Genomic DNA, 56405 nt, shown 5'->3' on the forward strand with positions numbered 1-56405 from the left:
CCAACCCCCAGCGGAACGGTTGGTTGGTGGTGGCCGGTTCCACCACGACGGCCGCTAGCCAGTTGTTGCGGCGGGCCGCCAGCATGCCTTCTTCAAGCACCGTGCCCGGGGTGAGCACACGGGTGATGCCGCGTTTGAGCAGGGCGCCCTTGGCGGGTGTGGTCTCCAGCTGATCGCAGAGGGCCACGGAGTAGCCACGGCGGATCAGCTCGGCGCAGTAGCGCTCAGCGGCGTGGTGAGGGATGCCCGCCATGGGCACGCGGCCGATCGCTTTACCCCCTTCCTTGCCGGTGAGGGTGAGTTCGAGCACCCGAGAAAGTTCCACGGCATCTTCGAAGAAGCACTCGAAGAAGTCGCCGAGGCGATAGAGAAGCATGCGGTCGGGATGCTCCGCCTTGAGCTCCACGTAGTGCCGCAGCATCGGTGTGAGCAGGGACTGATCTACCTCGCTGTGGTGAGCCCAAGCGGGGGCGTCGCTGTCGTCTTCCTGTTGGTCTGCCTCTGGGACGGATGGATCGTTGTTGTTGATTTGGCGCTGACGGGGCCGGGCCGCTGCATCGGCGCTGAGGCTGGCATCGCTGAGGTCTTCCAGTTCTGCTGCGACGCGGGCCGTTGCGGCGGTGGCGGTTGGCTTCTGAGTCGGATCGGGGCCGCCGAACAGATTCCCCTGCAGGGCTAGCTCCTCAGGTTGGGCAGCGGAGCGGGGCATCGGGCGATGGGAAGTGGCTGGATCGTACCGATGGCGTTCACCACAAGCTGTGAAGCTTGATGTGGACTCTGGCGAGCAGTGCTTCCCAAGCGTGGGAGAATCGCTCAGAACGACCTGGCGTCGACCGAATTCCCATGCAGATCCTCAACACCCTCACCGTTCTGGCCCTGGTGGTTATGTCTTTCGCTCTGATCGTTGCCGTTCCCGTGCTGTACGCCTCCAATGAGGACAGCGGCCGTTCTAATCGCCTGATCTTGCTGGGCGGTATCGCTTGGGTGGCCTTGGTGCTGGTGAACTGGGGTGTGAGCTTCTTTGTGGTCTGAACCCACGTCTGGGTGCTCTTTGTTGCTCCGATCTCACCGTTAGGGTGTGAGTGTGGAATGAATGAGCAGCGGCGCGATGGCCACCTTTGAAGGACGTTTCACCGATGTGCAGGGCTTGCGCATCGCTGTGGTCATTGCCCGTTTCAATGATCTGGTCACCGCCAAACTGCTGAGTGGTTGCCTGGACTGTCTGAGCCGTCATGGCGTTGATACCAGTGCCGACAGCACGCAGCTGGATGTGGCCTGGGTGCCGGGTTCATTTGAGCTTCCCCTGGTGGCTCAGCAGCTGGCACGCAGTGGCCGCTATCAAGTGGTGATCACGCTGGGTGCTGTGATCCGTGGTGACACCCCACACTTCGATGTGGTGGTGGCGGAAGCCAGCAAGGGGATCGCGGCGGTGGCGCGCGACACCGGTGTGCCGGTGATTTTCGGCGTTCTCACCACCGACACGATGCAACAGGCGCTGGAGCGGGCCGGCATCAAGAGCAATCTGGGTTGGAGTTATGGCCTGGAGGCCTTGGAAATGGGCAGTCTGATGAAGGCCTTGCCCTGACTTCGGGATGTCATCGAAGGGCTGTTTGCTGCCATTGGCCTTCCCGCTGAGCGTGGTGGTGATCGGCAGCTGGCGTTTGGTTGTGTTCGAACGTGTTCCTTCACCGCAGCCAGCGTCATCGATTTCCCCGCAAGACCCAGACTCCGACTACTCGCAGGCTCCTCCCGGGACTTATCCAACTTGTCAGTAGGATCCAGCCTTGGCTGACTTGTTGCTTGCCGAAGGCCGTCGGCTGGGGATCACAGGCAAGCGGGATCAGCCGGAGTTACCGGGAAAGGACGCCACCTATCGGGCTGAACCCGGGCGGTTGGGTTCGATCACGATCATGCAACGGCCGATGAGCTCTGAAATTCGCTGCTTGTTGATCAGCCATGAGTTCATTCATGTGCTGCAGCATCTGCAGGGCAACTTGCGAGGGGTGCCGATCCTGGGGTGGAGTAACGCACATCCTGATCCGATTCCCCAGGAGGCTGAGGCCTACGGGCATCAGCAGCGGGCGGGGTATGTGTTGAAGTTGCTGCAGCAGACGGAGAGGCCTTAGGTCTTCCCTTTAGGCCCAAGCGTGATTGCGAATGCGTTGGATCAGGCGCTGGATGGGGGGCTCCCAGTCGAAGAGGCTGTCTTGTTCAAGGATGTCGATGTTCTGCCAGCTGCCTTGGAGCCAGCGCTCATCAGGCCAGCGGTGGGCGAGCATCACTGGTCTGAGGCCACACCAGCAGGCGAGATGGATGAGTGAGGTGTCGATGCTGGCCACCAAGGTGTTGGCACCGAAGTGATTTGTGGTGTCGACAAATCTTCGCAATGTATGGGCGGCAAGATTGAGTCCTGACGGGTGCCTGTTGAGGAGCTCTTTGGCTTCGTGGTCCCGGTAACGGGTGATGTCAACAACCCGGATGCCCTGTTGTTGGGCGATTGGCATCAGTTCCCGGTAGAGCCGCACGATTGTGGCCATGTCGAAGCTGCTGAGATGGGCCCAAAGTTTTCCGTCAGGGTCCACTTTCGGCCTCCAGCAACAGAGGAGGGTGCGATTTTGGATTCCCTTGTTATTAATATCGAGGGTGGATTGCGGTCTAGGGGCTGACTCCTGGTTGGCGAGTAGGGCCTTGAGTACCATTATCTGAAAGATGATTTGTCCAGGTTTTGCTTAAGTGTGTTGGCCTCATGCTGGTTCTTCCAGCTGAGCTGATGAGTGCTCTGGTGTGCTTCGAGTAGTGGGCCTAATGCTGTTTTTGCGGAGGTAGGAACGACGAGTTGGCATCGTTTCCGAAGGTCCTCTTTTTGGTTATGCAATGTCGCCAGTATCTCCAGCATGTCGCCAGGGCCGCCATCTAGGTTGACACGTATCAATTGTTTTTTTTTGAAGATTGCTTGGATATTGTTGAACCAGTTTTTTTGATCAATCCTGCAAATATTGAGCCAGGGATTGGTGTGATTCCGATATTGCCGGATTCGTAGAAGAGCTCCCAAGGCATATGGCTGTTGCCTGACGTCCGGCTCAGAGCAGAGCAGCCAATCCTGCGCTTGCCCGAATTCTCCAAAAAAGGTCAGGATTTGGCAGTGGCTGGCTTGCATTCGGCTTGAAAGACCTGGTTTGGATGCCGATTCGAGCGTTGCTATTGCGAGATCAAAATCATTGCTGAACAGCTGCCAAGCGTTGCGGTTCATGCCGCCAGCTGATCCAGCACCAGGCGGGCCGGTTGCACCACGGGTTTGGGAACGCCGGCCAGGCGTGCCGCTTCGATCCCGTAGCTGCGGCTGGCGCCGCCGTCTTGCACCTGATGGAGGAAGACCAGATCCTCACCGGTTTCCTCCACCATCACCTGGAAGTTGGCCACGTTTTCGCGTTCGGCGGCCAGGTTGTTGAGCTCGTGATAATGAGTGGCAAAGACGGTGCGGCTGCCCAGGTCGCCGGCCAGGTGCTCGCTCACGGCCCAGGCGATCGAGAGGCCATCAAAGGTGGCGTTGCCCCGCCCGATCTCATCGAGCAGCACCAGGGAACGATCGCTGGCGTGGTGAAGGATGTTGGCGGTTTCGGCCATCTCCACAATGAAGGTGGACTGTCCGGCGGCCAGATTATCCACGGCACCTACCCGGGTGAAGATCCGATCGGCGATGCCGACGGTTGCGGAGCGGGCCGGCACCCAGCTGCCGATCTGGGCCATCAACTGGATCAGGCCGATATGGCGTAGATAGCAGCTCTTGCTACTGGCGTTGGGGCCGGTGAGCACCTCCAGGGGAATGCGGCTGTCGTCCTCCAGGGGCTGGGTGTCCTGCAGGTAGCGCAGCAGGCCATCGAGGCTGCTGAGGCCGTTGTGCTGTTGTAGGGCGCATTCCGCTTCTGCCGGGCTGAAGGGGGTGCTGGCCATGGGGGTGAGCCGCAGCCGTCCCGGGCACCAGGCCGTCCGCTCGGCGTCGTGGGTAGCGGCCCAAAGCAGTTCGGAGGCCTTCTGCTGACCCAGCTGCTGGTGCAGGGCGCTGCTTTCTTCCCGCTGCATCACCTGCACCTCGCTGGTTCTCACATCGGCGCTGGCTAAGCCCCAGCGCAGGGGTTGTTTCCCTTGGGCCGGCTCCACCACCACCGCCGCCAGCCAGTTGTTACGGCGGGCGCTGAGCATGCCCTCTTCCAGCACGGTGCCGGGGGTCAGCACCCGGGTGATGTCCCGCTTGAGCAGGGCGCCCTTGGTGGGGGTGGTCTCGAGCTGGTCGCAGAGGGCCACGCTGTAGCCCTGCTTGATCAGTTCGGCGCAGTAGCGCTCGGCGGCGTGGTGGTGGATGCCCGCCATCGGCATAGGGCCGATGGCTTTGCCGCCCTCCTTGCCGGTAAGGGTGAGTTCCAGCACGCGGGACAGTTCGATGGCGTCTTCGAAGAAGCACTTGAAGAAGTCGCCCAGGCGGTAAAGCAGCACACGATCGGGATGGGCCGCTTTGAGTTCCACGTAGTGGCGCAGCATTGGCGTGAGCTGCAGCGGATCCAATTGGCTGTGGTGGGCCCAGACCGGTTCATCGCTGCTGGGTTCGGCATCGCTTGAAGCCGGGGATTCGCTGCAGGTGTCGCTTGTCGTGGCTGGCCGCGGCGGGCTCGCTGGCGGCTGCAGCTGGTGTTGCTGGCTCCGGCGCGCCGAACAGATTGCCCTGCAGGCGTCGTCAGGGGACTGGGACGCGGCCCGAGGCATCGGCTGATCTGACGCGTCCGGATCGTACCGGGGCAGACAGGATTGAGATGCCTTAGCGGCGCAGCACCATCAGCTATTGAGGATTTGGATCCTGGAAGCTTAGTTGCCTGTAGAAACCTGCACTTTTGGTGGTCATCAGATACATCCGCTCCACACCCACCACGGGCGGTGTGTGGAGGAGTTCTTCGATCACCCGGCGGCCCAGGCCATGGCCCTGCAGATCGCCAGCCACCACGATGTCCCACAGCACGGCCCGGCTGAAGCCATCGGAGGTGGCCCGGCCGAAGCCCACCAGCCGCTTGCCGCGCCAGAGACTCACCACGGCGTCGCTGCTGGCCAGCAACCGCCTCAGCTGTGAAAAGCTGCGGCCGCGGGCCCAGAAGGCATGGTAAACAAGCCGTATCGGGGTCACGGGTCGGGGAGCCGTGCCGCTTCATCTTGCTCCCCTGTTGTCGGGACGCTGCGGATCATGGAGCCAGAGCTTCTTTGAGCAGCACTTTTAGATCCCAATACGGCGGAGGTTCCACAAAGTTGGATTGGAGTCTTTCGGGCTCTGAGAACAGTTGCTTCACCAATGCTTCTAATCCCTTAATGGATTGGGCCCAAAACAGATCGGGACGATTGCTTAGTGGGCTGTTGTGTCCCAGCAGGCTGGGATGACCAAAGATCACCTGGGGCACCCCTGCCGCCATCACTTCAAACAGGCGATGGTTGAGGTCATGATTCAAAGGCACATTCAGCACCAAGGCGTGCTGGGCGTAGAGCCGGGCAGCTTCTTCGGCGTTTTGGGTGGTGGTGTGGCGGAAAGGCACGTTTTGTCGCTTCAATAACGCTTCCACCAGCTCTCTGCGCCGCGGGTGATGGGGGCCGAGGCTTCCCACGTGGAGCAGCTCCAGCCGTGGTGTTGGGCTGGGTGTTGCGGTTGGGTAGCGGAAAAAGGTTGGGGCTAAGCAGCGCACGGGCATTGGCAAGCGTTGCTGCACGATCTTCAGGAGAGCTGGATTGAAGGTGAGAAGCACTGCATCGTGTGGTTCGGCGGCGCAGTACTGCTGCAGGGTCCCGACTGGATCGGGGCCGTGATGGAGATCGCCGCATGCGAGGAGGCGCGGTCCTGGCCATTGGCGGATGCCCCGCATCGGGGCAGCGCGCAGCAGAAACGGATCGGTGTACTGAAGCAGCACCCCTTTTGTGGCCCAGCCCCGCCGCCCTAGTGCGTTGCGGAGCCCAGTTATCGAAAGATCAATGAGTTGCAGACTTTGCGGACCATCGATGACCTGGGGCCCCACTTCAATCAGCCCAGGTTGCTGCCCGAGCGGTTGAGAGGCCCCTTGGTGTATCAGCAGAGTTGGTGGGGTTCGCATGGCACTGGTCGTCCCAGCGATAATTGCGCTTCGTCGTCTGGCCCTGCAGCCTATGCCCGCCTACGACCTCACGGCGCCTTACAGCCCAAAGGGCGACCAGCCGACGGCGATTGAGCAGTTGGTGAAGGGGGTAAACAGCGGCGAGCGATATCAGACCCTGCTGGGGGCGACGGGCACGGGCAAGACGTTCACGATGGCGAACGTCATCGCCCAGACAGGCCGTCCGGCGCTTGTGTTGGCTCACAACAAGACGTTGGCAGCCCAGCTATGCAACGAGCTGCGGGAGTTCTTCCCTGAGAACGCGGTTGAGTACTTCATCTCTTAATTACGACTATTACCAGCCGGAGGCCTACGTTCCGGTCAGCGACACCTACATCGCCAAAACGGCGTCGATCAACGAAGAGATCGACATGTTGCGCCACTCAGCGACGCGTTCGCTGTTCGAGCGGCGCGACGTGATCGTGGTGGCCTCGATCAGCTGCATCTACGGCCTGGGGATTCCCAGCGAATACCTCAAGGCGGCGGTGAAGTTCGAGGTGGGGGAGGCCCTCAACATTCGTGGTCAGTTGCGGTAGCTGGTGAACAACCAGTACAGCCGTAACGACACCGAAATTGCCCGCGGCCGTTTCCGTATGAAGGGGGACGTGCTGGAGATCGGCCCCGCCTACGAAGACCGGCTGGTGCGGATCGAGCTGTTTGACGATGAGGTAGAGGCAATTCGCTATGTCGATCCCACCACTGGCGAGATCCTGCAGAGCCTGGATGCAGTGAACATTTACCCTGCAAAGCATTTTGTGACGCCGAAAGACCGTTTGGATTCGGCGATCAGTGCCATCCGCTCGGAGCTGCGGGAGAGACTGGATGTGCTCAATGGTGAAGGCAAGCTGCTTGAGGCTCAGCGACTAGAGCAGCGCACTAAGTACGACCTGGAGATGCTGGACCAGGTGGGCTATTGCAACGGGGTAGAGAACTACGCCCGCCACCTGGCCGGCCGCGAGGAGGGCACGCCGCCGGAGTGCCTGATCGATTACTTCCCGGATGACTGGCTGTTGATCGTGGATGAGAGCCATGTCACCTGTTCGCAGTTGCAGGCGATGTACAACGGCGACCAAGCCCGCAAGAAGGTGCTGATTGAGCATGGCTTCCGCCTTCCCAGTGCGGCCGATAACCGGCCGTTGAAGGGGGCCGAGTTCTGGGAAAAAGCGCATCAGACGGTGTTTGTCTCAGCTACCCCGGGAAATTGGGAGATGGAGGTGCGCGGCGCCGAGGTTGCCGAACAGGTGATCCGCCCGACCGGGGTTCTGGACCCGGTGTTTGAGGTGCGGCCCACGACGGGCCAGGTCGACGATCTCTTGGGTGAAATCCGTGAACGTGCGTCCAAGAACCAGAGAGTGCTGGTCACCACCCTGACCAAGCGAATGGCGGAAGACCTCACCGACTACCTGGCGGAGAACCAGGTGCGGGTCCGTTACTTGCACTCAGAGATCCATTCGATCGAGCGGATCGAGATCATCCAGGATCTGCGACTTGGGGAATACGACGTGCTGGTGGGGGTGAATTTGCTGCGGGAGGGCCTCGATCTACCGGAGGTGAGTTTGGTGGCGATCCTCGATGCTGATAAGGAAGGGTTCTGGCGGGCTGAACGCTCACTGATTCAGACCATTGGCAGAGCTGTTCGGCATGTTGACGGCGTTGCACTGCTTTACGCCGACAACATGACCGACTCGATGGCCAGGGCTATTTCGGAGACTGAGCGACGACGCAAAATCCAGCAGATCTACAACGAGAAACACGGTGTTGTACCCACGGCTGCGGGCAAGAAGGCTAGTAATTCGATTCTCAGTTTTTTGGAGCTGAGCAGAAAGCTGAACCAGGCAGGTTCCGATGCTGATTTGGTTGAAGTGGTTAGCAAAACAGCAAACGCCATGGAGGACGATCCGAATGCTGGCCTTGCTCTCGAAACGCTGCCTGAGTTAATCAATCAGCTCGAAGCCAAAATGAAGGAGGCAGCTAAGAAGCTTGATTTCGAGGATGCTGCTAATTTACGGGACCGCATCAAGCAGCTGCGACAGAAGATGATAGGTAGCACCTAAAAAACAATAAAGAACATGGTCATGTCTTCATGGTTGTCACTGACAACATCATCAGAATATGCACTAGCCATGTAAAATTGATTTATAAAATTCACTTATATGAATGCAATCAGTGCAGGGAAGAAAGTCAATGCTGGAGTACGCTTGAAGTTATAGCATTGTTTTTGCTGCCGTGAATAAATGGAGAGTTTATAAGACTCATTCCAGGCAATAGTAGCCTTGAAAGAGAAACTTGGAGCTGCATGTCTATAGGTAGTGAATAACAAGAAAGAGATTCAAGCAAAGCACGAGCAATTTCTGGTGAGATTGCATAAGCCATTAAAGTTCTAGTGATAGCTATTGGCATAATGCAAAAATGTAGATTCCCAGTAGATAGCTTCTTATGATGATTGACATTAAGGGGGATATAGTTGTCGGTTAGGTCAAAAAAGACTCGGTTTTTGTATTCATCGCGAAGGTAATGAATTAATTCATGAAAGAGGGCCTGGTCACCAATAAGAGCATCATCTTCCAAAATAATACAGGGAATATTACTTCTAGCTGTCGCTTTAATAGCTAAAATATGCCTCATGGCTACTGATTGCTCGCTTTTTGTTAAAAGTCTTGGAGGAAAGAATCCGCTTGGACCAAGTGAATTAGAAGATTTTTCAGTATATATAGTAGTATTTAAAATCCTAGTGGAAATATTCTCTTTGAAAAAATCCCAACCAGATTCTATGTCAGACGCCCACTGATCAGGTCGGTATGCGCTATCTACCTGAAGTAAGGCATAAGAGTCTTCCATGCAAAATATTTGGACACCCGTTATTAGACCTGAAGATATTACTGAATTAAGACATGAAATTTGCCTTGAGAGTCTGTCATTTACAAGTTTTGGACACGTTATAATGATGAGATTCATGATATGGATATGTTTGGTCGGCAGTGGTTTGCTCCGGGTTCCCAGCTTGCCCTGGAAGATGAAGCCTTAGACTTTGAAAACCTACTGCGTAAAGGGGGAACGAGCAAGGCCATTGAAATGGCTGACAATAAATTATATATGTTAAGTGAATCAAATGTACGAGATTATTGGTTACGTCAACGAGTAAGAGCTAATAGGCTTAGCCATAGAAATATTAAAAGTTCAGTAGTAACAGTTGCGTTTACAGGATTTTGGGCGGGATTCAAGGAAAACGATAATGAAATACTAAATATTCTTAGAAAAGCGGCCTCTTATGTAGGGATTGAGGTGAAAACATGCGTTGAAGATCCAGATTTACTTCTCTATTCTTGTTTCGGGGAACCATTTTTTTCTAAGTATCCAGGTGCTACAAGAATTCTATATCTTGGTGAGAATGTTCGTCCAGACTTTGGTTATGCAGACTATAGCCTTACGTTCGACATTTCTGATTACTGCGGAAAAAATATATATCTTCCACTATGGCTTCTCAGGACAGCGGAATATGCAATAAAAACGGATGAATATCAGGCCTGTATGCCTGACGAGCTAGAACAAGTTCGTATTTCAAATAACGAAAAGAATAGTGTTATTTATATAGGAAATAATAGTACTGCCACACGCATTCAAGCCATTAGGTCGTTACGAACGCAAGGAGTAAGCGTAGACTGCTTTGGATCACAAACAAAGCCTGTTGCCAACAAGATAAAAACACTTGAGATGTACAGATATTCACTTTGTTTTGAAAATACTTATACACCAGGATACGTAACTGAAAAAATTATTGATAGTTTTATTGGTAAATCAAGGCCTATATATTGGGGAGGAGCACCAAGAGAAGTATTTAATTTAGATGAGCATTTTTCATGCAACCCATACAAAACGATGGATCTTAATATTAAAGATTTCCTGGAATGGAAGAGATTCAATACTAGTAATACTATCCCCCCATTGTTGATCAAAGGTGGGTTTAAAAAAACAGAAACGTCAATACTTGTGAAATTAGCTCGCATCTTTTTAGATCTTTTTTAAAAATTATTGAAGAAGCAATTTAAATCTTTACGTAAAATAATGAGCTTTAATGAGATTTTTCTATAACTCAAGCCTGCGCATCAATAATTTTTGGCATAGAAGTCACTTGTTTTTATTTTATATCCTTTAATCTAGTATACAAAATGGAAGAATGTGATGATGCAAAATCATCATTGAATGGAATCTAATGATTCAAGTATTTCCAGTAACATGCTTTTCCTGCTTTAAGTGGCCATTGAAATTGTGACGCGTGCCTTATCCATTGGGTAAGACCTTGAATATCTTGGCCAGTCGAATTATTCATCGGAATAAAACCACATCTCTGATAAAATTTATTTGCAAGATTGTTGACGCTATACGTATGGAGTGTAATGGTAGTATTGTGTGGCATAAAACCAAAGTAACTTGAAAGAGAGGAAAGTATTTGTGAGCCAATTCCAAAACCTCTTTCTGATGGGGGAATCCACAAAGCATGAATATGGATATTGTTTGAAAGCTGACGTGTAACTAAAAAACCTATGAATCTGTTGTCATTATAATATGTTAAAAAGAGAATTGAAGGATCGGTAGACCATGACCATGGGTCTTCGGAGATATTTGTGCTTAGTGGGAATTCGGGAGTTATATGATATCCATGATCGACAAGTGTATTAATTAATTCTTGTATGGAGCCACGATCGCGTGGCCAGGATGATAAAGTAAGATCGACAGGCATTGGGATGCTAAGTAATATTGTGAATTCTGTTTACCAGCATGAACGACCACCGTCAATAATCAGATTCTGTCCGGTCATGTAGCTAGAAGCATTTGAGCAAAGAAATTGAATGGCTGAATGATACTCATTGGCGTTAGCCATACGAGATTGAGGGATGAGTGAGGTAACTTTTTCTACAAAAGATTCTGATTGGTTTGTAAAAATTCCCCCGGGTGATAGTGCGTTACAACGCACACCTGAGGAAGCCCAATATGTTGCTACATAACGTGTTAGTCCAATTAAGCCAGTCTTGATCACTGAGTATGTGACTGGCTTAACCGGTTGTAGGTGGTCAGGTAAGCCGGACTTCTTATAAAGGGGCTGATAGGGTGAGATGACAGAAAGATCAGAAGCAATGTTGACAATCACTCCTCCATTTCCATTATTTGCCATCTCTGATCCAAAGACTTGTGTGCAGGTTAAGGCACCAGTAAGCCCCACATTGATCTCACGATTCCAGGATTCAAGTGGAAAGTTTTCAAGTCGAGTGCCGTTGCTTAGAGAAGCGGTGTCGTTCACCTTCGAGTCAATTGCAGCATTGTTAATTAGAATATCTACACGACAATCAGTTGATGCAAGGGCATTGTGGACGTTAATCACGGAACCTTTATCGGTAACATCCATTACAAACTGTCGGATATTAGCTTCTGGGTAGAGATTGGACAGTTGGGATGCTACAAGGCCAAGTTCTGCCTCGTCAATATCAGTCAGGATAGGCTGTGCATGACATTCCAGAACTGCTTTGGCATGCTCTTGTCCCAGGAGCCCAGCTGCACCGGTTATTAGAACTGTTTTGGATGTAAGGTCAAAAGGCGTATGTTTGAACACTGAGATCAAGCTGTATCAACGTCATAATAAGATAGACGATTCCCAACAAATGAAGGATAAGCAAAAAATTAAAAAATCTGTTAAAATAGATATATCAAGATGATAAATAAAAATGAAATCTTTTGTATCGCTCGGCCCTACATGCGTACCCGCTGAAATACTTAAGGCATCAGGTTTAAGAACGTGTAGCTTTGGATTTGATTGGGCACGCTCTGGTTCAGTACACTTGCAAAATTTTATGAGTATGGAACTGAGTTCATTTCTTGATTGTAATGTATTCAGGCCGTGTATAGAACTTCAGCAATGGTTGTCTCCAACAGATAGTAGTGTAAATACAGGGGATGTTCGGCCACGCACAATTAAATATGGTTTTCAGTATTACTACAATCCACATAGAGATTTAAGGCTAAAAAAAACCCATGAATATCTTCGTAGATCGTTCTCTCGTTTGGGAAGCGTAATGACTGATAAGAGCTGTGAAAAGGTATTCGTTCTTTCTGATTATATCAATAAGCAGCATTGTGAGTTCCTAGACAAAAAGGATATATCGGAGTTTCTTGAAGAGACTCTTGACCCAGTGATTGGAGATTATAGCATTGTAATTATAAGGATTCGGCTAATAAATGATATTAGCTATCGCGATATGATGGTGACTAAAGATAGAAAAGGGGATAGAATACAGTTATTTACTGTTGAGTTACCACAGTCGAGTGATGAAGAGAGTGTCAGGTCTCATACATATAGGTTGATAGGCAAGAAAGTATTTGGAAATGTTAGTAACGATGTCTTATGGCGGGAATGATCTAAAGAATTGATACATGTTCGCAATTAGTGTAGGAGTAGACGAGCTCAGTTATGTTTGATTGAACTTTCTGAGATGAAGCAACGGGGTCATGATCAAACACAGAGAGAGGAAATAAGAACGATTCCATGGTGTCAAGTATGTATTCAATACGTTGCTTATAAGGCATAAGATGCAGGTCACGAGAAAGAATATGGAACGGATTTAATGTTGGCAGCTTTTCAACATTGTACCCCTGCATGATGGCCTGAAGGCCAATTGTTCCATTGGCGTACCAAATAGTGAGCATGTCTTGGGGTATTACTTGGAAGTGTTGTCTTCTAGGGAATAAGTAAGTAGAGGGAATCGAACAGATTGAATCATAGAATAACTTTGAGCGATGCTTGAGTACACCGCGAAGATGTTTCTCTGAGGCAAAGCAGCGCCCAGTTCGGCGGAACTGCTGCGGATGTTCCTTTACAAGGAGAATATCTTTAGGTGAGATAGAAGAGCGTATATGATGAATGGTTTCACGTTGATCTGCACATGTTAAGGCCGAAGGTATTGTTGACGATTCGGGCTGAAAGTGAAGATAATAGAGATGAAACTTCTGTTTTTTATTTAAATTTAGCAGCGAATCTGGATTGGTCGAAAGAGAATCATAATATCGAGCAAGATTAACATTATGCTCTAGGGCTAGCTGACCATGATGCTGGTCGTTTAATAGGTAGCGTATCTCTTGTGAATAGTTAGATGATGCTCTTAACTTAGTTTTTCCACTGTAAGGAACCCGTGCATTGCGAGATGTCGAGGTATTCTCGAGAAGAATTTCCAGGTCTTCGCGTCGTGAAATGCGGTCTAGACTCGCACATGAGGAACGAATAAGTTTGTTCGAGCTCAGATCTACAATAAATGAGTGAGTTGAAAGTCCTGCATTTATCAGGCATAAGAATGGAATATCAAGTTTTTTCGCAACAAGGCTAAAAATAAAATCGCCAAATGAATGAGGAAGAACTGTTGAAAGTACGATTTCAGGTTTAAAAAACTGAAAGTAACGATGCCAGAAAGTGGTAATTCTTGAAATGTAGTAAAGAATATCGCTGTAGCAGGATGTATTAAGGTGTGTTCTTTGGGCCATGCGCACTAAGAGATCAAGATCAGTAGAGGAAAATTTAGAGTAAAGTTCTGAGCGCTCTATGTGTGAAAATGCTTTTAACGAATTACTATCTACAATACCTTCTAAATTGTTGTATACGAGATAGTGTGGAGTCTCAATTGAGGGCCAAACTATGCGAGGTGATGGTATCGATTTCAATTCGGCTTCATTTGACGAATTCGAGAGCTTAGGATCAACGAAACTTGGTAGAAGGTTGTCTTCCAAGTATAGTTTTGATGCTAAGTGGTCGACACCAGAGTAGTTGTAAAGGGTAATTCGTTTGTGATGAGATAGTTCAGTCATAGGTAGGGTGATTTTCGTTTTTTAGAGGGAACGAGTCTGTCCACCATCCAGAGTAAAGATGGAACCTGTACAGAATGATCCATTGTAAGAGCACAGCCAAAACACAAGATCAGCGATTTGCTCGGGACGTCCAAAGTTTGACAATGGTACGTTATCTTTTAGCATTTTGTTGACCATCTGTGGATTATCAATTAACTTTGACTGCCATGTTGAACCTGGAAATAATATATTTCCGGGTTGAATTGCGTTGATTGTGATCCCTGATTTTGAAAGGCTCATCGAGGCATGTTTCACGTAAGAATTCAATGCTGACTTTGCAACGGAATAAGTTGTAGGGGCACCAGGTATAAACTCATGTCCGCAGATTGAAGAAACACAAATGACTTTGCCTTGTGCATGTCCAAGGTGAACCTTAGCTTCTTCTATGCAGTTAGTCGCACTAAAGAAGTTCTGATGAAAGGAGCGCAACCAGTCTGTATAGGTTTCTGAGCCAGGCGGAGCACTGGTTCCTGAGCCTGCATTGCAAACGAGAATGTCTAACTGTTTGTATTTTTTGATGCAAAATCTGATGAGTTCAGATGCTTGGCTGGGATCACTGACATCAGCTGCAAGCCCTGATACGTTTGGTGAAGAGAAGTCCGCAACGGCTTTGTTAAGGGAAACCTCTGAAAGACCGTTAAGAACAACCTTACAGCCATGAGAATAGAACTTGTTAGCTATGTACCTACCTATGCCCCTAGATGAACCAGTGACAAGTACTCTCTTATCGGATAGATCTGAGTCCATACTAATAACAATAATCTAAAATATAGTTAATATATTGCTGCATTTGTTCTATATCATTTTTATCCAGAGGTGCACGCGCTGCTTGGAAGATTAATGAGCCGGTATAGCCTCGAGAGACAAGCTCTCGCAAAGTCAAGGGGATATTTGCATTACCTGTTCCGAGATTCACCGTTGTGCCATTAAGAACGCGATCTTTGATGTGAACATTTTTAATATATGGATAGTAGGCATTGAGTTCTTCCAAAGTATCGTAACCAAGAGCAGAGCTATTGCCAATATCATAGTTTATTCCGAAATATTTGGATGGAAACTTTTTAATAAAATTGAGAAGTTCTAGTGGAGGCATATCTGACTCAAATAGTATATGGACATTAGAGGTGGCAATAACAGATTGATATTTGCTAAATGTTGACAAGAGAAGTTCAAGCTCTCTCTCGTGCTTGATTGACCCATTGTCGACCAAAGGAACTACAATGTAAGGAATTTCAAGTCGGGTGCAAGCCCTTAATATATTTATGAAGTCTATACAAAGTTTTTTGTAAAGTCCATCTGAACTTTTCCAAAAAGGTTTTTGCATAAAACAATCACCTGTTAAGCCACTAATTTTAATATTATATTTTTGGCAAAGAGATTGTATGAGACTATGTTGCTGTGGATCAAGCAGTGGATTCTCGTTAATTGGATCATCAAGAGTCCATTCCATCCGCGTAAGACCAAGCGACTGGGCGAGGATAAATTCAGTGGTCCAAGTTTTATGTGGAAAGGCCTGTATTTTGTTGTTTTGCATAGGAGAAAGTCTCCCTTGCATGAAGCCAAGTTGATTAAGCATTAAAGATTAATCTGAAGGAGAATATTTGAAGTTGCGTGTTCTTGAGCTAGCCGGTTAATATAAGTATCATTAAGCGAAGCCAAAGTCTCGGAGAGCCAAGACGATATTGGCGAATTTGATATAGCAAGTTCGATAGGTGATAGACCAGAATGACAATCTACTTGTGGCTTCTTATTAGTTAACCAATTCAGATGGTTCAGGAGATTGTAATCTTGTATATAATGATAGCAAAGTTTCTCTGGCTTTATACCACAAGCTTTGGTTAAACAACTCAAAGACCTTGTACTGAAATATTGGAGATGAGCTGAATGGTAGTAAAAGTCTGAATAAGCTTGAGAGGCCCACACTGATAAGAGGGGATCGTAAAGATTTGGCATCTCAATAAAGAGTTGGCCCCCAGGTTCTAAAGTCTTTAATAGTGTTTTGAGGAAGTTAATAGGGTCTGGTGTATGTTCAATGACTTGAAATGATGCTATCATTGAATATTGATTATTTGCAAACTTAGATGCCTCTAAAAAGTTTGTATCTGTTTCGACTGACAGTGTATTTTTGATATAACTGGCGGATCTTTCGTCAAGTTCAATCGCATGTATTGAGGCTACTTTATCCTTAATGTGATAGATGAATTGACCAGCCGAAGCTCCAACTTCGAGAAAGGTCGTATCAGTTTTCAATAGCGGCAATATTATTTTTAGCCTAGAATCTTGATATTTTACATACGTAGTAAATATTTCTTCAGATTCTGTCGTTGATGGGATTGCTTTATGGGAATATGTTTTACGGTATTCTTCTGCATAATACTCTTTTAGGTTGCTAGGAGCTTGGTCAAGGAATCCATGATCGCAGCTATGGCAATAGTATACATTTCCTTTGCCATGTCTCAGGGATTGGGAGAGGAGGCTGGTGGTGGGACTTTTACAGATTGGACATGCACCAGCAGTGTCGGTGCTTGTTGTAGTTAGAACCATGGTTTAATTTAGCTCAACCAATTCTAGGTAAAGGTTTTCAGGGCCATTAATAAATACTACCTTAGCCTTTTGATTTGGCGCAATATTTGGTTCAGATAGTGATCTGTAGCCATTATCTCTTAACCGTAGAACAATCTCATGGATGTCTTGTACCTGTAAAGCTATGTGCGTTATTCCAGGGGTAAAAAGTGTTGTTGGTTGAGACAAGTCGCTTGAGAGATCTCTAAAGTGAAGAAGCTCTACGGATTGATTCTTTTCGTCTCGAAGTTTTATTGTTCTAACAGTGGTATTTGCTTGATTAAGTATGGAATCAATGAACGATCCTTCTTCCAAATTATCGGCATATACGGTAAAGCCTAGTAAATCACGCCAGAATACTAGTGACTCCTCCGGGTTTTTTACAACAATTCCTATATGCCTAATTGTATTCAACATATAGACACTGTTTCACGAATTGATTCTTCGAGTACATCAAGTCCTTCCTTTAAAGCATCGTCTGTAATTGTGAGAGGAGGTCCTATTTTTATTGACTCTCGCCCGGTATGAACGACTAAGAGACCACGTTGCATGCATAATTCTGCCACTTTACTTGTAAAATATGGATCTGGTTCTTGAGATTTTGTATCTTTAAAAAGAACCGCTGCAATAAGACCTTTCCCATGAAATGATGAGATTCGATCCGGAAACATGTTTTTAATTTCTTCTAATCTGCTTAATAGATAAATACCTTTTCGATGCGATTCATTGACGAGATCTCTGTCACGTAGCTCATCAAGGACCGCCATACCAGCAGCACAAGCGATCGGATTAGCCGAGTGTGTGCTACTCATATTTCCTATGGTCGGTAGATCAAGTATCTCCGCAGGACCAAGAACTCCTGATATTGCTATGCCTCCACCCATCCCCTTGCCACACGCTATGAGATCAGGTGTAACGTCGTAATGCTCGTAGCCGAAATTCTTACCCGTACGTCCAAAGCCAGATTGCATTTCGTCAAACGCTAGGAGGATATTATTTTGATCACATAGTTCCCTGATTTTCTGGACGTATTCAGTAGGGTAAAAAAGAGATCCCCAGCCTTGGAAAGTTTCGAGCACTATTCCACAAATGTCAGTTGAGAGCTTAATTCCCGCTTTAGCAAGCGAGTTTAGAGAGTCTTCTAAAAATTGTTCAGGAGTTGTATTATCTAGATGCCATGGATATGGGAAAGGAATATGGTGAATATTTGGGTCTTGATATCCGATCCATTCTTTTTGTTGATCATTCCCACATAGCATTTGGGCTCCTAGTGTGCGTCCATGCCAATTTCCTGACAAGCAAATGATGCCAGAATTTTTCTTTCCCAATTTTTGACCGTGCATTCTCATTAATTTGAGAACAGCTTCTGTTGCTTCAGTTCCTGCAGAAAGCAAGAAAGCTTTAGTGAAATTTGGACCTGCGAACTCGAGCAGCCGCTCTATGTAATCTGCCCTAATACTATTTGGGTACGAGTAGCAGCTAATGAGTGGATTTGATAATGCTTTCTTCAGATACGAGATAAGCCTAGAATTTGAATGCCCTATGTTTGATACGAAGATTGTTGAAGTGAAGTCGATCCATTTGTTATCACAGTGATCATATACATTGAAATCATCTGCCTTAGCCCATGCTAGTGGGAGTTGGCCATGCATAGAACGTGATTCGCATTTGGCAAGCCTGTCTAAGAGCTCTCGAGTACCAGGCGCTGGGATTGCTGTTTTAATTCGTCTATTGGCCGTCTTCACCTGTGGTACGTCGACGGGATCTAGAGAAAAATTGAATGAAGCCATTATTCAAAAGATGGAATGTTTTAGGTCAGGATTCATTTTTAGATATGATCTTGCCAATTGAAGATCAGAAAATGAGTCAATCTCTATCACATGAGGCGTTATGAAAGGCATGACCCTGTTCCCGTGTAGTTTTGATTCTGACCGAACAAATCTCACATTAATTATGTCTATATAACCATTGGCTGTAAAGGTTCTAGGATAAGTCTGTCTCGCGCTATTAATCGAATCCAAATCAGATGAATGGGTAAATACAGTAGTAAGTACGCCTGATTTATCTATCTCCGTAGATTTGTATGCTGATTCGGAATCAGGATGGACTGATCTTAGTGATGTGAAATCATTGCCTTGGGACGTAAATTCATTAATTGCTTTTTCAAGTAAAAGTGGGTTGCGCAGAGGTGTTGTCGGTCTAAGGTGTATTATGTAGTCTGGGATTTCAGTTGGACTATCAATATTATCTAAGGCATGTAAAATAAATTCATAATCTGTCGAGTTATCTTTAGAGATAATCTTTGGTCTTAAAAAAGGTACCTGAGCTCCACAGGACATTGCATGATCAGCATAAACTTTTGTATCTGTCGAAACTATTGTATTTGTTATCGAAGGTGTTCTGAGCGCAGCTTTAATTGACCATTCCATCAGTGAATGACCTCCAATTTCTTGGAGATTTTTATCTGTTATTCCTTTTGATCCAGATCGTGCAGGAATAAGGGCGAGACAATTCATGAACTTAGTGGTTTGCCTCTAGGTCTAAATGTTCTCGGAGTTTACGGGCAATTGGGATCTCTGCATCAATGATCTTTTTCCTGCCGTCACCCATTGCACTTTCTATTTTTCGAACTGCACCCACAAGCTGGCGTAGTCCAGATGGTTCGATCGAAGCAGCTTGATCTGAGCCATACATGGCTCGATCAAGCGTTATATGTCTTTCTAAGGAGGTGATCCCGAGCGCAGAAGCTGCGTAGGAGATTGCCAAACCTACTTCGTGCCCGCTGTAACCAACGTTACATGAATATCGGTCATGAAGTGTTTTTATGAGGTTTAGATTTGCATCTTCGTCTTTCATTGGGTATGTTGAAACAGTATGCATTAGCTCAAATGGACAATTATGGCTTTTAAATATATCTACTGCCCTGTCAATGTCCTCAAAAGTACTCATTCCGGTAGAAATAAACGTATGTTTCTTTTCAGATGCTACTTTGTGCAGAAGATCTGTATTAACTATCATTGCGGATGCAATCTTGTTGTATTTGCATGAAAAATTTGCCAAGAAATCTTGACTATTTAGATCCCATGCAGAAGCAAACCACTCAATATCAATTGACCTGCAGTAGCTGTCTATCTCAGTATAATCTTCCATTGAAAACTCTATCCCAAGCTTTTGGTCCCTTTGAGTATCTCCCCAGGGACTGATTCTTGGGCTGTCGAGAAAAGATTTTGAATACACTGAATCAATATCACGCTTTTGTAGTTTTATTGAGTCACATCCAGCCTCCTTGGCAACGCTAATTAGTTTCTTGCATAAATCTAGATCGCCGTTGTGATTAATCCCTATTTCCGCAATTATGAAAATTGGCATTGTGTTTTCTTTCAGGAATTGAGATAAGACAACAATAGTTCTGGTGAATTAGGTAAAATTGTTTCGACTAGTTCTCGTATCACTCCGTCTCCACCATCGACGGGGATCACGTGATGAGCAATTTGCCTAATTAATTGGTGTGAGTCCCTCGGGCAGAATATCAAGTCACATTCTAGCATAGCCTCGTAATCATTCAAATCGTTGCCTATGTAGAGTATTTTGCCGTCTTTATTATGCTCTTTCGAATCTGATCTGTATTTACGTATAAATTTTCTTTTATTCTTTATTGCTTGAAAGCATTTGATACCCATTTTCTCCGCACGTTTTGTGACAACTCGATTTTTTTCTGTCGACAATATTAAAATATCTAATTCCCATTTAATTGCAGTTGAATAATTTCGTAATAGATTTAATCCAAGCCCATCTGCTCTGCTGCATTTTACTAACTCGGTGCCATCCTCCTGCACATACACTGAATTATCTGTAAAAACTCCATCAAAATCAATGACAATAGTCTGGATGTCTTGCCAATTATAAGTTATTAACTCATGCATTTCTAAATTCTGCTTCAAGGATCTGGCATAAAATATGGCCTATCATAATATGCATCTCTTGAATTTTCGATGTTTCATTTGATGGTATAATTAATGAGTAGTCAGAATGGGAAAGCGCGTCTCCCCCACGAACACCTAGAAAGGCTATCGTAGTCACATCTTTAGTCCTTGCAAACTTAAGTGCCTCTACAATATTTACGCTATTTCCAGAGGTTGATAATACCATTAGAATATCTTGTGGACAAAGAAATGCTTCAAGCTGCCTAGTAAATACATAGTGATACCCAAAGTCATTCGCGATAGAGGTCAGTATGGATGTGTCAGTAGTTAGTGCAATTGCCCTTATTGCATTGCCATTTAGTTGAAAGCGCCCTACTAATTCTGCTGCAATATGCTGACAGTCTGCTGCGCTGCCTCCATTACCACAAAGGTAAATCGTGCCACTCTGTCTAAGTGCTTTGGCCATTACACAGCTTATCTCTGCTATCTGTGGTACAGCCTTCAAGGTTGATTTAGTTAAATCAATATGATTTTTAATTTCTTTCTGAATGACTTCAGTAATTTCGCTTAGATTTGACTTCATTTGTTTGATGCTTAGAAATGGTTAGAGATCAGTTACGTTTCGATGTACACATCTTATTGTACTTATCGCACAATAGCGGCAAGTACTACTTTAATGGTCAACGTCGCCGCATTCTTAAATTTATTTCTGGGTTTTGGTCTATCCATATTTAGTATATTCTATACCTGCGAAAGTATTTCAGATAAGTTACTTGCTGCATTTGGAGTCAGCATGGTATTGAACTCACAAGGTACTCCATGGTTAATCTCGCGAAAAGTTGTAACTGAGTGCCACTTATTCTTCTTTACAACATCTAAGAAATATATTACTTCTTTAAGTATAGAATCCGAGTTGTGTGGTCTAATTTTTATTCCAAGATCTTCACATGCTTTATAATCCCACATTGCAGATTTAATTAACGCATTTATTGCCCCCGGATCAACTAACTTTTTATTCATGATCTCCAATCTTTTTGGAGATCCTATCAGCTTTAGCCATGGCGAATGAGCATGTAGTGTCGGAGCATCTATATATAATGTTGGAGCTGATGAAACGGTTTGTGCAAATCCGGTCACACCTGTATTAGCACCAATAATTAACTTGCAACTTGCTGCTAGATGCAGCTGAAGTTTTTGATCGCACGATTTTAGTTGTGATAGATCTAGGAAAAATTTATTTAATATATTAATTGGCTTTCCACATGAATTGTATCTTATCACAAAGTATCCTTCTGAAATGAGATATTCAATTGACTTATCATAGTGCTCTATTTCACTATCTCGCCATGGTTGACTGGGCCCTACGTAGGCTGAGTCTCTATTGCATATTAATGCAATAGGTCTTTTGCCAAATTCTTCTTGGTAAGGTAAATATCTTCGTATCAATTGGTAGTTAGGTAGAGAAAGCTTTTGATTTACAATTCTTGAGAACTTCTCAAGAATTGTTAGATCTGAATCTTCTGGATAAACAGCAGATGTATAGTTTGATGCTTCTTTTGATGACTCTATTGCCAATTGTTTTTTCAATGCTGGTAGACATTTCTTGTTGATGTGAGTAATTCCTATATCAGGATGTAGAGCCGTTATCTCTTCGCACGTAAACCTATGCTTGTCAATATCATGACATGATATAGAGCTAAACTCTGATGCTATTAAATGTGGCAGCTCGTGAAATGTATTTAGCTCTTCGGGTAGATTATATATTTTTAGACGTGCAGTTCTGTCAATTAATATGTTGTACGTAAGAAACATATATACCAACCTATTTCCACCGAAGCTGAAACCTTGCTCGCATATCAAGTAAAATTGACTATTGGCTATGGCTCTTATATCTTTACCAGCATTTGGTTTGCTGCAAGTATAAAATGAATACCTGTTCAACACATTCGCTAAATGGGGATAGTGACTTAACTCTTCGACTGTATTTTGTGATAGTGTAATACGATTAAAAGTATTTTCTAGTATTGCCAGAGCTTTGAATATTTCACTATATAACTTTGGATTTTTAGCTTTAAAGTAATCATTATATTCTTTAATCGTATGGCACCCTTCTATTGTTGATCCTGTATCATCTAAATATGCTGAAATCACCTGAAGCTTAATCTTCGCAACTATTGCTGAATTTGCTTTGTTAAGCTGAGGATGGTTCAAGGTTTCAATCTCGCTTCTTTCTAGGTTAGCATTTTCTACTCCTTCTCTTGCCCTAAAGTTACCTGTTCTCTTTTAAATTCTATTTGCATTATTTTCTACTCTAAAATTCAGATTGGGATTTTTTTATTTCTGATCTCAGCTGATAGTTGTTTTTGTCTTGATCCTATATGGATCTCTATATGGTAAAATTCTAAATATCCTCCTTAGACTTAATGACTATTGCTAATAAGATTATTACAACTATTGGACCTTCTACTGCCTCCACGCAACAAGTCAAACTTTTGAGGGATGCTGGTGCAAGCTCTTTTCGTATAAATCTTTCTCATTCAAACGAGGAGAGTCTTGATTCATATATTGATTTTATTTCCAAAGCAGATGTTCTTCCTTCTATCGATACACAAGGCGCTCAGCTCCGTGTTTTTGGGCATCCTAGAAAGTCGTTTTATTCGAAGGGTGAACAAATTCTTGTAGGTTTTGACAACTCAAATCACTTATCCGACTTCGAGATTGTTTTCAATCATTGTGAGGTTCTTGACCAGATTGCCGAAGGAGATTGTATCAAGATTGACTTCTGTGGACTAATACTCAAGGTATTGAAAATATCCCATGAATCTTACTCTTTTGTGGCTGAGGTTGCTAACGATGGAAAAGTCACCCCAAACTGTTCAGTTGATATTATCGATAAGTCAATAAAGCTCGACGCTTTTACTTCATTTGATTTATATGCCATTAAAAATTCCATTGTCAAGGGTATTGAATCAATTTATGTTTCTTTTACTAATTGTGGTGATGACATTAAGTTCCTACGTCGATTAATTAACGAGCAAAAGCCGCTTTCCTTTCCTCATGATCCGACAATTATCGCCAAAATTGAATCTAGGCAGGGAATCAATAATTTAGAGTCCATTCTACCGCTTGTCGATGGCATTCTTATCGACAGAGGTGATTTGTCGAGAGAAGTTTCTATCTCGAGAATACCTTTAGCGACAAAAGCAATTCTACAAAAGTGTACAAGTTATGATGTGCCTTGTTATGTTGCCACGAATGTTCTCGACTCAATGATTACTTCTCCTTTGCCGTCTAGGGCAGAGATTTCCGATTTATTTAATATGTATGAAAATAATGTCTCTGGTATCGTCTTAGCTGCCGAGGTTGCAATTGGTAAGTATCCAGTAGACTGTGTTCATGTTGTCAAATATATTCATTCAATATTTTCAGCTAACAATGATGGCTTTCTTTCAGTACTTCCTCATTCCTATACTATTCATAATATGCCACAGCATTTAGCGGCTTGGCTTTAAATATTTTCTATATCAAAACTATAATTCTTTTTCGCATTTTCAATGCGGCATCAATAACAAGAGTTTCATTTGATTAATTCTTTTTTTGAGCAGAAAAAATGGTATTATAGTTAAGCTTAATGGATACACAATTCCGTAGATTATGTTACTCAGGCAACCCCAAATAATCTTTAAACTTTTGTTTTTAGAATTTCTTTTTTCATGTAGCATCGCTGAAATCCTTATATACAATTTCGGTGTAGACCATTTAAAGCAATAATAAGCATGCCTCATGTTATATTTATAACCCCCTGAGGACTTTATATTCATATAGAACGTAATTATCTTCCTCATGTCAATGCAATCCGTTATAAATTTCTTTTCATATTCAGAAATACTGAAAATTTCTTTTGAATAATCCCAGAAGTGTACCTGATGACTACACTTACCTGATTTTAAATTTTCGTACACTCTGTCTAAAAGTGTGTATCTAGTGCTTCTAGATTTAATTTTGTTTTCTTCCCTTATTTGCTTTATACTTTTAGATCTATGCTTTTCATAAAATGAAAGTTTATGTTCCAATCCTGCATATGTAGGATATACATCTTCCGCTTTGATCGTTTTCAGGTCTATCCACTTCCTTACATCATTTACTACTTTTACCTCGTCTTTCAAAATATCATCGTAATCTGCATAATAAATCGATTCAAAATATTTTTTATGGATCCTAAAAATATTAAGATGATAATATGACATCTTTGCAAGAACGTGAGGTTTTAATATTTGATAATCTAGCTTTGTTAACTTGACTTCGTCGGCTTCAAGAATACTTGCCTCCGTTCTTCTATCAATATTTACTGTTGGTCTTCTATATGTAGCTATAATCTTTGATTTTGGGAAATCCTTTTTAAGATTAGGGATATATAAATCGCAATGAATGTGATATATAATCTTATTTGGCATTGTGCTTGCATCTTTCTTCGCAAATATCTCGTAATGTGCTTCATGTAGAGCTATTAGTAGTACTCGAGAGCTTACTAACTCACTTTGAGCTGAATCTAATTTCTCAAGCACTCTTGAGCCAAAATCTTCTATACTTGTACACAGAAACTTGTCCCCATTTACTCCTAGTGCATTTAAGGATTCGCTCCCTGGCATTATTCTTGTGTCATATAGTGCAGGCATTCTATTAAGGATCGAATATATTAAACATTCGTTGTTATTTTCATTCTTTCTAGCCTGTATATAATGGGGATAAAAGTACATCAGGCAATATCCTGGGATTGTGTATATTCCTTCAGTTGAATCTAAAAGTGTGTGAAGATACTTGCTCCCTGCTCCTGGGCCTGTAACTAATCCAATCATGTTGATGTTACGTCTTGCCATTCGTCCGCTTTGCATTTGCTTACTTTAGCACCCTGTTCATTTTTTACCACTTATGCAATTTAGATGATTTGCTTTCTGCCAATATACTGAGTACTCCTATTGTAAGTTATTTTTACTCGCAGTTATATTTTTACCATTTCCCATGATAATATTTCACTCGTGTTCCCCTTGTTTATCAGAGTGATATTTAGCTCTGTCTTGCCTTTTTAACTGATATTGTTATATCCCTCCATACCTTTTTGAAACTAAAGGGTATTTTTTACTTAACTCACCATTGTCATATTCTATGCCAAAACACCCTCGCAACATCTTTAACACTCGCAAAGTCTTGTTCGCTTGAGTCTCCTCGGCACCTGTGCTTCCTTTACGGTCTTGTATCACCATTATTCTAAACCACTGCATCAACAAGGTCCTTGCTGGCAATACGTCATGTCATTCTCTGAGCAATGTATAGTATGTTCAACTTTCTGATTTCTAATGCAAGAACAAGTATCTAAAGCATTTGACAAGCTTTGGAATCAAATGTACGACAGAGATTCTTGTTCTGATGATGAGCTAGGAATTACTAATGATAATATGAAGCTGGTTCGATGGTCAAATGATTTGATAACCAAATGGGTAAGTGATGCTATTTCAGCAAGGCAGACTTTTAGTATCTTAGATGTTGGTTGTGGTGGTGGTTATGGATTCAAGTCGATCCTTGAACTTAACCAGGCTTCCTTTGCTAAACTAAATCATATTGAATATGTTGGTGTCGATCTCATAGACTTGAACGAAACAAAGAAGAACCTTGATTTGTTTTTAAGCACGTCCCTCCCTAATGTCAGTTACTCGATCGAATTATTGCATGAAGACATGAATACTCTTTCTACTGTAGATCAGTTTGACCTTGTTATCGCTCTTGGCTCCCTGCATCACACACCATCTGTAAGTTTGTCGCTTCAATCTACTTATCGTTATTTAAAGTCCGATGGCACATATATTGGTTGGATCATTAATGATCAAAAACCTCTTAGGCGCATTACCGACACTTTTTTTAGGGATTTTTTCAATGATGCAGTGCAACAGATTTATCATGATCAGGACTTGTCATCTTTATCCCTAATATTTAAGGCTCTCGGAGAAGCTCTTGAAGATAAGACTATTTCAATTGATAATAGAGTAACCTGTCTCGATTTAGATCCAGGAACTTATAAGTTACAAACACTTCTATATGACTATTTCATGAAATGTTATTTTAAAAGTGGTGATTCTACCGAAGGTTTGACTAGAATTAAGGCTCAGATTTTCGATTGGTTTGCACCTCAATATTATCATCAGACATCTCGTAATGAGCTCATCGATATTTTAACCGTACTTCCTGCCTCCGTGAATCATTGCATAGTTACAAAAACAAATGGCCACTTCTTCAAATTCGATAAAGGTATAATTGATTAATGCAATTCAATCTTTCTGACTTCAATTCAACACACTTGCAATTCTTTAATGACCATGGTTATCTCCACTTCAATCCAGTTGACGAAATCCTTGAACATACAAATACACTCTTAGCCTCGCTTGATCATTTTGGTCAACTATTAACAGGTAACGAACACTTTAATATTAGAGATCCTCGTCTTCTTGCAGATGCGAATAAAATGGGTTTCTTTAAGCACATTAGAAACTTATCTGAGCTCTCTTCATTACAAGGTTCTAGCACTATTCGTTCCCTATCCTCATATCTTGGTGTACGAATCCCTTGCCTTGGGCCTAGTTCTATCCGCCTTGACATTAGTCAAGAGAAATCACATCAATTTGGTTGGCATCAAGATGCACCATCACTTCTAGGCTCCACTAATATGCACACATATTGGATTCCTTGTACTGATGTTAATAGCGATCATGGAACTATTGAATTAATACCTAAGAGTCACAATAGTATTCATCTACAAACTCTTGACGCAAGAGATAAACACTTAGCCACTAGAGAAACAAGCTCAAATCTAATTCTTAACCCTAATTTTGCGCTCGAGCAGGGAACTCCTATACAAATTAGTGCTAAAAAGGGATCTATAATTGTTCTACATCCTCTCATTATTCATAGAAGCTATTACCCATCTAATCATCACCCTAGCAGAATTACTGCCATACTTAGAGTTGATGATGTTGGTGATTTAGATCATATTAAACTTGGTTTAAAAACGGCTCTTACTGGTTTTAATATATTTAATTCACCTGAGTACGTTGATTACTATAAGAAGTACTGTTCAACTTGCCCTTGATTTTATTCATCTTATGTAAATTGTATTTTTATCTTTTCCTCTTTGTAGAACTCAGTCACAGTTTTAATCCTATATAATTCTTTTCCATTTGCTTGGTATATTCATCTATTTTTAAAGATACACATATTGTCCATATATAGCAAATCTAGTTCACAACTTACAAATGTCCTTATCGCGTCTTCTGGTTTCTCCACAATTGGTTCGCCTGAAAGGTTAAATGATGTATTTATTAGTACTGGTAGCTCCTCCTTTTCTTCTTTCATTGCTTTCATCAGATAGTACAGATAAGGTGAACTCTGCTCATCGACTGTTTGTATTCTAGCTGTGCAATCTCCATGTACTGTCTCTGAGAATATATTTTTATCTTTAGACACATCAAACACCTGTGTCATGAATGGTGATTTCCAATATTCCCCATTAAGGCTATCCATGTCTTCCATTAAGATTGCTGGTGCAAATGGTCTATATTTCTCTCTAAACTTTATCTTTCTATTTACACTATCTTTTGCACCTTTCATTTTTGCATTTGCGAGGATACTCCTAAACCCTAAAGCCCTTGGACCATACTCACTTCTACCTTTATGCCAACCTATAATTTTTCCGTTTAAAATTGCCCTTGCTGCCTCTCTGTAAAAAGCATTCTTCTCCATTACTTTATATTGTAGCCCTGACCGTTCAGCAGCTTTTATGTAATCTTTGCCTGTGTATTCAACCCCTAAAGCCATCGTGTTCGGCCTTATAATATTTATCTTTTGATCTATCTGATGTATACGTGCGTACAATGCATTGCCACATGCTAAGCCTCTATCTGATGCTGCAGGATATACGTATAGGGACTCGCGTAGGTTTAATTCCTTTTGTAATTCATGATTTGCTAATGTATTTAAGCTACATCCCCCTGTCAGTATCAGTTTTTTTGTACCTATTTTTTTCATATAATATTTCGCAATCTCTATATATGGCTTGCAAAATGCTTTTTGTATCTTCAATGCTGAATCAAAGTGTTCTTGTGTAATTAATCCATTGCCTCTTGGCTCGTGACCGAGGGCATTTTTGAATTCTTCGTATCTATAATGTGGTTCATAAATTGACGTATAGTTTTCAGTATTAAATAACCTCGATTGGACCATTATCTTTTCTTTTTCTACGTCAAAATATATTAACCCATCAAATGGACTGTTCATCTTCTCATCATCACCATAGGCTGCCATCCCCATCACTTTATATTCACCTTCTATACTCTTGAACCCCAAATAGTTCGTACCTGCAGAATAAAAATCCCCCAGTGAACAGTTATTGCCGAATGTTTTCACGCATTTTATTTCCTTTTCTGTAGCTTTGGCTATACGTATTGTTATACCGTCTCCATAACCGTCAACTGACATTATCATTGCATCTCTATAGTTACTAAAATAGTATGCAGCATATATATGTGCATCTGGATGACATACAGCAGTTGTTGGAGGACAGTACCCATATTCATCTTCTATATACCTTTTTATTTTTTGATCTAGGCCTTTATATGTTATTCCATCGTATGCAATTAAATCAATTTGCTTTATGTTCGTCTTAGTATACTCTAGGCATTTCTTTATACTGTATTCTGGAAACCTTCCAGAACTAGACTTATACCTTAGAAATCTTTCTTCTTCTGCCGCAAATACTATTGTATTATTGTCTAGTAATGCGATATTTGGGTCGTGTGTTTTACTATTAAAGCTCGCGTGAATCCCAAGAATCTTCATTTTTTTTAAACTCTACCATATATTAGCTCTTTTGCTCATCAAGTGTAGCTGTTGTCTTTTCATTTTCAATGGCTTCATTTTTGGCGACGCTTTACCAATTGTTACAGACTATTTGCGTTATTCGCCTGAATTAAGCTTAATGCAATTCAATTTTCATTACTTATGATTTCTACCATAAATTCTTAAATCTTTTATTCTGCTTATTTACTTTTTATATTGCATGTCTTAGTTTTAAGGAGTTCACTTATGTGCTATCACTTCCAGTATTGTTGCCCCTTTTCTTCCAGCTTTCACGCTATGTAGTACACCTTTTTCTATAATCAATAATCTATTTTCTTCCATTTTAAGTTTTACTATTTCATTTTTGAATCTTACTTCAACTTCCCCTTCCTGCAATAATATCATTTCATCTTTTTGATGTCTATGTTCCTCGTAAAATGCATTTTCTTTTAGCATGATTAACATTGCATGTAAATCTGAGTTTTTATCCTTATGAAAGCACAGACGCTTTGATCCTTTCTTTGAGAATTGCACTTCTTTCAATCTCTCATGAGCTTCTTTATTCAAATAATTGAAGCTAAATATTGCAGTCATTGCACGATTCCTCCTCTAATTATACTTTCAAATGAAAATCTCTCAATTCCTTCGTTTATTTGTATGATTTCTCTATTTATTCCCGGAAGCTTTCTTCTAACCAGTAAATTGACTATATTCACTACTGATTGATATGTTGCTATTCTATTGTTCGTTGTTCTTTGCTTGATCATTTCATATATACTATCTTTTGTTGCGTCATGTGTAAGTCTGTCTTCATTCATTACTTCACCAAACATTACTATATTTGATGTTACTTTGGCTTGTTTATTCTGTATTCCGATTACTCTAGCTGCTTGCAGTGTCGCTGCTTTCGCTACATGGTAACTTAGACTGATATCTAAATTAATTTTTAGAGCTGCAAATGAGTTCAGACTTACTATATTTAGACATTTATTATTCGCCTCGATCTGTTGAATGGCTTTGTCTGTTGCATAATATGGAATCAGTTCACGGTTTAGTTCTTCTAAGTAATTTTGTTTACCTCCTTTAGCTCTATGTGCAAATATTATTGTGTCGTATCCTTCACTTAATAACTTTGTCATTATTTTTTCTAATGCCCTTTGATCTTCATAATGTATTGTTTCTGCAAATTCTACCTCTTTATTTGTGTCTGTAATATTTACAATATCTCTTGTTTGTTTTCTCAAATTTTCGATTATGCATCTTCCAAATTTTCCTGCCCCACCAAAGACTATTATCTTATTATTCATTTTCCATTCTCCATTCTTTCATGTCTATTGATCTGAATAATTTTGGCTCTGGATAGTCTTTAGTCTTGCAGTACTTTCGTATCTTCTTACTTATCTCCTTGATGAATCTCCATGCAAATACTATTATAATGTCATTCTCCGTAAATTTAACATCTTCTAAGTCTGTAACTTCTATGCTTGTACTTGGCACATAGTTCCGTTGTCTTTTCTTATTATCATCAATAATACAAATCAGATTATTGAAATTCTCACTTTGAGCGACAGTAACACTTGCTGTTGCGCATGCGCCATATCCAATAAATCTAGTATTGGTGTTATTTTCAAAAAATAGCTTTTCGTCCTTTTTCCATTGTTCATAGCTTTTTTCCATATTTACAATGCTTTTCATATTCCCAGCATTTGATTTGTCAATTCTTGCTTTACTTTCCATAATCTTCTTTTTCGTTTTTTTTGCAATTGCTCTTATTGATCCTCCCTTAGTGTCTATTTGCTGTATTTCTAATATTGTTAATCCTTTTGCTTCCAACAATTCACTGAGTGAATTCTTTGTATAATAAAATAGGTGTTCATGGTATATATAATCCCACGCTTTCAATTCATTCATCTTATCGAAATCACTTACCTCGACTATAAATAGACCATCTTCCTTTAGTAGTTTCGAAACTTTTGCAGTTGCTTCGCCTATTTTTGGAATGTGGGCGAATGCATTTGTACTTATAATAATATCAAATTCACTATCTTTATATAAACTAGTGTTCGGAAAATAGTTTTTTTCTATTCTTATACCTGAATTTTTAAGACTTTCGCTGATCGGTGACGGATCTATTCCTGCAAGACTACTTACACCACCATTTTTATTCATTATTTCCTTTAATAGCAAACCATCGTTGCAACCTATATCCAGGATATTCACACTTTCATCCAGTATTCGATACTCTTCTATCTTTCTTATCAATTCTTGGAAATTATCCTTCATATCTGTTGAAGAGCTGCTTTCATATATATAGTTCTCGTAAAATAGCTCTTGTCCGGGTGATTCTTTAACTTGTACCAGTCCACATTTATTACACATATATATTCCTATTGGGTACCTGTTAATAGCCTCGCTCTTGTTTTTATTGTTCATGTAAAAATCCACCGGTGGAATATTCTTTAGATCTAATTCGTTTTTTCTATCCTGCATGTTTTCATGTTCGCATGCTGCGCAAGTTCTTTTTTTCATGGTCGTTTTTTATTATATTTTAGCACTGTCCCCTTGCGACTGTCTAATCTAGCTCTTGCAATAATTTATGATGCTCTCTATTTTTGTACTCTTCTAGGTGATATATAGCTTTTTCATCTATTTCTGATCCCTCTTTGATTATAGAATTACAGATTATTATCATCCACTTTTGCTTCAATATTTTTGATATCATTCGCACTCTCTCCCTCCATTGTTTTATCGGCTCCTTCTCGATTAACTTTTCTGTGTATCTGCTCAGTGTATATTTAAATAGACATTCGTTCATCTCATGTCTTGGTTGAAGGATAAGGTCACAAAATAATTTTGCTGAATCGTCTTTTCCTGCATATTCAAAGTCATAGAAGTAAAACTGTTTTTCAATTCTTTTCATGTTGTGAATTCCTACGTCTGACACAGACATTATTATTCCGGTTGCAGGCGTCAGGCTTCTATTCTCTTCTCCATCTTTCATTTTTTCATATATATATTCCGCCTTATTGATAATATTTTCGTGGATCCATTTCTTGCTCAATGAAGTGTCATTGATGTTCGAAAGTTTTTGTTCTAGATCTTTACCTCTCTGATTGATGCCTTCTATCGTTTTTACTATACTTCTATTTGCATCTCTTGCATAGTGCACGAATGAGTTGTCTTCAGCGCATTGTGTGTTTGCAGTGAATTCAATTATCGCATCCACCTCTCTCTTTCTGATATTACTAATATTTTCCCCTTCGATCCAACTTATTATTATCCATCCTGGATCTTTGGAGCACTCATATTCTATCAATTCCGGTGCATTAATTGATGTTATATTTGACATAGATGTTGACCTTGTTTTTCTGATATGTTCCAAGAAATTTATTTCACGCATTCCTCTTTTATCGTTCTTTGTTCTGTACACCTTTAATGCATACTGTTTGTTTTTATCGTCACTTACTCTGAAGACTTTGCTGTTCAATCCTTCTCCTCCCCCTTCGTTAAGCGTGTATACATTTTGCGTTTGTGAAATTATATTGATTACTTTTTTTTTCATTGATACATCTTTGCATCTAATTCTTCCCAGCTGCTAAGTGACTTTATGTCTTTGCTGTTTATTTTCTTGCTTGCTTTTGGGGAATAGTGTATCCCTCTAATTGTAGCCGGTAATTGTTTTATTATCTCAGGCAAATCATCTATATAGTGAGTACACCCTTCTTTTATTATCCTTTCAATTTTATTTTCTTTACTCTCTTCAAATATTACCTGATTTTCCGTCCATCCTAGTCCTTTCTCGCTGAAAAATTCATGCTTTTTTAGCCATCTTCTTGCTGCCTCTTGCAAGTCATATTCTGGCCCCTTGTAAGGTGTCCGTGTTTTATGGCTAATTAAAACCATCGGTATGCCTTGCCTTTTCAGCTTTTTTAATGCTTCAAGCATTCCAATCGCAGGCTCTGCATCAAGAATGTGTTGTCCGTACACTTCACCCTGTAGAAGTGTAAATTCATCTTCCTTTCCCTGTTGTCGCAAATAATCTCGTATTTTTGTTTTGTCCGCAATTAAACTTTTTTCAATTAGCCCTTTTTTGACTGCTAGCTTGTGAAATAGCTTGTCATATTGAACTAGTGTGTTGTCAAAATCTAATCCTAGAAGTGTCATAACGTCTCTGCAAGTTTTGTGATTGATTCGGCGTTAATTCCTTCTCTCTCGCGTACGAAGTCTTGACTTCCTAGTTCATGAACAAAGTGATCATTAATACCCATTCGCCTTAGTTGGATTGTGTTAAGTTGGTTCTCGTTTAACCATTCGAGAAGAGCTGATCCTAGTCCTCCAGTCCGATGGTGCTCTTCAAGGCTAATCCATTTATTGTAGCCTCCATCTACACATGATTGAAGGAACTTGCTGTCTAATGGCTTTACGCCTCCCATGCTTGCGATTCCTATTTTGATTCCTTTTTGGCTCAGTAAATCTCTCGCTTTCATGGCTTCTTCCAGAATCGGTCCTATTCCTAGTAACAGAATATCTTGGCCGGTTCTAAGGAAATTAGCTTTTCCGATACCAAGTGTTTCCTTTTTATCATGTAGATCTGGTTCACCCTTCTTCCCTATCCGTATATATGTTGGTCGCCCTTCTTCAATGGCTTGGCGTAACTGAGCCTCTAATTCCAGTGAATCAGCTGGTGCACATACCTGCAGGTTGGGAATGCTGCGCAGTACGGCCATATCCTCGAGGGAATGGTGGGTGGCACCGAGTTCGGCATACGAAAGTCCCGAGCCGGTTCCCACGATCACCACGGGTGCCTCGTGGTAGGCCACGCCCGTCCGGATTTGCTCCAGACAGCGTGTGGTGGTGAACGGAGTGATTGTGTACACCACGGGTCTTAGGCCGCTCAGCGCCATGCCAGCGGCCATGCTCATCATGTTGCCTTCTGCGATGCCGCAATTGAGGAATCGTGTTGGCGCCACCTCCTTGTAGCGATCAAACATTCGGTTACCGATATCACCCGAAAGCAGGCACACATCGCCTCTTTCCTGGGAAAGTTCAGTCATAACGCGGGCAAAGGCATTTCTCACAACTGCACCTCTTGAAGTTCAGCCAGTGCTGCAGCCAGCTCATCTGGGTTGGGGGTGCGGTAATGCCAATTGTTGTCGTCTTCCATGAATGACACCCCTTTGCCTTTAATTGTGTGGGCTACGACCACACTCGGTTTGCTTGTCTCTGCTCGTGCGGCTGCGAGTGCCTGGCGAATCGCCGCCAGATCATGGCCATCAATCTCCTGGGCATGCCAGCCGAAGGCTTCCCATTTGGCCGCTAAGGGTTCAAGGGCCATCACCTCTTGGCTGCGGCCTGTAGCTTGCCATTTGTTGTAGTCGATAATTGCCGTGAGGTTGTGCAGGTGCTGTCCTGCAGCAAGCATTGCAGCTTCCCAAATGCTGCCCTCATTACATTCGCCATCGCTCAAGAGGGCGTAGCAGCGGTTGTTGTTGCCCTGGATGCGTTGGGCAATTGCCATGCCCAGGGCCATCGGTAGGCCGTGACCCAGGGAACCAGTGGCTGCTTCCACGCCGGGGATATAGCCAGGTTTGGGTGGGTGCTCGTGAAACACACTGCCAGGTTTTCCAAATTCATCCAGGCGCTCAATTGGGAAAAAGCCCCGTTCCGCCAGCACCTGGAACAGCACGGGTGCGCCATGGCCTTTGCTCAGCACAAAGCGGTCACGATCTGCTGCTTCTGGCTGCTGGGGGTCAATTCGCAGTTCTTGCCAATAGAGCGCTATGAGCAATTCAACGCACGAGAGGCAAGAGCCCAGATGAGGAATATGGGCGCTGGCTGAGGTTTTAATTGTGCGTCGCCGGATGTTGAGGGCTATCCGGTTAAGCGCTTCAGTGGTATTGGGAGCTTTGGTGGCCATGTCTTTAGCGGTTTGCCTCTAGTTGCAGATGTTGCATCCATTTCACCGTGTAGCAATTCTCTCCCTCGGGAAGTTCACCATTCCTGTAAGCAGTAGTGATTTCATCAATCGCGCTTTGAACACTGAATTGGGGCTGAAAACCAGTCGCCAGCAATTTGCTGGAATCTTGGCGGTAGGAGCGTGGGTCGTTGGATTCGCTCACCACAATCTCGGAGCCAGTGCCCTGTTGAACCCGTTTGGCAATATCGAGGATTTTCAGATTTTCAAAACCTGCGTTATAGCAACCGGAGGGCAGCTCTGGATGGGCGAGAAAGTGACGATACACATTGGCCATATCCTGAATGTGGATGTTGGGCCTGGTTTGCTCGCCACCAAAAACTGTGATTTTGCCATTTTTGAGCCCCTGGTAGGTGAGCATGTTCACGCTCACATCCAGCCGCATGCGGGGCGACAAACCGCACACGGTTGCTGGGCGGATGCAGTGCACCTGCATCTGATCGGCATAGGAGAGGAACACCCGTTCCGCCACCATTTTGGTTTTGTTGTACACCGAGATTGGGACCAAGGTGAGGTCTTCGGTGACCTGGGGCTCATCCTTCACGCCATACACGCTGCCGGAGCTGGCAAAGAGGAAGTGTTTCACGCCAGCGCGAACGGCTCGATCAGCCAGCTGCTGGCCTGCCAGCACATTCACCTCCCAGCTCAAGGTGGGGTTGAGCTCTACGGCTGGATCATTGGCAATATTGGCCAGATGAATGATGGCCTCCACGCCATCGAGGGGGATGGCATCGGTGTCGCGCACATCCAGCTTGAGGTTGGTGAGCTGAGGGTGCTCCGGTAGGGCATTGCCAAACCACTGGGTGTCGATGCTGATCACGCTGTGGCCATCGGCCAGCAGCAGGGGGATCAGCACGGAGCCCTTGTAGCCGCAGCCACCAGTAACGAGCAGGTTCATGTCTTGTGCTGGTAGCTCCAGGGCAGGGTCTTTAGGGTTGCCAGGTTGGCATCCACCCAGGCCAGTGTCTCCTGAAGCCCCTGCTGTAAGCGGATCTGATCAGACCAGCCATGCACCTGGCGCATGGCTGAACTGTCGAGTAGGTAGCTCTGATCCTTCCCAAGGCGTTCGTCGCTGTTCAGCACCAAAGCGTTGAAGTCAGCACTGGTGAGTGTGCAGATTTGCTCGACAATCGTCCGGATGCTGCAGCTCTCCTGGGTGGATAGATGCCATGTGCTGCCTGGCTCCCCTTTGTTGGCCAACTGCAAGGTGGCGCGAACCACATCCTGAATGTGAATGAAGGCCCGTACGGAGTGCCCTCCGCCATGAAGCTGCATTGGCTTGCCTGTTCGAGCACTCAGCAGGGTGCGGGGGATGATCCGATAGAGCTGCTGGCCTGGTCCATACACGTTCGCGGCGCGTGTGAACACCACGGGGAAGCCATAGGCCTCATGGAAGCTCCGCAGGTGTAGATCACAGGCTGCACGGCTCACGGCATAGGGGGTGCTGGGGGCGAAGTGGTTGTGTTCCTTGATCCATCCCCCATCGGTGCTGCCGTACACCTCCGGGGTGGTGACATGCACGTATTTCTGCAGAAATGGTTTGTGTCGTAGGGCATCGTGCAGTGCCACCTGAGAAACCACGTTGGTGCGGTACCAATGGGTGGGGTTCAGCCAGCTTTCGGCCACCATGCCTTGGGCGGCGAAATTCACCACCAGCTCCGGTTGAACGCGATCGATCAGGTCCAGCAGATCATTCAGCTGACTGTTGAGATCAATCGCTTGAAAGTGGAAGTTCTCAGCAGTGGCTAGGGCTGGACCCTCCCCGTTGATAGGCCAGCGGTAAGGAAGGAACACGGGGTGCGGTTCCGTTGAGCGGCTTACTCCCCAGACTGTGTGCCCAGCGCTTAACGCTTCAGCCACAAAGTGGCTACCGCTGAAGCTGTTGGAGCCGATGACAAGGACTTTTTGATTGCTCATGGCTGCAGCACCTCCTGCAGGCTGCTGCGCAGAGCATTGGCGCTGATGGGCGTGTTGCCCATGGTTTCAACAGCGAGGGCGGCCATACAGCAGGCCAATGCAGCAGTTGGCATCATCGCTTGCCCACTGGCCAATCCGGTGGCAAACAGCGCCAGCAGCGAATCACCTGCGCCAGCCACATCCAGTGGGTTCACGGACAGGGCCGGAAAGGCTTGGTTGCTGAGCGTACTATCGGATTGACGGTCGTAGGCGATGAACCCCTCTGGCCCGAGCTTCATCACGAGGCGTTCACTTCCCGTGATTTGCAGCAGGCGCTGGCTCAAGCGCTCGAGTCCGCTGTCCTTGTCTTGCAGGGCGAGCCGTGCCTCTCGTTCATTGGGGCAGAGCAGTGAGAAGTTTTCGAAGCGGGTGACAGAGCCCACCTGAGTGCTGCACTGGAGGTCCCCGAAGAGCAGCAAGCTGTGCTCTTTGGCGAGCTGATGCACCACCTCCAATATGCGTGGGGTGACGACTCCGTAGACAAAATCCGACACCACGATCCCATCGGCGTGGTGAGCCAGCTTTTGCAGCTGAGCGATCACCTGATCTTCCACGGCTGCATCGAGGTTGTGCTCCTCAAGCCGGCTGACGCGAAACAGCTTTTGGTTCTCCACCAAGTAGCGCTTTTTGAAGGTGGTCGGTCGTGTGGGGTCCGTGCTGAGGCCATCACCGATGCCTTGAACAGCCAGTTGCTGGCGTACGAGCTCGGCTGTGCTGTCTGCCCCCACCACGGAGATGAAATCGCATTGAGCGCCAAGGGCGGTGATGTGAGCCGCCACTACCGCCGCACCACCGATGAAATTTTTGTGCTCCAGTTCCCGCACCACCACCACGGGGGCTTCGGCGCTCATGCCGATGGCTTCACAGGCGGCGTATTGATCCACGATGGTGTCGCCCAGAACAATCAGCCGGGTAGATCTCCAGCTGTTGATAGCGTCATGGAGTTGACCTTGTTCGATTCTCTGCCGCCGGCAGGCGGCCTGAAAGAGGGAAAGGCGTTGTTGGCGGAGATCGCGTTCAGATCCGCTGAGCAGATCCGCGGTGGCGTAGTGAATCTCACCCGCATGAAATTGAACAGTTCCGCCTTGTTGGCGTTGTTGTAGGAGGGTGGTCTGAATTTCAGCGTTGTTTTTGAATTCATTACCCAGAACCAATACCACTGGCTTCAGTGCCTCGATGGCCGCGTTCAGTTCATCGGCTTCCAGCAACAGAACGGCATCTGCAATGCCAAGCAGGCTTAGGGCTTCAGCCCGGTCTTGTTGTTGGAATGCATAATTTGCTTTGCCGTCCCCGATCAAGGCGACCACCAGCTGCTTACCCAGGCCATGGGCATGGCGAAGGTAGCGAATATGGCCAGGATGAATGGTGGTGAAGTGGCCGTAGGCGAGCACACAGCCATGCCAGGAAGCGCCATCCTCTAATCGCAGAAATTGTGTTGACATGTCAGAAGCGGACACTCACAGAGCCAGCAGTGGTTCTATTGCGTATTTCGCTCAAGCGGATTAGTTGAACTTTAGGGGTGTCGAGTGATTGGAAATAGACCGGTCGCACATAGAAAAAGGAAATTGCGTGGATGCTACCGGAGACGTCACATGTTAAAACATAGACCAATATTGAGCTATATAGTAAAAAATGATATGATTTTTTGAATGTAGCCTTTATCGCATGTTTTTAGAGGCCTTTCGGGGTGGATGATCAAAAGTTGCTTTTTATATATTTAAAAAATTAACCCATCTTGCTGTATAAATTTCCTAAGATCGCGTAAATGTTGGTCATAATTAATTTCATTTGAAATCAATAAATTTGACTTGAGTAGTATTTCAAATTCCGAAAAAGTTTCCTGAAAAGCGTCTGAGCGCATCCGCTCTGTTGCAAAATGAAGAGTGATTTTATTTTTGATGCAGTGTCCATACACTTTTTTTCTGACAATTTCTTTTTCGGGTAGCTGCCAAATACTGTAAAAAACTATGTGTTTAAATCCTTCTTTTAGTGCGGCCCACAGTTGGCAATCTGTGCTGCCATTAATCCAGTATTCTGCACGTGACAACACAAACTTCAAAGCATTTGCGTCGCAATATGACTTGACAATTTGATTTTGAATATGCTGTGGAATTCTTTGGCCATTGAATTCGCCACTGGCGATATAGCCTCGCGCAAGATTCATGCCTATCACCATCATATCCATCCATCTGGATGGATATAGTCCATGCCTAATCTTGTGCAATTTTTGACAGTTATTGGCATAAAATACTCGCCTAATCTTTTATCCCAATATGGAGTATGTAATCCTTTGAATCGGCAATTAATTGACCAATGTGTATTTCGCTCTTCATTCAAAGAATAACCGTGCGGTAGGGACTGATCGAAAGCTAGGATTTGTCCATAATCAATCGGAATCCATGTCAGGTCGTCGCGCAGTTCATTAAAGAGTTCATCCGTTGTGAGCCTTAAAAGTTCTTTAGACTCTTTAAGTCTGCGTTTGTAGTCATCTCTCTTTAGTATGTATAGGCACATAGAATCGGTGCAGTTAACAAGCGGGATCCAAATATTGAGTTCAAAAGGTGATACACCATTCCACGTGTCTGCATGTATTGGAAGAATATCGTTTTTATTTTGAGGTAAATTGATTGAGAGTCCTGGCCTCTTCTGCATTGCCAACTCGTTTCCACATAGGGAATGAATAATATTCTTGGCCGAATTGTAGTAATTTTTGTGAAAGCTTGTGTTCTGATAGATCTTTTGCATTATATGGAGCCGAAGATCATTGCTTTCTTCGTGAGATATTGAGTGATGAGCATTTTCAAGGTCTTTGCGGTTTTTTCCACTAAAGCTGGCGAACTCAAAATATGCTCTCTGGATATCATTTTTAATTAATTCGAGATACTGTAAGTCTGCTTTCTCTATTATGTATCCTTCTTTGTTGTATTCATGACTTGCAACAAGTTCTTGGCTATCTCTAAAATCCCACGATCTTTCGCTGTTCATCGCTGGCATGGCTCTCGTCCATAGACATCATAGGTGATCGTGACAGGTCTATTCAAAATAAATAAAAGAGTAATCCCCAGTGTAATTTGTACTATTGAACCACCAACGCCATTCTTTGGGTGTGTTGAAGGCCTCGCAAGTGACCTGCCAGTAAAGAAGATTCACTTTTTCCTGCTCAGTTCGATAGCTTTCGAGGCATAGATATTTGTGTCGTTTTCCAACACGTTCCATCTCTCGAAGGGCGAGATCAAGATCGTACGCAGGCAGATTGTGCAACGTGGTGATGGAAATTACGAGGTCAAAGGTATTGTCTTCCCAAGGTAGGTTGATGGCATTACCAACTTGCAGTCGCTCTCGAATTTCTGGCTTGCAGTTTCTAATTGCATAGTCTGAAATATCGATGCCATAAATTTCTGCATCGGGTATGACTTTTAGAAAGTCGTAAAGAAGGAATCCCTTCCCACAGCCGATATCTAGGATTTTGGGGTTGGCGGGTAGGGGATAATGATTAGCAATGGCGCGAGCGACTTTTTCCCAACGCCCTTCGAGATAGTGATAACCTCCGTAGCAAATTCTTCTATCTCCATCCCAATAGTCTTTAGAAAAATTCTTGGCTATTTCAGCAGCTCTTGCTTTGGGATATTCAGGGTCGTTGACACGTGCCAAGTAATCACGTTGTGTGCTTTTGTGAAGCGCACTCATGAAGTCAAGTTCAGCCATTGCTTAGTGGTTGGATTTGATCGGGTTTATGAGAATTAAGCCACTGCATACATAAGTGGCCGACCACAAGCTGAGTGTCTTCGGCGATTTGCATGTCGTTGATTTCGAAATGAATCACTGTTTTGGCTTGTTCTTTGCATTTTCCTCCTGTAAATGCCAGAATTGCAAATGTTTGTACCCCAATGTTGTTAGCGATATCAATCGCTTTGGTTATGTTTGGCGAATTACCGCTGCCGGAGAGGGCGATCAGGAGATCCCCTTTTTGGCTTTTTACTTCGAGTTGGTGGGCGTATATGTTTTCGTAGCCGGTGTCATTGGCAAGGCAGGTAATTACACCGGTATTGGCGGGTAGTGCTTCTATTCGTAGTCCGGGCAGCTTTGAGCCTGGTCCACAGGCACCGATGCCGTAATGAAGATCATTGGCGATATGAATCGCATTGGCCGCACTTCCACCATTGCCGCAGATGTAGACGTTTCGTCCACTGATCCATGCTTGACGGAGCTCTATCGCGAGATTTTCTATAGCCTCTAAATTTTTTTTGTTGAAACATCCCTGTAGACGCTCTAAATAGGAAAAAGCGCTATTTGTAAACTCGCTCAATGTTGGCGAAGAAAGCGTCATTGCTAATTCTTAGGTAAATGTTGTGCTGAAATGAGTGCCTCAGGGGTGCCAATGTCCAGATATGCATCATGGGTGTGCCAGGTCTGAATTCGGCCTATCAATTTGGGAATCACCTCAGTGCTGAAGTCGCTTGGTGTTGGATTCATCAGGTTGAGGTGATCAAGGAAGTCTTGTTCGAAGGCGTATATTGCTCCATTAGCCCTCTTGCCAGGAGGCTGAGGCAGTTTCTCATGAAACGCTTGGACGACTTGCTGGTTGTCTATCTCAACGATTCCGCAGCTGCTCGGGTTGTCGGTCTTGAAGGTGAGCATGGTTAGGAGGCAGCAAGCCTGGCGCTCGCGGTGGGCAGCCAAGAAATCTTTCAGATCCCCTGCCATGGCGTTGTCGGCGTGAATGAGCAAGCCTGTGGAACCCCTAAAGAACTCTTGGTTGGTCAGCATGGTGCCAGCGGTGCCCAATAACTCAGGCTCGTGAACGCTCTGGACAGTCATCGAGGAGCTCTGCCAGCTCTTGAGGAAGGCCTCAACCTGCTCAGCTAAGTAATGAGTGTTGACAAGTACTGAATCGCAGCCTGCCAACTCAAGTTTTCTGAGCCAGAGGCCCAGTAGTGGCTCTCCGCCTATGGGCACCAAGCATTTTGGAGTGTGCAAGGTGATGGGTCGCAGCCGCGTTCCAAGACCTGCGGCTAGAAGCAGGGCGCGGATGGGTTGTGTCATCACAGGTTCAATGTGGGTAGAGCTTGATCAATGATCAAATCTGCCAATGCAAAGCTTGCAGTAAAGGCAGGCGAGATCGCGTTGAGTACGTGGGTACTGCTTGGGCCTGGCATGCAAAGAAAATCGTCTTCCAGGCGTTCTGTCTGTCGGTTAAACACTTGTGAGCGGATTCCCACTTTTTGGCTGAGTTCAATGTGCTCAGGTTTTACAGCCGGGATCAGCTCCTGGGCAGCTCGAATGAGCAAGGGTGGTAGCGCTAGAAAGGCTTGTTCATGCACATAGCGGCGGAATCCGCCTCGGTTGGCCAAATATTGGCGCGCAAGAACTCCAAGATTTTTTGCGGCCATACCAGGTTCGATGGCTTGGAGGCTGCGGTAATTTTCTCTGCCCCAGGCGGGTGTGGCTGTAGGTCCAATGCTCACCACTGGTGTTGAGTCCGCACTGGGGGTGAAATGAATCCCCAGGAAAGGGACACTTAGATCGGGTACCGGATAGAGATTGGTGCGTGGTTGGATTGGGCAACTCGCTTTGAGTTGCCAGTAGAGCCCTTTGAAGGGCAACAGTGTGTATTGATCGCCCACTCCGAAAAGTTGAGCTACACGATCCGCCTGCAGGCCTGTGCAGTTGAACAGATGGCCATAGCTGAGCTGCGTGCCATCGTTAAGCGTTAGTTGTTGCTGCTCGGGCTGAGCCTCGAAGCCTTGTTGGCCTTCCAGCATGTTCACCCCTCGATCAGCGAGATCCTGACGGAGTCGACGCACCACGCTGATCGGTTTCACGACGGCTGTGTTCGGGCTCCATAAAGCTCGACCGCTGGCCGTTCGGGCTTCTGGGACCAGATCCCTCAGCTGATCGGCGTCCCACAACTCCACCTCGGCGCCATTCGTCCTGCCGCGCTCGGCCAGCACGTCGAGCTGCCCGTCTAATTCAGCCCGCTGAGGCACGATCACCTTGCCGCAGGGGTTAAGCGGCAAGCCACGCTCTTCAATCCAAGAGCGGAGCCGCCGAGCACCCTCAACGCATACCTTGGCTTTCAGTGAACCTGGCTTGTAGTAGATCCCGGCATGGAGAACGCCGCTGTTGCGACCCGAGCTATGGAGACCTAGCTCAAGTTCCTTATCGAGTATCGTGATGCTGCTCGTGAGGCCCCGCTCAAGGAGTTGATGGGCGATCGAAAGACCCACCATCCCTCCTCCCAGGAGCAACACATCGCAGCTTTTTGTGCTCATTTTCTTTGGCCTAGCAGTGAGTGTGGGAAAGCGATCAAGGAGTCCAAGAACCAAAGCTCAGGCTTGGGATTCTGACTGAAGCCTTGTTGCTGCTGCTCTGCCCATGCCTGGGTCTCAGCCCGCTCGCTAGGCCCGTGTCCAGTCAGTACATGGATCAAAGTCTGTACACCTGCGCGAGTCCCAGCTTCCAGGTCTGAAAGACGGTCTCCAACAAGAATCGATTTTTTCAGATCAAGGTTGAGGTCTCGACAGGCCTCCAGCAACATGGCTGGACTGGGTTTGCGCCAGCTTCCTGCTGATGCTTCAGGTCCGTGCCCATTGGCATAGATCCCTGCTATAGATGCCGATGCGCCAAGGAGTGTCAGCAGCCGATCCGTGACACGCTCATAGTCGGACCAATCGAAGTAACCCCTGGCGATTCCGGACTGGTTGGTGATCACAACGATGGCCCAGTTCTTTTTGTGTGCAGCTTCTACGAGATCTTTGCTTCCTGGACAGAGGCTCACCTCAGTTGGATCGCAGAGGTAATGCCTGTCCTCGATTAGCACCCCATCGCGATCGAGAAATAAAGCGGGAGTTGGGTTTTGGTAAGCAGTTCTAAGTAGCCGCCGACGTTCTTTGGGCTCCCACATGGTTGTCGTTGGATCTGGGATGGATCATCTCCTCCTTTTGACGATGCCCAGGAGCCGTTTGGGCACCTTCCAGCCTTGTCTCTCCAAAGCCACGCTCAACTCACGAAATTCGATTAGTGGCTTGGCTCGAAGTTGATGGCGGAAGCCCTGCGCGCGTGATGGCCAATAGGGCTGAACTCTTCTCAGAGCCATGGATAGATCCATCTCTCTTTCACCGTGCTTTCTCTGCGTTGCTGCCTCCCTGCGCTTGACCGAGGGACCCTCTGTGCTGCATGCTCATCAAGCCGTTAGGGATATAGTCCCATCGACGATGCGGATGTAGCTCAGTGGTAGAGCATCTCCTTGCCAAGGAGAGGGTCGAGAGTTCGAATCTCTTCATCCGCTTAATTTGAATTACTGGCCGCGGATTAGCATACGCTGGGTTTTGATTTCTTTAAATCCCAGCTGCTGGTAGAAGCCTGCGCTTTTGGTGGTCATCAGATATACCCGTTCCGTTTGACGGATTGTTGTAGCGCTCAGCAGCGCTTCCACCACTCTCCTGCCTAGCCCGCGCCCTTGTAAGTCGCCTGCCACCACCACATCCCAAAGCACTGCGCGATAGACCCCATCCGTTGTGGCCCGGCCAAATCCCACCATCCGTTTGCCTCGCCAAAGGCTCACCACAACCGTGCTGCCCGCCAGCATGCGCTTTAGTTGGGGTTGGTTGCGGTCCTGAGCCCAGAAGGCGTGTTTGCGGAACAGGCGTTGCAGCTTCAGCAGGCCGCGGGTGGGCCGCAGATCCGGCCCCAGGCCGAACCAGCGCAGCCCCGGTGCTCCGGGGGCATGTTCCACTAGTCGGTAGCGGTTCATGGTGCATTAGATCTGAACCCATCTTCCTTGGCGAGGGAGAGCGCGGCACGAGTCGGTAGGTGGTTTGGACTTTTTTGCCTCACAAGCGGCCGAAAAAGCGCTCAAGAGTGCCTTGTTGCAATGTGAGGTCGGATCCCCCGCAAACCCAGACTCGGCTGGAGAAGCTGCCGCTGAAAACCCTGAGCCGGATGGCGATCAGGACTGAGGGCCAGTCCATGCTGAAATATTGCATTTCATCGTGAAGCCCGTGACCACCGCCAGCGATCGCAAGGGCATCATCCTCGCTGGTGGAAGTGGCACCCGCTTGGCTCCACTCACCTCGGCGGTCAGCAAACAGCTGATGCCGGTGTACGACAAGCCGATGATTCACTATCCGCTCAGCACTTTGATGTTGGCGGGGATTCGTGAAGTGCTGATCATCACCACGCCCCATGACCAACAGGCCTTTCATCGTCTGTTGGGAGATGGCAGTGCCTGGGGGATGACTATCCGCTATGCCGTGCAGCCCAGCCCCGATGGCTTGGCGCAGGCTTTTTTGATTGGGGCTGATTTCCTCGATGGTGACCCGGTTGCCTTGGTGCTGGGAGACAACCTCTTTCACGGCCATGAACTGATCCCTCAGTTGCAGTCGGCTGCAGCGCAGGCTTTAGGCGGCACCGTGTTTGCCTATCCCGTGCGCGATCCCGAGCGTTACGGCGTGGTGGAGTTCGATGCCCAAGGCCGAGCCTTGAGTATTGAAGAAAAGCCCACGCAGCCCAGAAGCCATTATGCCGTTACGGGCCTCTACTTTTATGACGCCTCAGTGGTCGAGAGAGCGCAACACGTGAAACCGTCGGCGCGTGGAGAGTTGGAAATCACCAGCCTCAACCAGATGTATCTGTCGGAAGGAGCGCTCACGGTGGAATTGATGGGGCGTGGGATGGCTTGGCTGGATACGGGCACGTTTGATTCTCTGCATGAAGCCGGTTCCTACATCCGCACGCTCGAGCACCGTCAGGGCATGAAGGTGGGGTGTCCTGAGGAAGTGGCCTGGCGCCAGGGCTGGATTGATGACAAGCAGCTCGAGCATCTGGCCCAGCCCTTGGTGAAAAGTGGCTATGGCTGCTACCTGTTGCAGATGTTGGAAGAAGGCACCAGCGACCATGCCCTGTTCCAACGCAATCTCGATAGCCATGTGCGTCAGGTGAACCATGCAGGCTGAACCGTTGATCGGGTCTGGGGGACAGCCCCTTGAGGGCCCCTTGTTGATCACAACCCGCGTCTTTGGGGATGACCGGGGGTTTTTCTTTGAAAGTTGGAACGAGCGAAGCTTTCAGAGTGCTTTGGTTGGAGCTGGTGTGGCGGAGGCCGAGGCGCAGGCCCTGCGTTTTCGCCAGGACAACCATTCCCGCTCGAGCGCTGGAGTCCTGCGTGGCTTGCATTACCAGCTCCTGCCGGAGCCCCAGGGAAAGCTGGTGCGTTGCAGCCTGGGCGAGATTGTTGACGTGGCAGTGGATCTACGCCGCAGCTCGTCTACTTATGGCCAGTGGGTGTCGGCAGAGCTGAGCGCTGCCAATCAGCAGCAGCTCTGGGTTCCGGTTGGGTTCGCCCATGGTTTCCTCACCCTCAGCGCTGTGGCCGAGGTGCAATACAAAGCCAGTGGCTTTTGGAACCGCGACTGTGAGCGTTCCCTTCGCTGGGATGACCCAACCTTGAAGCTGGCTTGGCCCTTGGCGCGGGCGGGTGTGGCTGCTCCGTTGTTGGCGGCTAAGGATGCGGAAGCCCCTTCTCTGGCTGCACTTGAACGTGCAGGAGACGTGTTCGCATGAGCGGGTGGGTGTTGTGAAAATCCTGCTCACTGGTTCGCAAGGGCAGCTCGGACGCGCACTGCGTGCCTCGTTGCCCCAGATGCTGCAAAACAGAAGCGTGGAGCTGATTGCGACCAGTCGCAACGGTGGCGATGGCTTGGCTGCGCTCGATCTTGCCGATGCAGACGCTTGTCGTGCTGCGGTGCTCGAGTGCAAGCCCGATTGGGTGATCAATGCCGGCGCCTACACGGCGGTGGATCGAGCCGAAACCGAGCCCGAATTGGCCCATGCCGTGAATGCCTTGGCTCCGCGCGCTTTCGCTGAGGCTCTAGCCCAGACGGGTGGTTGTTTGCTTCAGGTCAGCACCGACTTTGTGTTTAACGGCCGGCAAGGTCATCCCTATGGAACGGACCAGCCGAGGGATCCGCTGGGGGTGTACGGCACCACGAAGGCAGCCGGAGAGCAAGCGATTGCTGAGCTGCTGGGGCTCGAGCGGGGGGGCAAGGCGGCGCTGTTGCGCACCAGTTGGGTGTATGGGCCTGTTGGCAATAATTTTCTGTTGACGATGCTTCGCTTGCATCGCCAAAAAGTCGAGGCTGCTGAACCCTTGCGGGTGGTGGCCGATCAAGTGGGATGCCCAACAGCAACGGCTGGCTTAGCTGGGGCCTGTTGGCGGCTGGTGGAGCGGCAGCTTGGCGGAGTGATGCATTGGAGTGATGCTGGTGCTGCGAGTTGGTACGACTTCGCTGTGGCCATTGGGGAATTGGCAGAGGCGGCAGGACAGCTGGAGCGCGCGGCGACGATATCGCCGATCAGCACCGCTGATTACCCCACGCCAGCGCAGCGACCGGCCTATTCGCTGTTGGATTGCACCAGCAGCAGGGAGCTGTTGGGTTTGAGAACCAAGCACTGGTATCAGGCCTTGCGGGAGGTGATCGCTGATGTGGGGACGTAATCCACGCACGCTGCTCTTGCGTGCTTTGTTTCTCGATTGGTTCGGCCAGATCTTGATCTTGGTTTTGATCATGCTGGCCCCCGCAGCCTTTGGGGTGCCGATCGGTGGAACGCAGCTGGTCGGGCAATACAGCTGGTTGCTGTTCTGTTTGTTGCTCTACCCGCTCTTGGGCTGGCTGTTTGGCAGCTACACCGTGTTGCGCTGGCGCCGCCTGCCGCTAGTCGTGCTGCTTCAACGCCTTCTGCTCACTGCGGTTGCCACGTTGATCGTGGTGGCGCTTGCCCGTTGGTTGCTCAATCCCGGTGAGCAGGTGTGGTTGGTGTACAGGCGGGTGCAGTTGGTTTGGGTGGCTGCTGTGATGGGTTGGTCACTATTCGTACGCATCGGTTTGCGCCGCGGCATGCTTTTGCCGGAGTCGCCCAGGCTGTTGTTGCTAGCCGCTGATCAGGAGAGAGAGCCCATCCTTCAGGCTTGGCGCCGCGTTCCCCAAAGGGATCGTCTCGAGACGATTCAACTGGGTCAGCTTCAGAGGGAACTTCAGGGGCTCAATGCACCTTTGATGCTCACATTGACGCCCCAGATCCGCGCCGATCTGTCCTTGCAGCAATTGCGCAATCAGTTGGAAACGGGTGATCCAAGTTTGCTGAGCGTGGTGTCAACGGAGCGGCTCTTTGAGCAGATGCAAGAACGGCTTCCACCCGTGTTGCTTCCCGATGTAGGCCTGATTTATGACGACCTCCCTTGGGCTGCCACGTTCAGCGTGCAAGCGCAATTGAAGCGCGCCGCTGATCTGATCGTGGCGGGAGGATTGCTTGTTTTGAGCTTTCCGTTTGTGGCACTCGCCGCCTTGTTGGTTTGGTTGGAAGATCGCGGACCAGTGTTTTATGTGCAGCAGCGCAGCGGCTGGTTGGGCAGACCGTTCTCGGTGCTGAAGCTGCGCACGATGGAGGTTCAACCTGCGAACGCAGCTCCTACTTGGACGGAACCAGGAGATCGGCGCATCACCAAGGTGGGCTACTGGCTGAGGCGTCTGCGTTTGGACGAGCTCCCTCAGTTGCTGAATGTGCTCTCCGGTGAAATGAGCTTGATCGGCCCAAGGCCGGAGCGCCCAGAGTTTGAGGAGGAGCTTGAACTCCATATTCCCCATTACCGCAAGCGCCATTGGATGCGGCCTGGGTTGAGCGGTTGGGCTCAGGTGTGCGCGCCCTATGCGAGCAGCATTGAGGATTCCGATCTCAAGCTCTCCTACGACTTGTACTACTTGAGGCACTTCAGCACCTGGATCGATTTTGTGATCCTGTTTCGTACGATCAAAACCGTGCTGAAGGCCGGTGGTCGATGACGATGCAACGGGTCCTGGTCACAGGAGGAGCAGGCTTCATTGGCGGGGCCGTCGTGAGGCGCTTGTTGAAGGAAACCAGCTCCATCGTGTTCAGCCTCGACAAGCTTGGTTACGCCAGTGATGTCAGTGGGATTGAACGCACACTGGCTGGGTTAGGAGTTGCTGGAGAAGGGCGGTATCGACTGCTGCAAGTGGATCTCGCTGATGCTGAATCCGTGGTCTCGGCGCTGAAGGAGGCTGATCCCGATCTCGTGCTGCATTTGGCGGCTGAGAGCCATGTGGATCGCTCGATTGATTGCCCAGAAGCGTTTCTCAGCAGTAATGTCTGCGGCACATTTTCGTTGCTTCAAGCGGCCAGGGCCCATTGGGAATCGCTGCCTGAGGCTCGGCAAGAGGCGTTCCGTTTTCATCACATCAGCACCGACGAAGTCTTTGGCTCCTTGGGGGCTACCGGCCGTTTCACAGAAGACACGCCCTACGACCCACGCAGCCCCTATTCAGCCACGAAGGCGGCCAGTGATCACTTGGTGATGGCCTGGCATCACACCTACGGCTTGCCCGTGGTGCTCACCAACTGCAGCAATAACTTTGGCCCATGGCAGTTTCCCGAGAAATTAATTCCCGTGGTGATTCTCAAGGCCGTGGCCGGCGAGTCGATCCCGCTGTATGGCGATGGCGCCCATGTGCGCGATTGGTTGTTTGTGGAAGACCATGTGGATGCCCTCTTGCTTGCAGCCACCCAGGGTCAACTAGGCCAGAGCTATTGCGTGGGCGGGCATGGAGAGCGCACATACAAGCAGGTGGTGGATGCGATTTGTGCCGTGCTGGATCAGTTGAGCCCTCAGGGGGCACCCCACTCACAGCTGATCACTCCAGTAGCGGATCGACCAGGCCATGATCGCCGTTACGCCATCGACCCGCTCAAGATCAGCAATGAGCTGGGCTGGCAGCCGCGCCATGATTTTCAGAAGGGATTAGAGAGCACAGTGCGCTGGTATCTCGCTCATCTCGATTGGTGCAGAGACGTGAGGCAGCGTGCTGGATATGACGGCGAACGGATTGGAATTCAGGCCCCATGATCCGGGTCTAAGCAAGATCTCAGATTCCAGTCATGGCTGAGACACACCTTCGATCTATACATTGAACGGATAGAGCAAACGTTTTCATGTGCTTTCTCTGCGAGCGAGCAGCGGCCCAAAGGCTTGGCCTCATTGGCGAAGCGTCAGTTGCAGCCGGTCTGGAGATGTCCACGGATCTGGTTCCGACTCAAGTCTTGATCAGTAACTCCGCCGCTGAGTTTTCACAGCAGTTGGTAGCTGCTGATGGGGTGATGGATCTCTATCTCCATTCTTCAGGCGGAGCTGTTCAGGTCAGTGGTGGTGGATTTGGATCGCAGACGATTCAGTCGGTTCCGATCACGGGGCAAGATCAGGACTACATCCGCTCCATTGTGAAACGGCTGGATTCGATTATCGATCTTGATTTTTCCTTTGTAGGAGAGGCGTCCCAGGCAGACACGGCGTTCTATTACGACCAGGAAATTGAGGTTGGAGGCAGCGGAAGCGGCCAAACCCTTGGCCTTGCGGTTACTGGTTCGGTGGGTTGGGAATTGTTTATGAATTACCCCGAGGTTGCAGATAATTGGGACTATCGCCAATACGTGAATGTTCACGAGTGGGGACATTCGCTGGGGCTAGAGCATCCCTTTGAAGCGGGCGATGGTGATACCTATGACAGCAACACCGACCCCTGGACCAGTGCCTATCCAGAGCAGACGGTCATGGCCTATCGCAGCCCAGAGTCTGGAGACTGGCCTGATTTCTTCACCACATCTGATCTCAATGCCTTAATCGAGATTTGGGGAGCAGAGGCACAATTTCTGTCCATGGAGGCTGATGAGCTTTGGGGGAAGGGCTATCGAGAGACTATTTATTCAGCACGTGGTGATGATTTGATTCATGCTGCTGCTGGGAATGATCTAGTGCGTGCTGGCAAAGGCAATGATTTTGTGAATGGAAATCAGGGAAATGATGAGATCTGGGGTGATCTTGGTGACGACACCTTGCGTGGCGGTAAAGATAATGATTGGCTGTTTGGAGGCATCGGCAATGATGCACTCTGGGGCGATCGTGGTGCCGATCGCTTTCGTATCTCAGAAGGTGATGACACGATCTGGGATTTTTCCTTTGCGGCTGGTGATCGTCTCGAACTCAATGCAGAACTTGGTTATCAGCTGACGCAGTCTGGTGCTGATCTTTTGTTCAGCACTGCTCTTGGCAGTGCAAGATTGATCAACAACAACCTGTCTGATTTCTCAGTGGATGCTGTTGTTCTGGTTTAAGCAATCGCCTGCAATTCGAAGGGCATGCCGTTTGCCCTTAGCTGCGCAATGTGCCGGCCTGGCGTTGTTTTTGAAAATCGTCAAGAGCTTGAGGTAGGCCTGCGTTGAGCGGAATGCGCGCCTGCCAACCCATCGTGCTCAGCCTGCTGACATCCAATTGTTTTTTGGGTGTGCCATCTGGTTTGCTGCTGTCCCAGTGAATTTCCCCTGAAAAGCCAACGGCGGCAGCGACTTGTTCAGCTAGGTCACGAATCGTGAGGTCGTGGCCAGTGCCCACATTCAGGAAGGTGAGCGGTGTGCCTTGCTCGTTCTTGGGGGCATCGGCATGGTCTGGATTCCAGCGCTTTAGTGCAAATACGCAGGCTTCCCCTAAATCATCGGCATGCAGGAATTCACGCAGGGGTGAGCCGCTGCCCCAGCAGTACACGCACGAAGTCCCATGGTCTTTGGCTTCCTGGAAGCGGCGGATCAAGGCCGGCAACACATGGCTACCGCTGGGATGGTAATTGTCTCCAGGCCCATAGAGGTTGGTTGGCATCAGGCTGATCGCATCAAAGCCGTGCTGCTGGCGCAACGCCTCACAAAGTTTGATTCCGGCGATCTTGGCGATTGCATACCATTCGTTTGTGGGTTCCAGCGCACCGGTGAGCAGCTCTTCTTCTCGGATCGGCTGCGCGGCAAATTTGGGGTAGATGCAGCTGCTGCCTAGAAAGAGCAAGCGGCGCACACCCGCTTGCCAGGCGGTTTCGATCACATTGGTTTGGATCTTGAGATTGTCCAGCAGGAAATCAGCGGGACGGCTGCGGTTGGCTTCAATGCCCCCCACTGTTGCGGCTGCCAGCACAACCACGCTGGGTTTGTGCATAGCCATCCAGCGCTGAACGGCCTGGATATCGAGCAAATCGAGCTCTTGGCGTGCGGGAGTGAGGAGCTCTCCACCGCGCGAAAGGTCGCCATAGCCGGCACGTTGCAAGGCACGCACGATCGCGCTGCCAGCCATTCCCCTGGAGCCTGCAATGAATAGGCGGTCGTTGGCTAGAAGCAAGCTCATTCCCGCGGCCCCACCACAGAGAAGCCTTGGCTCTTGAGGAATGCCTCCTTACCTGCTTCCTCCTGATCTAACGCGATCATTTCGCTCACGAGTTCCTCGAGGCTTGTCGTTGGGGTCCAGCCCAGTTTCTTGTGGGCTTGGCTGGGATCACCCAGGAGTGTTTCCACTTCTGCTGGCCGGAAATAGCGCGGATCGATCCGCACCACCACCTGACCTGTGGCCCGTCTGCCGATTTCCTGCAAGCCCTCACCATCCCACTGGATTGCGCCCCACCCCAGTTGCTGAGCGCTGAGTTCGATGAAGTGCCGCACCGATTCTTGCCGGCCGGTAGCGATTACAAAATCTTCTGGGTGCTCCTGCTGCAGCATCCGCCATTGCATCTCCACATAGTCGCGGGCATGGCCCCAGTCGCGTAATGAATCGAGATTGCCCATGAATAAGCAGCTCTCTAAACCTGCATCAATTCGCGCGAGCCCGCGCGTGATTTTGCGGGTCACGAAGGTTTCCCCGCGCCGAGGGCTCTCATGGTTAAACAGAATCCCGTTGCAGGCGTACATCCCGTAGGCCTCGCGGTAATTCACGGTGATCCAATAGGCATACAGCTTGGCTACTCCATAGGGGCTGCGCGGATGGAAGCGGGTTGTCTCCGTTTGCGGGGTTTCTTGAACCAAGCCGTATAGCTCTGAAGTCGATGCCTGATAGATGCGAGTGGTCTCTGTTAAGCCAAGAATGCGCACGGCTTCAAGGATGCGCAGGGTGCCAAGGGCGTCCACATTGGCCGTGTATTCCGGTGCTTCAAAGCTCACTGCTACATGGCTTTGCGCGCCGAGGTTGTAAATCTCATCAGGCTGAATCTGTTCAATGATCCGTTGCAGATTTGAGCCATCACTGAGGTCGCCGTAATGCAAGGTCAGCCGCGGATCGTCGTCGTGGGGATCTTGATAGAGATGGTCGATCCTGCTGGTGTTGAAGCTGCTAGCTCTCCGCTTGATGCCGTGCACGTTGTAGCCCTTATCGAGCAGTAATTCCGCTAGGTAGCTGCCGTCTTGGCCAGTGATGCCGGTGATGAGAGCGGTTTTGCTGGAAGGGTTCATTGGTGATGGTGTTGGAGTCAGCGCAATGGCAAGAACTGGGCTTGCGGAGGGGCTAAAAATATCTGCGTAAGTCTCGGCTGCAGCGTGCTAGTTCAAGTTGACGCTTCAGGGCCGTGCGTTCGAGTGTCCAGAGCTGGCGGGCCATCCGCAACAAATGGCCCCAATGTTCGCAACCATCAGGTGGGTTGGCGTTAATCCCATCAACTGTATGAATCGCGAGATCAGTTAAAGGCTGCTGGCCGGAGTAAATGCCAGCGTGGGCGTAGCTGCGTTGATGCAGCACAGCGTCCGAATGCACACCTACAACGCCTAAGTGCCGCACTCGCGGCAACAAGCTTTGCAGGCAAGGCTGGTTCCCTAGAAGCAAAGCTTGATTTAAGGAGCAATCCCAGCCACTGATGCGTTCACCGAAGAAGTCTCGTAATAACAAAGGAGCATCCCACCAATGGGGCTGGATAAAAGATTCAAATTGTGCGCGACTAAAGAATAATCCCAGGCTTGATAAGAAATAAGTATCGAAGGCTGTTCTTGGAAGGAAGCTTGCCTTTTTATCCCAATGGTTGAGATGGGCGTTGTTAAAGCAGGTTGAGAAATGCAAATTACCGCAGCGGTATTGCCGATCCCATGAAGGTTGTGCGGTCGCCAGTTCGATGAACTCGAGGCAATCAGCCGACACTTCAAGATCGTCTTCCAGCAGAAGGAAGGTTTCGGCTCCGTCGGCGGAGGCTTCTTGCAGGCAGAAGAGGGGATTGCCGCGCACTCCGTGTTGGCTGCGATTGCGGTTCAGGTTTAATTTGCAAGGAAGTGCAGCTGCTGTGATCAGATCGATGATTTTGTTCTGCTCCTCGGATGGTTCAACGCACACGTAAAGAGACCAATTGGCAAGCCCTCTCACGCATTGCAATGAGGCCAACAGTTGGGCCAACTCTTGGGGCCGGTTCCATGCCGTCAGGCAGATCGCCTTCAGGCCGATTTGTTTGGAAGTGCGAGATGCTGAGGGATCTGTCTCAGGTTGCTTGTTTTCCCTGCTTGCTTGCTGAAAATGCACAGAGGTCTAGGCAACGCATGAAATTATTTTCTCTGTTCGATGTTCTTAGGGCTGTCTGTAGAAGCTTGAGACCACCATTTTTAGGTGCTGCTTCATGGTGATGTCCTTGGGGCCCATGACCAGTCTTGGATCGGCCACTTGGCTCTATTACGTGGATCACACCGCTCGCTTTGAGCGCAACACGGGGATTCAGCGTTGTGTGCGCTGTTTGGCAAGCGCCTTGCTTGAGCTAGGACGCTCACTCCAGCCTGTGGTTTGGGATCGCCCTTCCCGGCGCTTGACGCCTGCCAGCCTCGAAGAGCGTCAGCATATGGCGCGATGGGGTGGCCCTCCGAGCAGTGCCTGGGCTGATGCAGATTGCTTAGCGCGATCGCCGCAGGAGTTGTTGCAGGCTGACCAGCTTCTGATTGTTGAGCTGGTTAGTGGCCCCCACAATCCCGATGCGGATCAGCTTGAGCTGGAGTTGGCCCGCCTTCAGCTTGATGTGGCCTGGTTGTTTCATGACGCCATTCCCTGGCGTTTGGCCGGGTTGTATGGAAAGCATTCGGCCTCTGCGTCTCAGTGCCATGCCCAATACATGGCAGGCTTGGCTCGATTCCCGCTCGTGTTGGCGAATTCACGCACCACTGCGTCCCATCTCCGTGAGTTTTGGGTAGAGCAGAGGATTGCAACATCAACACAGCTGAAGGTGGTGCGCTTAGCAGAGGAATTTCCGCAGACGCTGCGAATGGCCGCTGCGGATCCGCAAGCGCCCTTGATGCTCTGTGTGGCCTCCCTCGAGCCACGCAAAAATCATCGCGGCCTTCTCAAGGCTTTGGCTGCGTTGGTGGCTGAGCAGCGTTGGCCCGCCGGTCTCACGCTGGTGCTGGTTGGCTGGCCCAACGATGCTGGGGTTGTGGCGATGGTGCAGCGAGCTTTGGCCTTGGGCTTGCCCCTGCGTTGGGAGTCTGATGCTGATGATCAGCGGCTGCTTGAGCTGTATCGCCAGGCCCGTTGTTGTGTCTTTCCTTCTTTAGAAGAGGGTTTTGGCTTGCCCGTTGCCGAGAGCCTGTGGCACCGGCGGCCTTGTTTGTGTCGCGGCGATGGTGCGCTGGCTGAGTTGGCGGCAGGCGGCGGTTGCGTCATGGTGGAAACCCGTGATCACGAGCAGCTCAGCTCGGCTCTTCATCGTTTGGCAACGAATGCGGCCTTGCATCAGCACTTAGTGCAAGAGATTCAAAATCGTCCAATGCGGACCTGGGTGCAGGTGGCCATGGAGTGGTGCCATCTGCTTGAGCAGAAACAATGATCTTTAATCAAACGCTTTGGGTTCTCGCTTGTGCGCGCGATTGTGGTTGCTACTTGCCAAAGTTTTTTGACAATCTTGATCGCTTAAGGCCATGTTTTAAAGCGCTAAAAATATTCATTCTTGAAAATGACAGTACGGACGATACATTGGAGCAGATTCAAATCTATGCGAAAAATCGTTCTGGTATTTCTGCCCGTGGCATGCGCGGCATTGATCGATCTCTGCCTGTTCGAACAGAGCGCTTGGCTCACCTGCGGAATGGCTTGATCGGTTGGTTGCGCCGCGAAACCGGATTCAAGTTGGACGATCTTGTGCTCGTGCTGGATTGCGATGAGGTGAACGCTGAGCCATGGGACCTTGGAAACTGGCCCGATGTGTTGGCTTGGTTTCTTTCCCAAAAAGATGC

At 47.3% G+C, this 56405-nt stretch carries 60 protein-coding genes, 1 tRNA gene and 2 pseudogenes (2 of these 63 only partly in view); 19 read left to right on the forward strand and 44 right to left on the reverse strand.

From position 1 onward, the window contains the following. Window positions 1-421, reverse strand: the start of a protein-coding gene (gene mutS, locus DXY38_RS07970) for a DNA mismatch repair protein MutS (protein ID WP_244279055.1). 2006 nt of this gene lie to the left of the window's left edge; the window shows 421 of its 2427 coding nt (coding positions 1-421); it begins with the start codon at window positions 419-421; its stop codon lies off the left edge, out of view. On the opposite strand from mutS, the gene DXY38_RS13990 reads away from it, so the two are divergent. From DXY38_RS13990 to DXY38_RS13995, 4 genes are all read left to right on the forward strand, one after another. Next, window positions 410-679 carry a hypothetical protein gene (locus DXY38_RS13990; protein WP_244279056.1) on the forward strand — a complete coding sequence of 90 codons (270 nt, stop codon included), beginning with the start codon at window positions 410-412 and terminating at the stop codon, window positions 677-679. The two genes, mutS and DXY38_RS13990, sit on opposite strands and share 12 nt — an antisense overlap. Before the next feature lie 164 nt (window positions 680-843). Continuing rightward, window positions 844-1032 (forward strand): photosystem II reaction center protein PsbZ, encoded by a 189-nt coding sequence (psbZ, locus tag DXY38_RS07975; RefSeq protein ID WP_115071274.1) that lies wholly within the window; start codon window positions 844-846, stop codon window positions 1030-1032. 76 nt (window positions 1033-1108) lie between these two features. Then, window positions 1109-1585, forward strand: coding sequence for a 6,7-dimethyl-8-ribityllumazine synthase (gene ribH / locus DXY38_RS07980; protein ID WP_115071275.1), 477 nt, complete (start codon window positions 1109-1111; stop codon window positions 1583-1585). Window positions 1586-1784: 199 nt separating this feature from the next. Continuing rightward, window positions 1785-2126, forward strand: a complete 342-nt coding sequence (locus tag DXY38_RS13995) for a hypothetical protein (protein ID WP_244279057.1) — start codon at window positions 1785-1787, stop codon at window positions 2124-2126. A gap of 9 nt (window positions 2127-2135) precedes the next feature. On the opposite strand, the gene DXY38_RS07990 is transcribed toward DXY38_RS13995, so the two are convergent. The 5 genes and pseudogenes from DXY38_RS07990 to DXY38_RS08010 all read right to left on the reverse strand — a co-directional run bounded on the left by DXY38_RS07990 (window position 2136) and on the right by DXY38_RS08010 (window position 6119). Next, on the reverse strand, window positions 2136-2699 hold the full coding sequence (locus tag DXY38_RS07990) for a hypothetical protein (RefSeq protein ID WP_115071177.1): 564 nt from the start codon (window positions 2697-2699) through the stop codon (window positions 2136-2138). Beyond that, on the reverse strand, window positions 2699-3250 hold the full coding sequence (locus tag DXY38_RS07995) for a hypothetical protein (protein WP_115071178.1): 552 nt from the start codon (window positions 3248-3250) through the stop codon (window positions 2699-2701). The genes DXY38_RS07990 and DXY38_RS07995 overlap by 1 nt, the downstream gene beginning before the upstream one ends. Continuing rightward, on the reverse strand, window positions 3247-4794 hold the full coding sequence (locus tag DXY38_RS08000) for a hypothetical protein (protein ID WP_371411000.1): 1548 nt from the start codon (window positions 4792-4794) through the stop codon (window positions 3247-3249). The genes DXY38_RS07995 and DXY38_RS08000 overlap by 4 nt, the downstream gene beginning before the upstream one ends. Before the next feature lie 37 nt (window positions 4795-4831). Further along, window positions 4832-5146 (reverse strand): annotated as a pseudogene (locus DXY38_RS08005) (GNAT family N-acetyltransferase); the annotation flags it as partial. A 79-nt stretch (window positions 5147-5225) separates the two neighbouring features. After that, window positions 5226-6119 carry a glycosyltransferase gene (locus tag DXY38_RS08010; protein ID WP_115071180.1) on the reverse strand — a complete coding sequence of 298 codons (894 nt, stop codon included), beginning with the start codon at window positions 6117-6119 and terminating at the stop codon, window positions 5226-5228. Window positions 6120-6171: 52 nt separating this feature from the next. Here DXY38_RS08010 and uvrB point away from each other — a divergent pair. Continuing rightward, window positions 6172-8212: pseudogene (gene uvrB / locus DXY38_RS08015) on the forward strand (excinuclease ABC subunit UvrB). A gap of 127 nt (window positions 8213-8339) precedes the next feature. Here the strand turns inward: uvrB and DXY38_RS08020 are convergent. Next, window positions 8340-8996, reverse strand: coding sequence for a glycosyltransferase family 25 protein (locus DXY38_RS08020; RefSeq protein ID WP_170952891.1), 657 nt, complete (start codon window positions 8994-8996; stop codon window positions 8340-8342). A 120-nt stretch (window positions 8997-9116) separates the two neighbouring features. Here DXY38_RS08020 and DXY38_RS08025 point away from each other — a divergent pair, with 120 nt between their 5' ends. After that, window positions 9117-10181, forward strand: a complete 1065-nt coding sequence (locus tag DXY38_RS08025) for a glycosyltransferase family 10 domain-containing protein (protein WP_115071182.1) — start codon at window positions 9117-9119, stop codon at window positions 10179-10181. Window positions 10182-10365: 184 nt separating this feature from the next. Here the strand turns inward: DXY38_RS08025 and DXY38_RS08030 are convergent, their stop codons facing one another. Continuing rightward, window positions 10366-10896 carry a GNAT family N-acetyltransferase gene (locus DXY38_RS08030; protein ID WP_115071183.1) on the reverse strand — a complete coding sequence of 177 codons (531 nt, stop codon included), beginning with the start codon at window positions 10894-10896 and terminating at the stop codon, window positions 10366-10368. Between the two features lie 30 nt (window positions 10897-10926). Further along, window positions 10927-11763: an SDR family oxidoreductase gene (locus tag DXY38_RS08035; RefSeq protein ID WP_115071184.1), complete on the reverse strand. Its 837-nt coding sequence runs from the start codon at window positions 11761-11763 to the stop codon at window positions 10927-10929. 112 nt (window positions 11764-11875) lie between these two features. On the opposite strand from DXY38_RS08035, the gene DXY38_RS08040 reads away from it, so the two are divergent. Beyond that, window positions 11876-12565, forward strand: a complete 690-nt coding sequence (locus DXY38_RS08040) for a DUF1796 family putative cysteine peptidase (protein ID WP_115071185.1) — start codon at window positions 11876-11878, stop codon at window positions 12563-12565. A 1-nt stretch (window position 12566) separates the two neighbouring features. Here the strand turns inward: DXY38_RS08040 and DXY38_RS13480 are convergent, their stop codons facing one another. From DXY38_RS13480 to DXY38_RS08095, 11 genes are all read right to left on the reverse strand, one after another. Continuing rightward, on the reverse strand, window positions 12567-13925 hold the full coding sequence (locus DXY38_RS13480) for a hypothetical protein (RefSeq protein ID WP_206749679.1): 1359 nt from the start codon (window positions 13923-13925) through the stop codon (window positions 12567-12569). A gap of 99 nt (window positions 13926-14024) precedes the next feature. Then, window positions 14025-14789, reverse strand: a complete 765-nt coding sequence (locus DXY38_RS08050) for an SDR family NAD(P)-dependent oxidoreductase (protein ID WP_115071187.1) — start codon at window positions 14787-14789, stop codon at window positions 14025-14027. Between the two features lies 1 nt (window position 14790). Beyond that, the gene (locus DXY38_RS08055) at window positions 14791-15618 is read right to left on the reverse strand and encodes a sugar phosphate isomerase/epimerase (protein WP_115071188.1); all 828 of its coding nucleotides are present in this window, start codon (window positions 15616-15618) and stop codon (window positions 14791-14793) included. Then, a complete protein-coding gene (locus tag DXY38_RS08060; protein ID WP_115071189.1) occupies window positions 15618-16586 on the reverse strand; it encodes a bifunctional 2-polyprenyl-6-hydroxyphenol methylase/3-demethylubiquinol 3-O-methyltransferase UbiG in 969 nt (322 codons plus the stop codon). The genes DXY38_RS08055 and DXY38_RS08060 overlap by 1 nt, the downstream gene beginning before the upstream one ends. Before the next feature lie 3 nt (window positions 16587-16589). Continuing rightward, window positions 16590-17018 (reverse strand): VOC family protein, encoded by a 429-nt coding sequence (locus DXY38_RS08065; RefSeq protein ID WP_170952892.1) that lies wholly within the window; start codon window positions 17016-17018, stop codon window positions 16590-16592. Further along, entirely contained in the window at window positions 17015-18394 is a 1380-nt protein-coding gene (locus DXY38_RS08070) for an aminotransferase class III-fold pyridoxal phosphate-dependent enzyme (protein WP_115071191.1), read from the reverse strand. Before DXY38_RS08070 ends, DXY38_RS08065 begins: the two co-directional genes overlap by 4 nt. A 3-nt stretch (window positions 18395-18397) precedes the next feature. Further along, window positions 18398-19120: a cytidylyltransferase domain-containing protein gene (locus tag DXY38_RS08075; protein ID WP_115071192.1), complete on the reverse strand. Its 723-nt coding sequence runs from the start codon at window positions 19118-19120 to the stop codon at window positions 18398-18400. A gap of 4 nt (window positions 19121-19124) precedes the next feature. After that, window positions 19125-19973, reverse strand: coding sequence for an N-acetylneuraminate synthase family protein (locus DXY38_RS08080; protein ID WP_115071193.1), 849 nt, complete (start codon window positions 19971-19973; stop codon window positions 19125-19127). An 11-nt stretch (window positions 19974-19984) separates the two neighbouring features. Next, window positions 19985-20545 carry an HAD family hydrolase gene (locus DXY38_RS08085; RefSeq protein ID WP_136988067.1) on the reverse strand — a complete coding sequence of 187 codons (561 nt, stop codon included), beginning with the start codon at window positions 20543-20545 and terminating at the stop codon, window positions 19985-19987. After that, entirely contained in the window at window positions 20520-21110 is a 591-nt protein-coding gene (locus DXY38_RS08090) for an SIS domain-containing protein (RefSeq protein ID WP_115071195.1), read from the reverse strand. Before DXY38_RS08090 ends, DXY38_RS08085 begins: the two co-directional genes overlap by 26 nt. Window positions 21111-21268: 158 nt before the next feature. Beyond that, the gene (locus tag DXY38_RS08095; RefSeq protein ID WP_115071196.1) at window positions 21269-22738 is read right to left on the reverse strand and encodes a TIGR04372 family glycosyltransferase; all 1470 of its coding nucleotides are present in this window, start codon (window positions 22736-22738) and stop codon (window positions 21269-21271) included. Window positions 22739-22950: 212 nt separating this feature from the next. Between DXY38_RS08095 and DXY38_RS08100 the strand changes: the two genes are divergently transcribed. Continuing rightward, a complete protein-coding gene (locus tag DXY38_RS08100; RefSeq protein WP_115071197.1) occupies window positions 22951-24039 on the forward strand; it encodes a pyruvate kinase in 1089 nt (362 codons plus the stop codon). A 39-nt stretch (window positions 24040-24078) separates the two neighbouring features. Here DXY38_RS08100 and DXY38_RS08105 read toward each other — a convergent pair whose 3' ends face one another. Continuing rightward, window positions 24079-25404: a hypothetical protein gene (locus DXY38_RS08105; RefSeq protein WP_136988069.1), complete on the reverse strand. Its 1326-nt coding sequence runs from the start codon at window positions 25402-25404 to the stop codon at window positions 24079-24081. A gap of 477 nt (window positions 25405-25881) precedes the next feature. On the opposite strand from DXY38_RS08105, the gene DXY38_RS08110 reads away from it, so the two are divergent. After that, window positions 25882-26841 (forward strand): bifunctional 2-polyprenyl-6-hydroxyphenol methylase/3-demethylubiquinol 3-O-methyltransferase UbiG, encoded by a 960-nt coding sequence (locus tag DXY38_RS08110; protein ID WP_115071199.1) that lies wholly within the window; start codon window positions 25882-25884, stop codon window positions 26839-26841. After that, window positions 26841-27665 (forward strand): phytanoyl-CoA dioxygenase family protein, encoded by an 825-nt coding sequence (locus tag DXY38_RS08115; RefSeq protein WP_115071200.1) that lies wholly within the window; start codon window positions 26841-26843, stop codon window positions 27663-27665. Before DXY38_RS08110 ends, DXY38_RS08115 begins: the two co-directional genes overlap by 1 nt. 101 nt (window positions 27666-27766) lie before the next feature. On the opposite strand, the gene DXY38_RS08120 is transcribed toward DXY38_RS08115, so the two are convergent. The 18 genes from DXY38_RS08120 to DXY38_RS08205 all read right to left on the reverse strand — a co-directional run bounded on the left by DXY38_RS08120 (window position 27767) and on the right by DXY38_RS08205 (window position 44244). Further along, the gene (locus tag DXY38_RS08120) at window positions 27767-29410 is read right to left on the reverse strand and encodes a carbamoyltransferase C-terminal domain-containing protein (protein ID WP_115071201.1); all 1644 of its coding nucleotides are present in this window, start codon (window positions 29408-29410) and stop codon (window positions 27767-27769) included. A 240-nt stretch (window positions 29411-29650) separates the two neighbouring features. After that, a complete protein-coding gene (locus DXY38_RS08125; RefSeq protein ID WP_170952893.1) occupies window positions 29651-29977 on the reverse strand; it encodes a WbuC family cupin fold metalloprotein in 327 nt (108 codons plus the stop codon). Between the two features lie 23 nt (window positions 29978-30000). After that, complete coding sequence (locus DXY38_RS08130; protein ID WP_115071203.1) at window positions 30001-30717, reverse strand: SDR family oxidoreductase; 717 nt, start codon at window positions 30715-30717, stop codon at window positions 30001-30003. Then, the gene (locus DXY38_RS08135; RefSeq protein ID WP_115071204.1) at window positions 30710-31939 is read right to left on the reverse strand and encodes a methyltransferase domain-containing protein; all 1230 of its coding nucleotides are present in this window, start codon (window positions 31937-31939) and stop codon (window positions 30710-30712) included. Before DXY38_RS08135 ends, DXY38_RS08130 begins: the two co-directional genes overlap by 8 nt. A gap of 43 nt (window positions 31940-31982) precedes the next feature. Further along, entirely contained in the window at window positions 31983-32972 is a 990-nt protein-coding gene (locus tag DXY38_RS08140) for a hypothetical protein (protein ID WP_115071205.1), read from the reverse strand. After that, window positions 32969-33574 (reverse strand): haloacid dehalogenase-like hydrolase, encoded by a 606-nt coding sequence (locus tag DXY38_RS08145; RefSeq protein ID WP_115071206.1) that lies wholly within the window; start codon window positions 33572-33574, stop codon window positions 32969-32971. Before DXY38_RS08145 ends, DXY38_RS08140 begins: the two co-directional genes overlap by 4 nt. After that, window positions 33571-34464, reverse strand: coding sequence for a transketolase family protein (locus tag DXY38_RS08150; protein WP_244279058.1), 894 nt, complete (start codon window positions 34462-34464; stop codon window positions 33571-33573). The genes DXY38_RS08145 and DXY38_RS08150 overlap by 4 nt, the downstream gene beginning before the upstream one ends. 20 nt (window positions 34465-34484) lie before the next feature. After that, window positions 34485-35327 (reverse strand): transketolase, encoded by an 843-nt coding sequence (locus DXY38_RS08155; protein WP_115071208.1) that lies wholly within the window; start codon window positions 35325-35327, stop codon window positions 34485-34487. 4 nt (window positions 35328-35331) lie between these two features. Next, window positions 35332-36282 (reverse strand): NAD(P)-dependent oxidoreductase, encoded by a 951-nt coding sequence (locus DXY38_RS08160; RefSeq protein ID WP_115071209.1) that lies wholly within the window; start codon window positions 36280-36282, stop codon window positions 35332-35334. After that, window positions 36279-37301: an NAD(P)-dependent oxidoreductase gene (locus tag DXY38_RS08165; protein WP_115071210.1), complete on the reverse strand. Its 1023-nt coding sequence runs from the start codon at window positions 37299-37301 to the stop codon at window positions 36279-36281. Before DXY38_RS08165 ends, DXY38_RS08160 begins: the two co-directional genes overlap by 4 nt. Continuing rightward, entirely contained in the window at window positions 37298-38782 is a 1485-nt protein-coding gene (locus DXY38_RS08170; RefSeq protein ID WP_115071211.1) for a PfkB family carbohydrate kinase, read from the reverse strand. Before DXY38_RS08170 ends, DXY38_RS08165 begins: the two co-directional genes overlap by 4 nt. A 275-nt stretch (window positions 38783-39057) precedes the next feature. Then, window positions 39058-39525, reverse strand: coding sequence for an LIC12192 family sporadic carbohydrate cluster protein (locus DXY38_RS08175; RefSeq protein ID WP_115071212.1), 468 nt, complete (start codon window positions 39523-39525; stop codon window positions 39058-39060). Further along, entirely contained in the window at window positions 39516-40334 is an 819-nt protein-coding gene (locus tag DXY38_RS08180) for a sporadic carbohydrate cluster 2OG-Fe(II) oxygenase (RefSeq protein WP_115071213.1), read from the reverse strand. Before DXY38_RS08180 ends, DXY38_RS08175 begins: the two co-directional genes overlap by 10 nt. Window positions 40335-40373: 39 nt before the next feature. After that, window positions 40374-41045: a class I SAM-dependent methyltransferase gene (locus tag DXY38_RS08185; RefSeq protein ID WP_115071214.1), complete on the reverse strand. Its 672-nt coding sequence runs from the start codon at window positions 41043-41045 to the stop codon at window positions 40374-40376. Further along, the gene (locus tag DXY38_RS08190) at window positions 41038-41667 is read right to left on the reverse strand and encodes an SIS domain-containing protein (RefSeq protein ID WP_115071215.1); all 630 of its coding nucleotides are present in this window, start codon (window positions 41665-41667) and stop codon (window positions 41038-41040) included. The genes DXY38_RS08185 and DXY38_RS08190 overlap by 8 nt, the downstream gene beginning before the upstream one ends. Window positions 41668-41669: 2 nt before the next feature. Beyond that, window positions 41670-42383, reverse strand: a complete 714-nt coding sequence (locus DXY38_RS08195; protein WP_115071216.1) for a nucleotidyltransferase family protein — start codon at window positions 42381-42383, stop codon at window positions 41670-41672. Further along, window positions 42383-43612, reverse strand: coding sequence for an NAD(P)/FAD-dependent oxidoreductase (locus DXY38_RS08200; protein ID WP_115071217.1), 1230 nt, complete (start codon window positions 43610-43612; stop codon window positions 42383-42385). The genes DXY38_RS08195 and DXY38_RS08200 overlap by 1 nt, the downstream gene beginning before the upstream one ends. Next, the gene (locus DXY38_RS08205) at window positions 43609-44244 is read right to left on the reverse strand and encodes an HAD-IIIA family hydrolase (protein ID WP_115071218.1); all 636 of its coding nucleotides are present in this window, start codon (window positions 44242-44244) and stop codon (window positions 43609-43611) included. The genes DXY38_RS08200 and DXY38_RS08205 overlap by 4 nt, the downstream gene beginning before the upstream one ends. Window positions 44245-44556: 312 nt before the next feature. Between DXY38_RS08205 and DXY38_RS08210 the strand changes: the two genes are divergently transcribed. Beyond that, window positions 44557-44628: transfer RNA gene (locus DXY38_RS08210), tRNA-Gly, on the forward strand. A gap of 9 nt (window positions 44629-44637) precedes the next feature. Here the strand turns inward: DXY38_RS08210 and DXY38_RS08215 are convergent. Both DXY38_RS08215 and DXY38_RS13685 read right to left on the reverse strand, forming a co-directional pair. After that, window positions 44638-45093: a GNAT family N-acetyltransferase gene (locus tag DXY38_RS08215; protein ID WP_115071219.1), complete on the reverse strand. Its 456-nt coding sequence runs from the start codon at window positions 45091-45093 to the stop codon at window positions 44638-44640. 79 nt (window positions 45094-45172) lie between these two features. Beyond that, window positions 45173-45310, reverse strand: a complete 138-nt coding sequence (locus tag DXY38_RS13685) for a hypothetical protein (protein ID WP_170952894.1) — start codon at window positions 45308-45310, stop codon at window positions 45173-45175. 30 nt (window positions 45311-45340) lie between these two features. On the opposite strand from DXY38_RS13685, the gene rfbA reads away from it, so the two are divergent. The 6 genes from rfbA (at window position 45341) to DXY38_RS14000 (ending at window position 51518) form a co-directional block, all read left to right on the forward strand. After that, window positions 45341-46294 carry a glucose-1-phosphate thymidylyltransferase RfbA gene (gene rfbA / locus DXY38_RS08220; RefSeq protein ID WP_115071276.1) on the forward strand — a complete coding sequence of 318 codons (954 nt, stop codon included), beginning with the start codon at window positions 45341-45343 and terminating at the stop codon, window positions 46292-46294. Next, entirely contained in the window at window positions 46284-46901 is a 618-nt protein-coding gene (rfbC, locus tag DXY38_RS08225) for a dTDP-4-dehydrorhamnose 3,5-epimerase (RefSeq protein WP_115071220.1), read from the forward strand. The genes rfbA and rfbC overlap by 11 nt, the downstream gene beginning before the upstream one ends. Before the next feature lie 13 nt (window positions 46902-46914). Next, the gene (gene rfbD, locus DXY38_RS08230; protein WP_115071277.1) at window positions 46915-47835 is read left to right on the forward strand and encodes a dTDP-4-dehydrorhamnose reductase; all 921 of its coding nucleotides are present in this window, start codon (window positions 46915-46917) and stop codon (window positions 47833-47835) included. Further along, window positions 47822-49177: a sugar transferase gene (locus tag DXY38_RS08235; RefSeq protein WP_115071221.1), complete on the forward strand. Its 1356-nt coding sequence runs from the start codon at window positions 47822-47824 to the stop codon at window positions 49175-49177. Before rfbD ends, DXY38_RS08235 begins: the two co-directional genes overlap by 14 nt. Beyond that, complete coding sequence (rfbB, locus tag DXY38_RS08240; protein ID WP_115071222.1) at window positions 49174-50256, forward strand: dTDP-glucose 4,6-dehydratase; 1083 nt, start codon at window positions 49174-49176, stop codon at window positions 50254-50256. Before DXY38_RS08235 ends, rfbB begins: the two co-directional genes overlap by 4 nt. 164 nt (window positions 50257-50420) lie before the next feature. Beyond that, complete coding sequence (locus DXY38_RS14000; RefSeq protein ID WP_170952895.1) at window positions 50421-51518, forward strand: hypothetical protein; 1098 nt, start codon at window positions 50421-50423, stop codon at window positions 51516-51518. A 37-nt stretch (window positions 51519-51555) separates the two neighbouring features. On the opposite strand, the gene DXY38_RS08250 is transcribed toward DXY38_RS14000, so the two are convergent. The 3 genes from DXY38_RS08250 to DXY38_RS08260 are packed head-to-tail and all read right to left on the reverse strand — an operon-like array spanning window position 51556 to window position 54588. Continuing rightward, window positions 51556-52569, reverse strand: coding sequence for a GDP-L-fucose synthase (locus tag DXY38_RS08250; RefSeq protein ID WP_115071224.1), 1014 nt, complete (start codon window positions 52567-52569; stop codon window positions 51556-51558). Beyond that, window positions 52566-53663: a GDP-mannose 4,6-dehydratase gene (gene gmd / locus DXY38_RS08255; protein WP_115071225.1), complete on the reverse strand. Its 1098-nt coding sequence runs from the start codon at window positions 53661-53663 to the stop codon at window positions 52566-52568. The genes DXY38_RS08250 and gmd overlap by 4 nt, the downstream gene beginning before the upstream one ends. Window positions 53664-53715: 52 nt before the next feature. After that, window positions 53716-54588 (reverse strand): hypothetical protein, encoded by an 873-nt coding sequence (locus tag DXY38_RS08260; RefSeq protein ID WP_136988071.1) that lies wholly within the window; start codon window positions 54586-54588, stop codon window positions 53716-53718. A gap of 217 nt (window positions 54589-54805) precedes the next feature. On the opposite strand from DXY38_RS08260, the gene DXY38_RS08265 reads away from it, so the two are divergent. Both DXY38_RS08265 and DXY38_RS08270 read left to right on the forward strand, forming a co-directional pair. Further along, on the forward strand, window positions 54806-55999 hold the full coding sequence (locus DXY38_RS08265; RefSeq protein WP_115071227.1) for a glycosyltransferase: 1194 nt from the start codon (window positions 54806-54808) through the stop codon (window positions 55997-55999). Window positions 56000-56199: 200 nt separating this feature from the next. Continuing rightward, window positions 56200-56405, forward strand: the 5' portion of a protein-coding gene (locus DXY38_RS08270) for a hypothetical protein (protein WP_170952897.1). Its footprint extends 475 nt past the window's final position; the window shows 206 of its 681 coding nt (coding positions 1-206); its start codon is at window positions 56200-56202; its stop codon lies off the right edge, out of view.

The organism is Synechococcus sp. UW179B (assembly GCF_900474245.1).
Lineage (GTDB): Bacteria > Cyanobacteriota > Cyanobacteriia > PCC-6307 > Cyanobiaceae > Synechococcus_C.

Bases quoted from the DNA above. Each gene is read 5' to 3' on its own strand.
- psbZ (WP_115071274.1), top strand. From the start codon at position 844: ATGCAGATCCTCAACACCCTCACCGTTCTGGCCCTGGTGGTTATGTCT.
- ribH (WP_115071275.1), top strand. From the start codon at position 1,109: ATGGCCACCTTTGAAGGACGTTTCACCGATGTGCAGGGCTTGCGCATC.
- DXY38_RS07990 (WP_115071177.1), bottom strand. From the start codon at position 2,699: ATGGTACTCAAGGCCCTACTCGCCAACCAGGAGTCAGCCCCTAGACCG.
- DXY38_RS07995 (WP_115071178.1), bottom strand. From the start codon at position 3,250: ATGAACCGCAACGCTTGGCAGCTGTTCAGCAATGATTTTGATCTCGCA.
- DXY38_RS08010 (WP_115071180.1), bottom strand. From the start codon at position 6,119: ATGCGAACCCCACCAACTCTGCTGATACACCAAGGGGCCTCTCAACCG.
- DXY38_RS08020 (WP_170952891.1), bottom strand. From the start codon at position 8,996: ATGGAAGACTCTTATGCCTTACTTCAGGTAGATAGCGCATACCGACCT.
- DXY38_RS08025 (WP_115071182.1), top strand. From the start codon at position 9,117: ATGGATATGTTTGGTCGGCAGTGGTTTGCTCCGGGTTCCCAGCTTGCC.
- DXY38_RS08030 (WP_115071183.1), bottom strand. From the start codon at position 10,896: ATGCCTGTCGATCTTACTTTATCATCCTGGCCACGCGATCGTGGCTCC.
- DXY38_RS08040 (WP_115071185.1), top strand. From the start codon at position 11,876: ATGAAATCTTTTGTATCGCTCGGCCCTACATGCGTACCCGCTGAAATA.
- DXY38_RS08050 (WP_115071187.1), bottom strand. From the start codon at position 14,789: ATGGACTCAGATCTATCCGATAAGAGAGTACTTGTCACTGGTTCATCT.
- DXY38_RS08055 (WP_115071188.1), bottom strand. From the start codon at position 15,618: ATGCTTAATCAACTTGGCTTCATGCAAGGGAGACTTTCTCCTATGCAA.
- DXY38_RS08060 (WP_115071189.1), bottom strand. From the start codon at position 16,586: ATGGTTCTAACTACAACAAGCACCGACACTGCTGGTGCATGTCCAATC.
- DXY38_RS08070 (WP_115071191.1), bottom strand. From the start codon at position 18,394: ATGGCTTCATTCAATTTTTCTCTAGATCCCGTCGACGTACCACAGGTG.
- DXY38_RS08075 (WP_115071192.1), bottom strand. From the start codon at position 19,120: ATGAATTGTCTCGCCCTTATTCCTGCACGATCTGGATCAAAAGGAATA.
- DXY38_RS08080 (WP_115071193.1), bottom strand. From the start codon at position 19,973: ATGCCAATTTTCATAATTGCGGAAATAGGGATTAATCACAACGGCGAT.
- DXY38_RS08090 (WP_115071195.1), bottom strand. From the start codon at position 21,110: ATGAAGTCAAATCTAAGCGAAATTACTGAAGTCATTCAGAAAGAAATT.
- DXY38_RS08100 (WP_115071197.1), top strand. From the start codon at position 22,951: ATGACTATTGCTAATAAGATTATTACAACTATTGGACCTTCTACTGCC.
- DXY38_RS08105 (WP_136988069.1), bottom strand. From the start codon at position 25,404: ATGGCAAGACGTAACATCAACATGATTGGATTAGTTACAGGCCCAGGA.
- DXY38_RS08110 (WP_115071199.1), top strand. From the start codon at position 25,882: ATGCAAGAACAAGTATCTAAAGCATTTGACAAGCTTTGGAATCAAATG.
- DXY38_RS08115 (WP_115071200.1), top strand. From the start codon at position 26,841: ATGCAATTCAATCTTTCTGACTTCAATTCAACACACTTGCAATTCTTT.
- DXY38_RS08120 (WP_115071201.1), bottom strand. From the start codon at position 29,410: ATGAAGATTCTTGGGATTCACGCGAGCTTTAATAGTAAAACACACGAC.
- DXY38_RS08130 (WP_115071203.1), bottom strand. From the start codon at position 30,717: ATGAATAATAAGATAATAGTCTTTGGTGGGGCAGGAAAATTTGGAAGA.
- DXY38_RS08135 (WP_115071204.1), bottom strand. From the start codon at position 31,939: ATGAAAAAAAGAACTTGCGCAGCATGCGAACATGAAAACATGCAGGAT.
- DXY38_RS08140 (WP_115071205.1), bottom strand. From the start codon at position 32,972: ATGAAAAAAAAAGTAATCAATATAATTTCACAAACGCAAAATGTATAC.
- DXY38_RS08145 (WP_115071206.1), bottom strand. From the start codon at position 33,574: ATGACACTTCTAGGATTAGATTTTGACAACACACTAGTTCAATATGAC.
- DXY38_RS08150 (WP_244279058.1), bottom strand. From the start codon at position 34,464: ATGACTGAACTTTCCCAGGAAAGAGGCGATGTGTGCCTGCTTTCGGGT.
- DXY38_RS08155 (WP_115071208.1), bottom strand. From the start codon at position 35,327: ATGGCCACCAAAGCTCCCAATACCACTGAAGCGCTTAACCGGATAGCC.
- DXY38_RS08160 (WP_115071209.1), bottom strand. From the start codon at position 36,282: ATGAACCTGCTCGTTACTGGTGGCTGCGGCTACAAGGGCTCCGTGCTG.
- DXY38_RS08165 (WP_115071210.1), bottom strand. From the start codon at position 37,301: ATGAGCAATCAAAAAGTCCTTGTCATCGGCTCCAACAGCTTCAGCGGT.
- DXY38_RS08170 (WP_115071211.1), bottom strand. From the start codon at position 38,782: ATGTCAACACAATTTCTGCGATTAGAGGATGGCGCTTCCTGGCATGGC.
- DXY38_RS08175 (WP_115071212.1), bottom strand. From the start codon at position 39,525: ATGGATATGATGGTGATAGGCATGAATCTTGCGCGAGGCTATATCGCC.
- DXY38_RS08180 (WP_115071213.1), bottom strand. From the start codon at position 40,334: ATGCCAGCGATGAACAGCGAAAGATCGTGGGATTTTAGAGATAGCCAA.
- DXY38_RS08185 (WP_115071214.1), bottom strand. From the start codon at position 41,045: ATGGCTGAACTTGACTTCATGAGTGCGCTTCACAAAAGCACACAACGT.
- DXY38_RS08190 (WP_115071215.1), bottom strand. From the start codon at position 41,667: ATGACGCTTTCTTCGCCAACATTGAGCGAGTTTACAAATAGCGCTTTT.
- DXY38_RS08195 (WP_115071216.1), bottom strand. From the start codon at position 42,383: ATGACACAACCCATCCGCGCCCTGCTTCTAGCCGCAGGTCTTGGAACG.
- DXY38_RS08200 (WP_115071217.1), bottom strand. From the start codon at position 43,612: ATGAGCACAAAAAGCTGCGATGTGTTGCTCCTGGGAGGAGGGATGGTG.
- DXY38_RS08205 (WP_115071218.1), bottom strand. From the start codon at position 44,244: ATGTGGGAGCCCAAAGAACGTCGGCGGCTACTTAGAACTGCTTACCAA.
- DXY38_RS08215 (WP_115071219.1), bottom strand. From the start codon at position 45,093: ATGAACCGCTACCGACTAGTGGAACATGCCCCCGGAGCACCGGGGCTG.
- DXY38_RS13685 (WP_170952894.1), bottom strand. From the start codon at position 45,310: ATGGACTGGCCCTCAGTCCTGATCGCCATCCGGCTCAGGGTTTTCAGC.
- rfbC (WP_115071220.1), top strand. From the start codon at position 46,284: ATGCAGGCTGAACCGTTGATCGGGTCTGGGGGACAGCCCCTTGAGGGC.
- DXY38_RS08235 (WP_115071221.1), top strand. From the start codon at position 47,822: ATGTGGGGACGTAATCCACGCACGCTGCTCTTGCGTGCTTTGTTTCTC.
- rfbB (WP_115071222.1), top strand. From the start codon at position 49,174: ATGACGATGCAACGGGTCCTGGTCACAGGAGGAGCAGGCTTCATTGGC.
- DXY38_RS14000 (WP_170952895.1), top strand. From the start codon at position 50,421: ATGTCCACGGATCTGGTTCCGACTCAAGTCTTGATCAGTAACTCCGCC.
- DXY38_RS08250 (WP_115071224.1), bottom strand. From the start codon at position 52,569: ATGAGCTTGCTTCTAGCCAACGACCGCCTATTCATTGCAGGCTCCAGG.
- gmd (WP_115071225.1), bottom strand. From the start codon at position 53,663: ATGAACCCTTCCAGCAAAACCGCTCTCATCACCGGCATCACTGGCCAA.
- DXY38_RS08265 (WP_115071227.1), top strand. From the start codon at position 54,806: ATGGTGATGTCCTTGGGGCCCATGACCAGTCTTGGATCGGCCACTTGG.